This is a genomic window from Paenibacillus sp. Y930 (genome assembly GCF_056786375.1).
Genome location: NZ_JBXCIX010000010.1, coordinates 1 through 57,671, shown reverse-complemented (window position 1 = coordinate 57,671; position 57,671 = coordinate 1). Strand labels below are relative to the sequence as shown.

76 protein-coding genes and 2 pseudogenes (1 of these 78 running past the window's edge) are annotated in these 57,671 nt (G+C 35.5%); all 78 read left to right on the top strand.

What is annotated here, in order from left to right; genetic code table 11:
• On the top strand, nt 1-485 hold the 3' portion of the coding sequence (locus AC1TO5_RS19790; protein WP_482064565.1) for a nucleotidyltransferase family protein. Its footprint begins 133 nt before the window's first position; only the last 485 of its 618 coding nucleotides appear in the window; the start codon falls outside the window, past its left edge; it ends in the stop codon at nt 483-485.
• 170 nt (nt 486-655) lie between these two features.
• Nucleotides 656-931 carry a hypothetical protein gene (locus AC1TO5_RS19785; RefSeq protein WP_482064564.1) on the top strand — a complete coding sequence of 92 codons (276 nt, stop codon included), beginning with the start codon at nt 656-658 and terminating at the stop codon, nt 929-931.
• A gap of 694 nt (nt 932-1,625) precedes the next feature.
• Nucleotides 1,626-2,234 (top strand): hypothetical protein, encoded by a 609-nt coding sequence (locus tag AC1TO5_RS19780; protein ID WP_482064563.1) that lies wholly within the window; start codon nt 1,626-1,628, stop codon nt 2,232-2,234.
• 207 nt (nt 2,235-2,441) lie between these two features.
• The gene (locus AC1TO5_RS19775) at nt 2,442-2,978 is read left to right on the top strand and encodes a histidine phosphatase family protein (protein ID WP_482064562.1); all 537 of its coding nucleotides are present in this window, start codon (nt 2,442-2,444) and stop codon (nt 2,976-2,978) included.
• A 293-nt stretch (nt 2,979-3,271) separates the two neighbouring features.
• Nucleotides 3,272-3,733: a hypothetical protein gene (locus AC1TO5_RS19770; protein WP_482064561.1), complete on the top strand. Its 462-nt coding sequence runs from the start codon at nt 3,272-3,274 to the stop codon at nt 3,731-3,733.
• Between the two features lie 243 nt (nt 3,734-3,976).
• Nucleotides 3,977-4,456, top strand: coding sequence for a GNAT family N-acetyltransferase (locus AC1TO5_RS19765; protein ID WP_482064560.1), 480 nt, complete (start codon nt 3,977-3,979; stop codon nt 4,454-4,456).
• Between the two features lie 174 nt (nt 4,457-4,630).
• Nucleotides 4,631-5,116, top strand: a complete 486-nt coding sequence (locus AC1TO5_RS19760; RefSeq protein WP_482064559.1) for an AAA family ATPase — start codon at nt 4,631-4,633, stop codon at nt 5,114-5,116.
• 176 nt (nt 5,117-5,292) lie between these two features.
• Nucleotides 5,293-6,285, top strand: coding sequence for a serine hydrolase domain-containing protein (locus tag AC1TO5_RS19755; RefSeq protein ID WP_482064558.1), 993 nt, complete (start codon nt 5,293-5,295; stop codon nt 6,283-6,285).
• A 160-nt stretch (nt 6,286-6,445) separates the two neighbouring features.
• Nucleotides 6,446-6,994: a hypothetical protein gene (locus AC1TO5_RS19750; RefSeq protein WP_482064557.1), complete on the top strand. Its 549-nt coding sequence runs from the start codon at nt 6,446-6,448 to the stop codon at nt 6,992-6,994.
• A 176-nt stretch (nt 6,995-7,170) separates the two neighbouring features.
• A complete protein-coding gene (locus tag AC1TO5_RS19745) occupies nt 7,171-7,749 on the top strand; it encodes a GNAT family N-acetyltransferase (RefSeq protein WP_482064556.1) in 579 nt (192 codons plus the stop codon).
• Nucleotides 7,750-8,211: 462 nt separating this feature from the next.
• A complete protein-coding gene (locus AC1TO5_RS19740) occupies nt 8,212-8,394 on the top strand; it encodes a DUF4083 family protein (RefSeq protein ID WP_482064555.1) in 183 nt (60 codons plus the stop codon).
• Between the two features lie 217 nt (nt 8,395-8,611).
• Nucleotides 8,612-9,661, top strand: a complete 1,050-nt coding sequence (locus tag AC1TO5_RS19735; RefSeq protein ID WP_482064554.1) for an acyltransferase family protein — start codon at nt 8,612-8,614, stop codon at nt 9,659-9,661.
• Nucleotides 9,662-9,901: 240 nt separating this feature from the next.
• Nucleotides 9,902-10,180 (top strand): hypothetical protein, encoded by a 279-nt coding sequence (locus AC1TO5_RS19730; RefSeq protein WP_482064553.1) that lies wholly within the window; start codon nt 9,902-9,904, stop codon nt 10,178-10,180.
• A 2-nt stretch (nt 10,181-10,182) separates the two neighbouring features.
• Nucleotides 10,183-10,404, top strand: coding sequence for a GNAT family N-acetyltransferase (locus tag AC1TO5_RS19725; RefSeq protein ID WP_482064552.1), 222 nt, complete (start codon nt 10,183-10,185; stop codon nt 10,402-10,404).
• 25 nt (nt 10,405-10,429) lie between these two features.
• Entirely contained in the window at nt 10,430-11,311 is an 882-nt protein-coding gene (locus AC1TO5_RS19720) for a GNAT family N-acetyltransferase (RefSeq protein ID WP_482064551.1), read from the top strand.
• A 376-nt stretch (nt 11,312-11,687) separates the two neighbouring features.
• A complete protein-coding gene (locus AC1TO5_RS19715) occupies nt 11,688-12,200 on the top strand; it encodes a GNAT family N-acetyltransferase (RefSeq protein WP_482064550.1) in 513 nt (170 codons plus the stop codon).
• A 78-nt stretch (nt 12,201-12,278) separates the two neighbouring features.
• Nucleotides 12,279-12,791, top strand: coding sequence for an NUDIX hydrolase (locus AC1TO5_RS19710; RefSeq protein WP_482064549.1), 513 nt, complete (start codon nt 12,279-12,281; stop codon nt 12,789-12,791).
• Nucleotides 12,792-12,865: 74 nt separating this feature from the next.
• Nucleotides 12,866-13,069, top strand: coding sequence for a hypothetical protein (locus AC1TO5_RS19705; protein ID WP_482064548.1), 204 nt, complete (start codon nt 12,866-12,868; stop codon nt 13,067-13,069).
• Nucleotides 13,070-13,278: 209 nt separating this feature from the next.
• Nucleotides 13,279-13,557, top strand: coding sequence for a hypothetical protein (locus AC1TO5_RS19700; RefSeq protein WP_482064547.1), 279 nt, complete (start codon nt 13,279-13,281; stop codon nt 13,555-13,557).
• Between the two features lie 112 nt (nt 13,558-13,669).
• On the top strand, nt 13,670-13,897 hold the full coding sequence (locus tag AC1TO5_RS19695; protein ID WP_482064546.1) for a hypothetical protein: 228 nt from the start codon (nt 13,670-13,672) through the stop codon (nt 13,895-13,897).
• Between the two features lie 163 nt (nt 13,898-14,060).
• Nucleotides 14,061-14,744 (top strand): VOC family protein, encoded by a 684-nt coding sequence (locus AC1TO5_RS19690; protein ID WP_482064545.1) that lies wholly within the window; start codon nt 14,061-14,063, stop codon nt 14,742-14,744.
• A 299-nt stretch (nt 14,745-15,043) separates the two neighbouring features.
• On the top strand, nt 15,044-15,514 hold the full coding sequence (locus tag AC1TO5_RS19685; protein ID WP_482064544.1) for an NUDIX hydrolase: 471 nt from the start codon (nt 15,044-15,046) through the stop codon (nt 15,512-15,514).
• A gap of 325 nt (nt 15,515-15,839) precedes the next feature.
• Nucleotides 15,840-16,286 carry an NUDIX domain-containing protein gene (locus tag AC1TO5_RS19680; RefSeq protein ID WP_482064543.1) on the top strand — a complete coding sequence of 149 codons (447 nt, stop codon included), beginning with the start codon at nt 15,840-15,842 and terminating at the stop codon, nt 16,284-16,286.
• Between the two features lie 200 nt (nt 16,287-16,486).
• The gene (locus tag AC1TO5_RS19675) at nt 16,487-16,936 is read left to right on the top strand and encodes an NUDIX domain-containing protein (RefSeq protein ID WP_482064542.1); all 450 of its coding nucleotides are present in this window, start codon (nt 16,487-16,489) and stop codon (nt 16,934-16,936) included.
• Between the two features lie 211 nt (nt 16,937-17,147).
• Entirely contained in the window at nt 17,148-17,627 is a 480-nt protein-coding gene (locus tag AC1TO5_RS19670; RefSeq protein WP_482064541.1) for an NUDIX hydrolase, read from the top strand.
• Nucleotides 17,628-18,097: 470 nt separating this feature from the next.
• On the top strand, nt 18,098-18,838 hold the full coding sequence (locus AC1TO5_RS19665) for an SDR family NAD(P)-dependent oxidoreductase (RefSeq protein ID WP_482064540.1): 741 nt from the start codon (nt 18,098-18,100) through the stop codon (nt 18,836-18,838).
• 581 nt (nt 18,839-19,419) lie between these two features.
• Entirely contained in the window at nt 19,420-19,815 is a 396-nt protein-coding gene (locus tag AC1TO5_RS19660) for a VOC family protein (protein ID WP_482064539.1), read from the top strand.
• A 249-nt stretch (nt 19,816-20,064) separates the two neighbouring features.
• On the top strand, nt 20,065-20,490 hold the full coding sequence (locus AC1TO5_RS19655) for a GNAT family N-acetyltransferase (RefSeq protein ID WP_482064538.1): 426 nt from the start codon (nt 20,065-20,067) through the stop codon (nt 20,488-20,490).
• A gap of 196 nt (nt 20,491-20,686) precedes the next feature.
• The gene (locus tag AC1TO5_RS19650; protein ID WP_482064537.1) at nt 20,687-21,496 is read left to right on the top strand and encodes an aminoglycoside phosphotransferase family protein; all 810 of its coding nucleotides are present in this window, start codon (nt 20,687-20,689) and stop codon (nt 21,494-21,496) included.
• Between the two features lie 206 nt (nt 21,497-21,702).
• Nucleotides 21,703-21,873, top strand: coding sequence for a PspC domain-containing protein (locus AC1TO5_RS19645; RefSeq protein ID WP_482064578.1), 171 nt, complete (start codon nt 21,703-21,705; stop codon nt 21,871-21,873).
• Nucleotides 21,874-22,277: 404 nt separating this feature from the next.
• On the top strand, nt 22,278-22,916 hold the full coding sequence (locus AC1TO5_RS19640; protein ID WP_482064536.1) for a P-loop NTPase family protein: 639 nt from the start codon (nt 22,278-22,280) through the stop codon (nt 22,914-22,916).
• Between the two features lie 137 nt (nt 22,917-23,053).
• Nucleotides 23,054-23,572 carry a hypothetical protein gene (locus AC1TO5_RS19635; protein WP_482064535.1) on the top strand — a complete coding sequence of 173 codons (519 nt, stop codon included), beginning with the start codon at nt 23,054-23,056 and terminating at the stop codon, nt 23,570-23,572.
• Between the two features lie 103 nt (nt 23,573-23,675).
• Entirely contained in the window at nt 23,676-24,134 is a 459-nt protein-coding gene (locus AC1TO5_RS19630) for a GNAT family N-acetyltransferase (RefSeq protein ID WP_482064534.1), read from the top strand.
• Nucleotides 24,135-24,320: 186 nt separating this feature from the next.
• Complete coding sequence (locus AC1TO5_RS19625; protein WP_482064533.1) at nt 24,321-24,848, top strand: DinB family protein; 528 nt, start codon at nt 24,321-24,323, stop codon at nt 24,846-24,848.
• A 10-nt stretch (nt 24,849-24,858) separates the two neighbouring features.
• Complete coding sequence (locus AC1TO5_RS19620; RefSeq protein WP_482064532.1) at nt 24,859-25,110, top strand: nucleoside triphosphate pyrophosphohydrolase; 252 nt, start codon at nt 24,859-24,861, stop codon at nt 25,108-25,110.
• A 182-nt stretch (nt 25,111-25,292) separates the two neighbouring features.
• Complete coding sequence (locus tag AC1TO5_RS19615) at nt 25,293-25,763, top strand: GNAT family N-acetyltransferase (protein ID WP_482064531.1); 471 nt, start codon at nt 25,293-25,295, stop codon at nt 25,761-25,763.
• Between the two features lie 218 nt (nt 25,764-25,981).
• Nucleotides 25,982-26,395, top strand: a complete 414-nt coding sequence (locus tag AC1TO5_RS19610; RefSeq protein ID WP_482064530.1) for a GNAT family N-acetyltransferase — start codon at nt 25,982-25,984, stop codon at nt 26,393-26,395.
• A gap of 208 nt (nt 26,396-26,603) precedes the next feature.
• A complete protein-coding gene (gene pyrE, locus AC1TO5_RS19605; protein ID WP_482064529.1) occupies nt 26,604-27,128 on the top strand; it encodes an orotate phosphoribosyltransferase in 525 nt (174 codons plus the stop codon).
• Nucleotides 27,129-27,260: 132 nt separating this feature from the next.
• Nucleotides 27,261-27,800 (top strand): annotated as a pseudogene (locus AC1TO5_RS19600) (histidine phosphatase family protein).
• A gap of 692 nt (nt 27,801-28,492) precedes the next feature.
• Complete coding sequence (locus AC1TO5_RS19595; RefSeq protein WP_482064528.1) at nt 28,493-28,966, top strand: NUDIX hydrolase; 474 nt, start codon at nt 28,493-28,495, stop codon at nt 28,964-28,966.
• A gap of 187 nt (nt 28,967-29,153) precedes the next feature.
• Nucleotides 29,154-29,456: a hypothetical protein gene (locus tag AC1TO5_RS19590; protein WP_482064527.1), complete on the top strand. Its 303-nt coding sequence runs from the start codon at nt 29,154-29,156 to the stop codon at nt 29,454-29,456.
• Between the two features lie 19 nt (nt 29,457-29,475).
• On the top strand, nt 29,476-30,045 hold the full coding sequence (locus tag AC1TO5_RS19585; protein ID WP_482064577.1) for a DJ-1/PfpI family protein: 570 nt from the start codon (nt 29,476-29,478) through the stop codon (nt 30,043-30,045).
• Nucleotides 30,046-30,335: 290 nt separating this feature from the next.
• A complete protein-coding gene (locus AC1TO5_RS19580) occupies nt 30,336-31,076 on the top strand; it encodes a LytR/AlgR family response regulator transcription factor (RefSeq protein WP_482064576.1) in 741 nt (246 codons plus the stop codon).
• Nucleotide 31,077: 1 nt separating this feature from the next.
• Nucleotides 31,078-32,361 carry a GHKL domain-containing protein gene (locus AC1TO5_RS19575; protein ID WP_482064526.1) on the top strand — a complete coding sequence of 428 codons (1,284 nt, stop codon included), beginning with the start codon at nt 31,078-31,080 and terminating at the stop codon, nt 32,359-32,361.
• A 152-nt stretch (nt 32,362-32,513) separates the two neighbouring features.
• Nucleotides 32,514-33,350 carry an alpha/beta fold hydrolase gene (locus AC1TO5_RS19570; protein ID WP_482064525.1) on the top strand — a complete coding sequence of 279 codons (837 nt, stop codon included), beginning with the start codon at nt 32,514-32,516 and terminating at the stop codon, nt 33,348-33,350.
• Nucleotides 33,351-33,523: 173 nt separating this feature from the next.
• On the top strand, nt 33,524-33,877 hold the full coding sequence (locus AC1TO5_RS19565) for a peroxiredoxin family protein (RefSeq protein ID WP_482064524.1): 354 nt from the start codon (nt 33,524-33,526) through the stop codon (nt 33,875-33,877).
• 186 nt (nt 33,878-34,063) lie between these two features.
• Nucleotides 34,064-36,115: a serine hydrolase domain-containing protein gene (locus AC1TO5_RS19560; RefSeq protein ID WP_482064575.1), complete on the top strand. Its 2,052-nt coding sequence runs from the start codon at nt 34,064-34,066 to the stop codon at nt 36,113-36,115.
• A 258-nt stretch (nt 36,116-36,373) separates the two neighbouring features.
• Complete coding sequence (locus tag AC1TO5_RS19555) at nt 36,374-36,730, top strand: DUF6933 domain-containing protein (RefSeq protein WP_482064574.1); 357 nt, start codon at nt 36,374-36,376, stop codon at nt 36,728-36,730.
• A 250-nt stretch (nt 36,731-36,980) separates the two neighbouring features.
• Nucleotides 36,981-37,139, top strand: a complete 159-nt coding sequence (locus AC1TO5_RS19550) for a hypothetical protein (RefSeq protein WP_482064523.1) — start codon at nt 36,981-36,983, stop codon at nt 37,137-37,139.
• Nucleotides 37,140-37,182: 43 nt separating this feature from the next.
• Nucleotides 37,183-37,704 carry a DinB family protein gene (locus tag AC1TO5_RS19545; RefSeq protein WP_482064522.1) on the top strand — a complete coding sequence of 174 codons (522 nt, stop codon included), beginning with the start codon at nt 37,183-37,185 and terminating at the stop codon, nt 37,702-37,704.
• 17 nt (nt 37,705-37,721) lie between these two features.
• Complete coding sequence (locus tag AC1TO5_RS19540) at nt 37,722-38,378, top strand: NUDIX hydrolase (protein ID WP_482064521.1); 657 nt, start codon at nt 37,722-37,724, stop codon at nt 38,376-38,378.
• Nucleotides 38,356-38,664, top strand: coding sequence for a TIGR04104 family putative zinc finger protein (locus AC1TO5_RS19535; RefSeq protein WP_482064520.1), 309 nt, complete (start codon nt 38,356-38,358; stop codon nt 38,662-38,664). The genes AC1TO5_RS19540 and AC1TO5_RS19535 overlap by 23 nt, the downstream gene beginning before the upstream one ends.
• Before the next feature lie 112 nt (nt 38,665-38,776).
• Nucleotides 38,777-39,094 carry a hypothetical protein gene (locus tag AC1TO5_RS19530; RefSeq protein ID WP_482064519.1) on the top strand — a complete coding sequence of 106 codons (318 nt, stop codon included), beginning with the start codon at nt 38,777-38,779 and terminating at the stop codon, nt 39,092-39,094.
• Nucleotides 39,095-39,146: 52 nt separating this feature from the next.
• Nucleotides 39,147-39,677: a DinB family protein gene (locus tag AC1TO5_RS19525; RefSeq protein ID WP_482064518.1), complete on the top strand. Its 531-nt coding sequence runs from the start codon at nt 39,147-39,149 to the stop codon at nt 39,675-39,677.
• Between the two features lie 254 nt (nt 39,678-39,931).
• Nucleotides 39,932-40,720: a class I SAM-dependent methyltransferase gene (locus AC1TO5_RS19520; protein WP_482064517.1), complete on the top strand. Its 789-nt coding sequence runs from the start codon at nt 39,932-39,934 to the stop codon at nt 40,718-40,720.
• A 633-nt stretch (nt 40,721-41,353) separates the two neighbouring features.
• The gene (locus AC1TO5_RS19515) at nt 41,354-42,976 is read left to right on the top strand and encodes an ABC transporter substrate-binding protein (RefSeq protein WP_482064516.1); all 1,623 of its coding nucleotides are present in this window, start codon (nt 41,354-41,356) and stop codon (nt 42,974-42,976) included.
• A complete protein-coding gene (locus AC1TO5_RS19510) occupies nt 42,964-43,980 on the top strand; it encodes an ABC transporter permease (RefSeq protein WP_482064515.1) in 1,017 nt (338 codons plus the stop codon). The genes AC1TO5_RS19515 and AC1TO5_RS19510 overlap by 13 nt, the downstream gene beginning before the upstream one ends.
• Nucleotides 43,977-44,819, top strand: coding sequence for an ABC transporter permease (locus AC1TO5_RS19505; protein ID WP_482064514.1), 843 nt, complete (start codon nt 43,977-43,979; stop codon nt 44,817-44,819). Before AC1TO5_RS19510 ends, AC1TO5_RS19505 begins: the two co-directional genes overlap by 4 nt.
• A gap of 38 nt (nt 44,820-44,857) precedes the next feature.
• Nucleotides 44,858-45,781 carry an ABC transporter ATP-binding protein gene (locus AC1TO5_RS19500; RefSeq protein ID WP_482064513.1) on the top strand — a complete coding sequence of 308 codons (924 nt, stop codon included), beginning with the start codon at nt 44,858-44,860 and terminating at the stop codon, nt 45,779-45,781.
• Nucleotides 45,771-46,364, top strand: coding sequence for an ABC transporter ATP-binding protein (locus AC1TO5_RS19495; protein ID WP_482064512.1), 594 nt, complete (start codon nt 45,771-45,773; stop codon nt 46,362-46,364). The genes AC1TO5_RS19500 and AC1TO5_RS19495 overlap by 11 nt, the downstream gene beginning before the upstream one ends.
• A gap of 171 nt (nt 46,365-46,535) precedes the next feature.
• A complete protein-coding gene (locus AC1TO5_RS19490; RefSeq protein WP_482064511.1) occupies nt 46,536-46,826 on the top strand; it encodes a hypothetical protein in 291 nt (96 codons plus the stop codon).
• A gap of 170 nt (nt 46,827-46,996) precedes the next feature.
• Nucleotides 46,997-47,425 (top strand): GNAT family N-acetyltransferase, encoded by a 429-nt coding sequence (locus AC1TO5_RS19485; RefSeq protein ID WP_482064510.1) that lies wholly within the window; start codon nt 46,997-46,999, stop codon nt 47,423-47,425.
• A gap of 67 nt (nt 47,426-47,492) precedes the next feature.
• A complete protein-coding gene (locus tag AC1TO5_RS19480) occupies nt 47,493-48,284 on the top strand; it encodes an aminoglycoside adenylyltransferase domain-containing protein (RefSeq protein ID WP_482064509.1) in 792 nt (263 codons plus the stop codon).
• A gap of 18 nt (nt 48,285-48,302) precedes the next feature.
• Complete coding sequence (locus AC1TO5_RS19475; RefSeq protein ID WP_482064508.1) at nt 48,303-49,043, top strand: class I SAM-dependent methyltransferase; 741 nt, start codon at nt 48,303-48,305, stop codon at nt 49,041-49,043.
• 52 nt (nt 49,044-49,095) lie between these two features.
• Nucleotides 49,096-49,614 carry a hypothetical protein gene (locus tag AC1TO5_RS19470; RefSeq protein WP_482064507.1) on the top strand — a complete coding sequence of 173 codons (519 nt, stop codon included), beginning with the start codon at nt 49,096-49,098 and terminating at the stop codon, nt 49,612-49,614.
• Nucleotides 49,615-49,680: 66 nt separating this feature from the next.
• A complete protein-coding gene (locus tag AC1TO5_RS19465) occupies nt 49,681-50,091 on the top strand; it encodes a hypothetical protein (RefSeq protein ID WP_482064506.1) in 411 nt (136 codons plus the stop codon).
• Nucleotides 50,092-50,170: 79 nt separating this feature from the next.
• On the top strand, nt 50,171-50,803 hold the full coding sequence (locus tag AC1TO5_RS19460) for a hypothetical protein (RefSeq protein ID WP_482064505.1): 633 nt from the start codon (nt 50,171-50,173) through the stop codon (nt 50,801-50,803).
• A gap of 83 nt (nt 50,804-50,886) precedes the next feature.
• Nucleotides 50,887-51,336 carry an N-acetyltransferase family protein gene (locus AC1TO5_RS19455; protein ID WP_482064504.1) on the top strand — a complete coding sequence of 150 codons (450 nt, stop codon included), beginning with the start codon at nt 50,887-50,889 and terminating at the stop codon, nt 51,334-51,336.
• A 36-nt stretch (nt 51,337-51,372) separates the two neighbouring features.
• Complete coding sequence (locus tag AC1TO5_RS19450; RefSeq protein ID WP_482064503.1) at nt 51,373-51,696, top strand: hypothetical protein; 324 nt, start codon at nt 51,373-51,375, stop codon at nt 51,694-51,696.
• Nucleotides 51,697-51,750: 54 nt separating this feature from the next.
• On the top strand, nt 51,751-52,299 hold the full coding sequence (locus tag AC1TO5_RS19445; RefSeq protein WP_482064502.1) for a GNAT family N-acetyltransferase: 549 nt from the start codon (nt 51,751-51,753) through the stop codon (nt 52,297-52,299).
• 475 nt (nt 52,300-52,774) lie between these two features.
• Nucleotides 52,775-53,050, top strand: a complete 276-nt coding sequence (locus AC1TO5_RS19440; RefSeq protein ID WP_482064501.1) for a hypothetical protein — start codon at nt 52,775-52,777, stop codon at nt 53,048-53,050.
• Nucleotides 53,051-53,105: 55 nt separating this feature from the next.
• Nucleotides 53,106-53,939 (top strand): prephenate dehydratase, encoded by an 834-nt coding sequence (gene pheA, locus AC1TO5_RS19435; RefSeq protein WP_482064500.1) that lies wholly within the window; start codon nt 53,106-53,108, stop codon nt 53,937-53,939.
• An 18-nt stretch (nt 53,940-53,957) separates the two neighbouring features.
• Entirely contained in the window at nt 53,958-54,371 is a 414-nt protein-coding gene (locus AC1TO5_RS19430) for a GNAT family N-acetyltransferase (RefSeq protein ID WP_482064499.1), read from the top strand.
• Nucleotides 54,372-54,476: 105 nt separating this feature from the next.
• Nucleotides 54,477-54,821, top strand: coding sequence for a hypothetical protein (locus tag AC1TO5_RS19425; RefSeq protein ID WP_482064498.1), 345 nt, complete (start codon nt 54,477-54,479; stop codon nt 54,819-54,821).
• 20 nt (nt 54,822-54,841) lie between these two features.
• Nucleotides 54,842-54,988, top strand: a pseudogene (locus AC1TO5_RS19420) (antibiotic biosynthesis monooxygenase); the annotation flags it as partial.
• Nucleotides 54,989-55,027: 39 nt separating this feature from the next.
• Nucleotides 55,028-55,615, top strand: coding sequence for an HD domain-containing protein (locus tag AC1TO5_RS19415; RefSeq protein WP_482064497.1), 588 nt, complete (start codon nt 55,028-55,030; stop codon nt 55,613-55,615).
• Nucleotides 55,616-55,640: 25 nt separating this feature from the next.
• Complete coding sequence (locus tag AC1TO5_RS19410; RefSeq protein ID WP_482064496.1) at nt 55,641-57,125, top strand: amidase family protein; 1,485 nt, start codon at nt 55,641-55,643, stop codon at nt 57,123-57,125.
• A gap of 351 nt (nt 57,126-57,476) precedes the next feature.
• On the top strand, nt 57,477-57,671 hold a 195-nt coding region (locus AC1TO5_RS19405; protein ID WP_482064495.1), incomplete at its 3' end, for a CD3324 family protein.

Below are 57,671 nucleotides of genomic sequence, written 5' to 3'. Positions count from 1 at the left end.
GGGTATCAAAAAAATCAGATGTTGAAAAGACAGTGAATTGTCTTAAAGATTTTCTTCCAGAAGACTCAACGATCAGAACTATGAACGACAATTGGCTTTCATGCAACAAACAACCAGTAGTTACTTTTCAAATTGGCAATTCTAATTGGACATTTGGCAGAGTCTATATGAATAATATGAAAATTGATATCGCACATGCAGTACAACATGATGTAATAAGTTACACTCCAGGCAATGGTATTTGGGAGAATGGTCCCGAAATTAGTAGTTTAATAAAATTAGTGAATATAGATGGGAATACTGTACCGGTAGTTCCTTTAGAAGTACAGCTTCAAACTAATTTTTCAAGAGGGAAAGAAAATAGAATAGCAGAGATAACAAAAATATTTGTAAAGGAAGGATTTGATGAAAGTCTATTAACTTATTGCTTGAGTCATGTAAACTATAAAAAATTCTTAGAAATTCAACAAAACCTTTTTCAGTAATTCATTGAAGGCATCAACATCCTCTAACAGAGTATTCACGCAACGGCTGCGCCTTGGTCACTTGATGCTTTGGGCAGAAGTAGTAGATTCAGTGACAACTTCCTGCGGAAGTTCGTGAATACCTGAACGTTATAAGAAACCGACGAAAAAAGGGAAAGGATAGAACATACTTGAAAAAAACAATCTTAAAGATACTAATAACATTATTGGTTTTTGCTGTACTCGTATGGAGTTCAAATACAACACATACAAGTGGAAAAGTATTAATTAAGGAAGTAAGGTCAAATGAAATTGTCATTGAAATGTTCAAAGAAGAATTGACAACAATAAAGATACATTCTAGTTTACAGAATTTAATCGAAGAAGATAAAGAGTATTTTATTAAGTACAAAGAAACCCGTTGGGGGAAACCTAAATTAAAACAAATTGAACCCATAATAAATTAAATAATAGTTTTAATTGTAATGCTCTGAGGTCCTCGGCATCTTATAACACAGTATTCACGCGGCGCTATGCCTTGGTGACTTTGATGCTTTTGACAGGGTAGTAGATTCAGTGACAACTTGCTGCGCAAGTTCGTGAATACCTGAACGTTATCCGAAACATCTGGAATGGTTAAAACCGAATAAACTTGAATACCTGAAACACAAACGAAATAATTTGATAGAATAGATGTTAGAACAACACCTCTTAGAATCCACAACCTAAACCATCATAAAATACTTTACACACGATCATCAATAGATGCACCAGTTGGTGATCCAACTCCTAGAATAGTTGTAAAAAAGAAAAATCATATCAAAACGCAATTAAAACCATAGTTAAAGAATAAGGCCGATTAATCAATAAAATAATTAAGGGCAATGAGACATTAAAAACATTTTAAGTAAGCGTGGCAACATTCAGTTAAGAACCATAAAGCTAAAGCATAGAAAAATTTAGAAAAGAAGCAGTAAACACTTGGTAAGAAAGATGAATCGATGAAGTCAGATGCATCGGATAACACCGTATTCACGCTACGGCTGCGCCTTGGTCACTTTGATGTTTTTGACAGAAGTAGTAGATTGAGTGACAACTTCCTGCGGAAGTTCGTGAATACCTGAACGTTAGCTGAAATCCCACAAAAAAGGAGGAAAGCGTTTGAGATTGGGTCAAACCTTCTTAGATAACAGAAAAAAGTCGTTAAAAGAACTTCATTTTATTACTGATAAAGCAAAAGTTAATATAAGTTCAGATAAGTATTTCACTTTTTATCATTTCACCCACGAGGATAAGATCAAAGATATAATGACCGAAGGATTGTGGGCTTATAGAGAAGTCGCATGCCCGACTCCCCCTGAAGAATTAAAGGGATGTTATCTGGTTGAGGGCTTCGTTGAACCATTGCCTAGTTGGTTAACAACAAGTGTGTATTTTAATAATTTAGGTATTGAACTTACAAATAAACATATTGGAGATATTTTACTCGAGGTTTCTGTTCCAATATCTCAATTTAAAATATATATTGCTGATTACTCTCATATTCTTGATTGTAAAATGATAGAAGAAAGCAAAGGACCAGGAATAGGATTTGGTTACGATTGTAGTAATGGCCGAGAGTGTACGCAAGCTTACGTAAATTCCTATCTTAATATCAATGAATATGTCAATCAACACCATGCACCACTTGTTCAGGTTGTTAGGCAAGGTTCTGGGTTATTAATTCCAAATAAATTTATAAAAACAAGTACAATACAACCTCGAAAGTAACTCAAAGATGCTGGGACTATAGCTAACACAGCATTAACGCATCTTCGCATGCGCTACTTGGTCACTGGTGAAGCTTTCGGCAGTGAAGAAAATTCATGTGACAACCTGCTTTGCGCAGGTTCGTTAATGCAAGAACGTTAGGTGAAATCGCTGAAACAATAAAAAGAAAGAAATCATTTTTCGAAAGCTACTCTTGGAGGTTTATAAATGACTATTTTTTACTTAGTAAGACACGGGGAACCCGATTGGAAATTTAAAGAAGAACGGAATTTAAGAGGGGCAATGAGAGACTATGTTCCCTTAACTTCGAACGGAGTTATACAAGCAGAACAGGTAATTGGAAACAACCCCTATTTAGAAGAATGTGAATTGATAATTTCATCACCGTATACAAGATCATTACAAACCGCAGCTATTATGAATAGAAATATAGGAAGACCATTGCAAGTAGAATTTGACTTACATGAGTGGACCCCAGATAATTGGCAAGCTTCAACGGTTCACGAAATAAAGGATTTATGGAATGACTATATGGATCATAATGGTTGCTTTCCTCCAGGAGAAACCAAGTTATGGGAGACCAAAGAAAGCTTATTCAATAGAACCAGTAACATACTTAATAAATATGTAAATAATTCAAAAGTTATTGTAGTTTGTCACGGGATGTTTATAGCAACTTTACTGGGATTAGTATCGGAAGATATCAGTCTATGTGGAGTATATAAATATGTTATAAATCAATAGAAATTTTAAATTTTTACACAAAGCCTTGAAACTTTTCAGGATAATTCAGGAAGCCAGCGACATCACCTAACACCGTATCTACGCTGCGGCCTAATGGCCTTGGTCTGCTCTGCAAGAGGGGATTCCGAAGAAGCGGATTCAGCAGACAACCCTACACTCCCTAATCGCATTGCGGCCGTGACTTCGTCCCTTAAGGCAGTGAGGGTTCGTAGATACAAGAACGTTATCTGAAACCCACGAAAACTATTAATGATCTTGTTAAAGATACTTGTACTAGAAGAGGGGAGAAGTACATGAAATTCATAAAATCATTTATACTAATTGTCTGTTTTTGTTTAATTGTTGCATGTTCAAGAGAAGAATCCTTTAAATTTTCTGATAAGGATAAAGAACAGATAGTTATAATAACGAATGAATATTATCAAAATGTTATGCACTTGAATTATTCAAAAGCATTGAATTATCTGGATATCAAAGAGAATAATATTGAACGCGAAGTAAAGATCAATACATTGAATGAACTTGAGGTAAACTCAAACTATCGTATTAATTGGCGCGAAGCAATAACTATTAACGATGTTTCATTTGAAAAAAATGAAAAAACACCATTTTTGGATACTGTCATTTCAGTGATGTACAAAAATAGTGAATTAACTGATATAAGTGAAATCCTATATTTCTCAATTGAAAATGGTGAATGGAAAATCAAAAAAATAGAATCAAGCGATCCTTATTTATCATACCGTGCAAATTAAATATGAAATATCCTATAACAAAAAATGAAATAATTCATTATAGAAGCATTTACATATTTCGAATGTGAAGCAAGAAGTCATGGGCATCAGATAACACAGTATTCACGCGTCGGCTTCGCCTTGGTCACTTGATGTTTTTGGCAGAGGTAGCAGATTCAGTGACAACTTGCTGCGCAAGTTCGTGAATACATGAACGTTATCTGAAATAACATATAAATTAAAGAATAAAGGTGATCACTATATATGAATTATGAAATAATAAACGCTACAGAAGAGTACAAAGATGTTATAAAAAATCTAATGCAATTCTATATTTATGATTTTTCTGAATTTGTAAAATGCGATGTCGAAGAAGATGGATTATATGGGACATACCCACATTTAGAAGACTATTGGAGAGAAGTAAATTATCGATTTCCATATGTTATTAAGCAAAATGAAAAATATGTAGGCTTTGTATTGGTAAGATTTATTGAATCAAAAGAGCGCAATTACTTTTCAATTGCTGAGTTTTTTATATTGAAGAAATATAGAAAAGAAGGAATTGGTAAAGCAGTAGCTAAACAAATTTTCAATTTACATAAGGGACAATGGGAAGTCTATCAAATAGAGACTAATAAACCTGCTCAATTATTTTGGAATAAAACCATTAATGAATACACTCAAGGTAATTTTAAAGAGCGTATTGAAAACAATAGAAAGATTCAAGATTTTGAAAACTAATGATAGAAGTCATGTTATATCAGATAACAACGTATTCACGCAGCGGCTACGCCTTGGTCTCTTTGATGCTTTTGGTAGAAGTAGCAGATTCAGTGACAACTTGCTGCGCAAGTTCGTGAATACCTGAACGTTATCGGAAATTGCCAATAAACAATTATTGTAGGTGAGTATTCAATGAAGAAAATCTTTATTATTGGAATCGTTGCAAGTGGGAAAACAACATTGGCAAAACAATTATCTAAAAGCTTAAACATAACCTGGTATGAACTTGATTGTATTGTCCATAACGATACAAAAGAAGGTAGGAAAAAACGTTCTGCAGAAGAACAGGTTGAAGTTATTAAGGAAATTGATAAAAAAGGTTCATGGATATTTGAAGGCACAGATAGGGAGTCGTACAAATGCTTGTATGATATGGCAGAAGTAATTATATTTGTTGATACTCCATTGTGGAAGCGAAAAATTAGGATTTTCACTAGATTTATTAAACAAAAAATAGGAATAGAAAAGTCTCATTATAAACCTGATATTACTATGTTAAAGATGATGTATAAGTGGACGAATGATTTTGAAAAAAATAGAAGTGAATTTGAGTTGAAGATTAAAAGATATCAAGAAAAAGTTATTGAATTGAAAGACATAAAAAACTTGGTGATATAAGTTAATTCAATGAAGTTGCAACATCCTATAACACAGTATTCACGCATCGGCTACGCCTTGGTCACTGAAGGCTTTTGGCAGAGTAGTAGATTCATGTGACAACTTGCTGCGCAAGTTCGTGAATACAAGGACGTTAGGTGAAATTACTGTAAACGAAATATGAAAGGAATACTTGAATGCAAAATCTAAATACGTGGCCTACTTCTACACCGAAAGAGTATAAAATAAATATTGAATTGATGGGGAAGTTCATCAAGTCCGTTGAGAAGGCGAAAATTAAAAGCTGTTTGGTTTTAAAGCAAGGAACATTAATTCATGAGTATTACAAAAGCAATAAAATTAGGGATAACCTGCAGAGGATTAATTCATGTACAAAAAGCATTATTTCCATATTGATAGGAATAGCGATTGATAAAGGTTTTATACCTTCGGTTAATATTACTATGGAGTATTATTTTCCTGATATTGTTTACAATCAAGCAGACCCGCGTAAAAAAGACATTACGATAGAACAGCTTTTGACGATGACCGTAGGGCTGGATTGGCCGGAGTTCGGTGAATGGAACTATATGCCTCCAATGTTTACCCACGATGTAGTAAAATTTGTGTTTGATAGGGAGTTAGTAGATGATCCGGGAAAACGAATGAACTATAATTCGGGTTGTTCTCATGTACTTTCCGCTGTATTAACCAAAGCCACTGGAATGAAGACTTCGGAATTTGCAGAACAGTATTTATTTAAACCTTTAGGTATAGACAGAGATTACCTTTGGTTCGAGGATGCAAAAGGCATTAGTTATGGTTCTGATGGGCTACGGTTACATCCGTATAATTTAGCAAAATTCGGGCAGCTTTACTTGCAGGACGGCATATGGAAAGGTAAGAGAATTGTATCATCGGAATGGGTCAAGAAATCTACAGATCCCTACTTGTTAACCTATGATTATATTGGTCATTATGCTTCTCATTGGTGGGTAGCAAAGTTAGATACCAATCATAATGATTTATCTTTAAACAACAGGATGTACTTCGCTATGGGAAGAAACGGGCAATTTATTATTATCATCCCAAGTTTACAAACGGTAGTCGTGTTTACAAGCACGTTAAAGAATACCATCAAACCTTTGGATTTTGTAAGGGAATACTTGGTTATGTCGATGGTTAACTAGCTAGAGTAACAAGAACGGTTATTACTGAACTAACATGTTTGAAAGTTAATCGGTGAAGACAGCAACTTCACCTAACACAGTATTCACGCAGCGGCTACACCTTGGTCAGCATAGGAAATTCAGGCTGTGTTCGCTGTCTGACAACTTGCTGCGCAAGTTCGTGAATACAATAACGTTATATGTCATGGGGGGAACTACGATTAAAACCCGATTAATTAGTACGAGAAGCATTATTATTTTCATTGTCCTAATAGGGACAATATATTTCTTATTCGAAGTTGTGAACAATAATCCAAGTAAGCCAAATTTTACTAAGGAGATTCAAGTTAAACTAATTTCAAGTACTGAGATGTCCAAGGCAGAATATACGAGAGATGGAATAGGTGCAAATATCATTTGGATAGATATTAATTTAAGTCAAGAAGATATTAATAATATTGCAACTTGGATTAATTCCGTGTCTGAATCAGAAATTACAGAGCTGGATCATATTCCCTCAAACAAAAGTATAAGTGCAGGTATTGTATTTAGATTAAAGGCCAAAAAAGAAATACGAATTCAATATGATCTTGAGAAGATTTATATAACGAGAACAGACATAAAAAATAGGCAAGTTATCTATTCAATCAATCAAGAAGAATTAAAGATTTTTTTTGATAAACATCTTAAGGGATTTTATTTTGGAGAAGACAAAGTAAAGGCTTTCTGATTGCATACCAGGAAGCCCCCACATCATATAACACAGTATTCACGCAGCGGCTTCGCTTTGCTCACTTTGATGCTTTCGGCAAAGTCGTAGATTCATGTGACAACTTCCTGCGGAAGTTCGTGAATACCTGAACGTTATATGTCATACCCCAAATCTGAAAAACGGAGAAGTTATATATGAATATTTCTATATTAGAAGGTCAATATGTAAGCTTAAAACCATTAGAAATACAGCATATTGAAGAATTATATAATTGCTCGAGAGATTTAGAGGTATGGGAATATCTCCCTAAAAAAATCAAGACAATAGATGAAATGAGAGTGTTTGTTGAAGAAGCAATATTTCTTAAAGAACGTGGAGATCAATATCCATTTGTGATGACAGATAAAATATCTAATAAAATAATCGGAATGACGCGTTTTCTACGGATTATCGAGCAAGACAAAACCTTGAATATTGGATGGACCTGGTATTCCATGAAAGTATGGAGAACGGTAGTAAATACAGAAACTAAATATTTATTACTGAAATATGCTTTTGAATTTTGGAATGCATTAAGAGTTGAAATGATAACTACACTAGTACATACCAAATCACAGAAAGCAATTGAACGATTAGGAGCAAAAAGGGAAGGTATTTTTAGAAAGAAATATAGAAACCAAGATTATGTGTTTTTTAGCATTATCAACAATGATTGGTCTGATGTAAAGCATCGTTTAGAAGGATTACTCACAGGAGAGGGGTACGACATATAACACAGTATTCACGCGGCGGCTCCGCCTTGGTCACTTGATGCTTTTGGCAGAGTAGTAGAGGCAGTGACAACTTCCTACGGAAGTTCGTGAATACAAGAACGTTAGGTGAAACATCTGGATTGGATAAAACATATTTAAGAGATTCTGAAAGAAATTATGTGATTAATTTCAAAAATATGAATTAGAAGATGTTTTAAGGAATTCAAAATACATAACTTCGTTGATTACTTTTCGGATTATCATCAAGTGATGCTCTAGTTGGAGATCCAACACGGAGCTAAGTTCTGAAAATCAAATCCTTCACAAACAACTTTAGTGAAATTTATGAAAACACACAAGTGCAGATATCAAATAGTTTTAGTAAACAGGTAGAGTAATCACATTCCGAAATAATCATAAAAATTTCGGGATTTCTGATGATGGATAAATATCTATAAGAATACAGAAGGGAGATGATATTAGATGAGACTAGATTTATATAGAATCTTACCTCAAATCATATTTATTGGATTGATCGTATTGTTTTTTGTGAGTTTTTGGTTATTTGTAAGTCGAATGATAACTAGTAGAAGAAACACAGAAATTTCAGTCAGAAGAATAGAAGAAAAATTGGATTTAATCATTGAAAAAATCGAAAAAATTTAAATTGGTAAACACATACTAAGTATACTGGTAATTCAAGAAGTCAGATTCATCACCTAACATAAGATTCACGCTGCGGCTACGCCTTGGTCAGCAGAGGAAATTCAAAAATGTATTTGCTGTCTGACAACTTTCATTCGCAAATTCGTGAATCAAGAAACGTTAGAGGAAATTCTTGAACCGTAATTAAACAAAGATACTACAAACGAGGTGATATAATTTGATACATTCAAAGAAAAGATTATATTTTTTAGACAATTTAAAAGTGTTTTTAATTATGCTTGTCGTTGCACATCATGCGGGTCAACCTTATTCAGGTGCCGGATGGTGGTGGTATTTTACAACAAATAACTCACCTGGATTGGGATTCTTTTTTGGTGTAAATGCAGCTTTTTTTATGAGTCTATTCTTTTTGATTTCGGCGTATTTAGTCCCACCTTCTCTTGAAAGGAAAGGAGTTGGTCCATTTCTAAGAGAACGATTTATTCGATTGGGTATTCCGCTGGCTATTGGTTTTGTATTACTAATACCGTTTTCATGGCCTGAGATTAATTTCGGTCACTTATGGTTTCTCCAACATCTATTGATTTATGTTGTGATTTACGCAATCATTCAGTTGTTTATTAGAAAATACATGAAAGATCGAACGGAATACGTTCGCAAACCATTTCCTAATCAAACCGTCATCATACTTTTGAGTATTTTTGTGAGCTTGTTGACTTTTTTTATCCGTATTAAGTTTCCTATCGGTCATTGGATTGGATTTCTTGGAGTTATTCAAACTGAATTTGCCCATGTTCCACAATATATGTTCTATTTCATTTTTGGACTTGTTGCAGCGAGAAATAATTGGTTTGAGAGAATTCCTAAATATATTGGTATTACGTGGCTATTAGTCGGGGGAGTAATTGCATTACTTATGTATGCAGGTAAAATAACATATTTTCAAGCGGGTGGCTTGAATTGGGGAAGTCTAGGGTATTCCTTTACTGAAACATTCTTATGTTCAGGACTATGTATTGGATTAATATACTTGTTTCAACTAAAAGCCGATAAATCTAATGTAATAATGATGATGTTGTCATCGAATGCTTTTGCAGTATATGTTTTTCATGTTCCCATCGTTGTTATGTTACAATATATCGTTGAACCTTTACCAGTATCTGCATACTTCAAATTTTATTTAGTAGTTGTATTAGGAATTTCACTGAGTTTTTTGTTTAGTCATTTTATAATAAGAAAAATTCGCTATTTGAAAAAAATGTTTTAGAAACCGTTTCGATAGTGTGATTCGATGTAGGTGAGAACTTCCGATAACACAAGATTACTACTGCGGGCATTCGCCCTTGATCGCTAAGAATGATTTCTAAGAAGAATATTCAGGCGATACATTCAACCAGCTAAGTCTGACGACCCGTTCCCTTCGGTCACTTAAGCCGCTTGAACGTCAGAAATGCGGCAAAGTTAGGCGAAACCCTTGAAAATAATTAGAAATTGGGTGATTTCAAAGATGCAATATACTATTAGACCAATAAGTCAAAATGATATTTCTTTCTTATGGGAAATGCTGTATGAATCATTATTTGTTCGAGATGGCCAAGAGGTATTCAGCAAAGAGATAATTAACGAGCCTTTCTTATTGAAGTATGTTGAAGGATGGGGTCGACAAGGAGACTTTGGATTTATTGCGATAAGTAATGAAGCTCAGCCAATTGGTTCTATAACAGCTCGATTTTATAATGAGAGCAATAAGGGTTTGGATATGTTGATGAAGATGCACCGGAGATAGGAATGGCACTATTAAAGGAATACAGAGGGAGAGGAATTGGAACGGCTTTATTAGATGAATTATTCAAAGAAGCTACTAGGAAGAACATTAGTAGAATATCATTAAGTGTCGATCCGATTAATAAAGATGCGGTTAAACTTTATCAACGATTTGGATTTGAAGAAGTTTGCATGGTCGGCACATCAATAACTATGGTTGCAAATGTAAACAGAATTTTATTGTGACTAAAAAAAAATATGGGGGATTGAAATGAAAATTACCTTTAGAAGGTTCGACGATTCTTGTTATGATAACGTTTGCGATTTTTTGATTGAATTATCAAAAGATGACCGTAATCATATAAATTGGAATTGGGCAAGGTGGGAATGGATGTTTTTTCATCCTGAATTTAATAGTGACTTAATGGAGAAGATTGGCTTGTGGTATTGTAATGACGAGTTAGTAGGTATAGCAACCTATGACCACTATTTCGGTGAAGCATTTTTTGCAACGAAACAAGGGTTTAGAGAATTAGAAGAAGATATATTAGAATATGCTATTGTTACTTTCAGTAATGAGAACGGCCTTGGGGTTGCCGTGAATGACAAGGATACTCACACTCTAGATTTATTGCATAGTAAGAATTTTGTGGAGAATCATCTTACTGAAAACATACTTGAACTTACACTAGAGAATGCTGGCCTTGAATTTATAACTCCTGAAGGCATAATTGTAAAAAATATTGATATAAAAAATGACTTATATAAGCTTCATCATTTGCTATGGAAGGCATTTGAAAACGAGGGATCTGTACCTGTTGATGAAACTACTATGAATAAGCAAAAAGTGATGTTGTCAGCACCGAATTTGAATTCATTGATACACATTGTTGCAGAAAATACCGATGGGGAATATGTTGCATACTGCGGCTTATGGTATAGTCAGAAAACTGATTATGTTTATGTGGAACCTGTATGTACAATACCGGAGTATCGGGGTAAGGGACTTGGTAAGGCAGTGGTTTTAGAAGCCTTGAAAAGAGGTCGCTCCTTTGGGGCTGAAAAAGCATATGTTATTTCTGATAATTCTTTTTATAAGTCATTAGGATTTCAGCAGTTTTCACATTACACTTTCTATTGGCATAACATCTGATAAACATGAATACCTGAACCCAAAGAAATAATTTGATAGAATAGATAATAGAACAACACCCCTGAGAACTCACAACATAAATAGTCATCCAATACTTTACTCACGATCATCAATAGATGCACCAGTTGATGATCCAACTCCTAGATTAGTTGTAAAACCTTAACCCACTAAAAAACATAAATATTGAATGAAATCAAATGAATAGACCGAATCTTCAAGAGAAAAGCTCCGCCTTGGTCAATTGATGCTTTTAGCAGAGTAGTTTCATGTGACAACTTCCTACAGAAGTTCGTGAATACAAGAACATTATGCATAATTACCTAAAGTCAGATCTAAATAAAAATCAATAAATAGCATACCAAAGGGGTAGTTTAAATTGATTTATCCAAATGTTGAAACCGAAAGACTTTTCATCAGAATACTAAGTTTAGGAGATGTAGAAGCAGTCTATAAACATTTTTCATATCCAGAGGTAACGAGATTTATGGATATTGATGTATGTAAAGATTTGCGAGAAGCAGAAGAGATTATTGCTTTCCATATCCATGATTCGGGCTGTAGGTATGGGTTATTTAATAAAGAGACTAATGACCTTATCGGGACGTGCGGTTTTCATTGCTGGTCAACGGAGAATCAAGAAACAAAGGCCGAAATAGGTTTTGACTTATCTCCGTATTACTGGGGAAGAGGACTGATGCATGAAGCCTTGAAGAAGATTCTACGAATCGGATTTGATTTAATGAAGCTCGATTATATTGAAGCGACGACCGAAGTAGAAAATCTCCAGTCGCAAAGGCTTCTAAAGAAGATGGGATTTAATCAAGAGAGTGAATTAAAGGACAATTTAATGTTCTTTACCCTGAGAGATAAGGAATCATTTTGTAAGTAATTCAAAAGAACGGTAACTATGCATAACACAGTATTCAAGCAGCAAAATCTAAATACATAAAAGAAAGGTGATTCGTTGATGTTTTATGTTAATGCAAGGGCAATTATTGAACGTGATGGAAATGTTAGTACAGAAATAATCATTCAGACCCGAAATAAAAAGAATGAAGAATCACTAGAATTACCTGGTGGAAGATTAGAACTATATGAATCAATATTAGATGGACTGAGACGAGAAGTATATGAAGAAACCGGATTAACAGTTATAGAGGTAGAAGGTAGTCAAAAGCGTATAGATACACGTGGAATTAACCCAGATTTTGAAGTTGAGTGTTTAGAACCTTATTGTGTATACCAAACCATAAAGGGACCAGTTGATTCTATAGGTATGTATTTTATATGTAAAGTTGAAGGTAATCTCTTAGAAATAGGAGATGATACGACAAATATAAGATGGGAAACTGTTGATGAAATCTATAGACTAATGATTGAAGATCCAAGACAGTTTTCGGATGTTGATCGAGCGGGGTTAATGTACTATTTAAAACACAGGTTTGGAAAGCAATTCGAAGTAAGCAGTAGCATAACATAGTATGAGTCTTACATTGTATACACTGGTTCACGTATGAAATATAGTATCCAGATGGAAACGAAGTTGTGTTTGTAATGTTTATATTTAATGCACAAGCAGACTTAACAGGAAGAATCGCTGAAGATAATAAAACACTTATATATAGAGATAAAGAACAAGAGTCGTTACAGTTGGAGTTTAAATCGATAGATGAAATTAATATTAAAGAAATAAGCACTGTACAAAGGCTTTTAATAGAAGACTTAAAGAATGATATAAAATCTATATCCCGATATTAAGAACCAAATGTAGGATGACTCAAAGACTTCGTTATCATCATATAACAAAGCATTCACGCTGCGGCTGCGGCTTGGTCACTTTGATGCTTTGAGTAGAGTAGTAGAATCAGTGAAAATTTGTTACGCAAATTCGTGAATACCTGAACGTTATCGGAAAGATAGGCAAACAACTTAATAATTTCAAATACTTATAGTGAGTGAGGATTACCATGACAGATATTATTTTAGATAATATTAAGATCACACTAGGATCGAATGAAACTGACTATAAAGAGATTTGTAATAATTTATATCAATATAATGTTCATGCAACAAATGGACTACTAAAGACCCCCGGAAAAGATATTAATTTATTTTTAAGAGATGAATTAGGAAATGCAGTAGGAGGTTTATTCTGTGAAACTTGGTTAAATGGTTTGTACTTGGATGTTTATTTGCTCATACATGTACGTTTTCATACCAATCACCTGACTTTTATAAAAATATAGGATATGAAATATTTGGTATTAACGATGAATACCCTAATGGAATAAAACAATACTTTTTGAAGAAAAAATTAATATAAAATAAAATCCGACAAAAAAATGTTGGAGCCGTGCTTTGACAAATGGAATGATTACACCAACAGGCGGAGTAATTTATGAATCAAGCAATTTTCATGTCCGTCAGGAAGTCGCATATCCAATTAAAGGCTTAGTTATACTGGCATCTAAAAGACATTTTTACTGTATGAATGATAAAGATAATATGAAAGAGGTGATCGAAGGAATTGATATATTAAGAGATGGATTAAAGAATTTTCAAGTATCTCAAGATAACTTCATCTAACACAGTATTCATGCGGTGGCTACGTCGTGGTCACTTAGATGCTTTTGGCAGAGAAGTATAATCAGGGACAATTTGCTGCGCAAGATCGTGAATAACTGAACGTTATATGCAATCGCGAAAAATAAAAATAGAAACAAACTTAATCACCATGGAGGTGTTTACTTTGTTAATTAAAAACATTAGGCTTCTTACCGCTCAGCTTGAAGAACTTCAAAAATTCTACTCAAATATCTTGTGCTTGCCAATCATAGACGAAAATAATGATAATTTTACAATTCAGGTAGGGTGTTCTACCTTGACCTTCGAAAGAACTTTAAATTTGGGGGAATATCCTTTTTATCATTTTGCTTTTGATATCTCAAACAATAAACTTGAAGAATCGATAAAATGGTTAGAAGAAAGAGAAGTTAATCTAAACAAATTATCAGCCTCTACTTATCAATTATATTCAAAGACTTGGAATGCAACCTCGATTTATTTTTATGATCCAGCAGGGAACGTTCTTGAATTTATTGCTAGACATAGTTTAAACATCACAGCTCAAGGACGATTCCAATCAACTGATTTACTTCGAATTAGCGAGATCGGGCTTGTGGTGCCCGATGTACCATCAACTAGGAAGTTACTAAATTCAATGTTTTCGCTTACCGAATACAAGGATTATCACGACCGATTTTCAGCTGTTGGGGACGAAGTTGGCTTATTTATTTTGTCGGCGCATCAAAGGGTTTGGCTTGGGTCAGATAAACCGGCAAAAATATATAAAACGGAAGTAGTAATCGAAAGTGCTATTGAAAGCGAGCTTTATTTTTCTGACCTTCCGTATGTAATAATAGGTAAACAATAGAGACAGCTAGATTGAAAGTGAACTATACAAACTATGGTTCAAGCCCTACTTATTATGATGAAGATCTCTAACTAGTTTTAAATTATATCTACGATAAGATCGGCACGAGGTGGATTTACTATGCATGATTGCGAATACATCACCTAACACAGTATTCACGCAGCGGCTACGCCTTGGTCACTGTGATGATTTTGGCAGAAGTATAAGATACATGTTACAACTTCCTACGAAAGTTCGTGAATACAAGAACGTTATATGACATCGGGGGAAAGAAAAAAAACAAAATGGGGGTATGGTCAATGGGGCATGTTGAAGATCTAAGAAAGATAGTTGGCAATCAGCCGTTAATCCTAGTGAGACCTAGTGTTGCAATTGTAAATAGCTTTGGAAAAATACTATTAGTTAAATATCAAGACCAATCTTGGGGAATCCCTGGAGGGTTAATGGAACTTGGAGAGTCAGTTGAAGAGTGTCTTAGAAGGGAAGTAAAAGAAGAGATTAATTTAGATTTGGAAGCGCTTAGACTCTTTGGTGTGTTTTCAGGAAGTGAACTATTTACAAAATTAAGGAATGGACATGAATATTACAATATAATCATCGGATACATTTGCACAGATTTCAATGGTGAGATAAAGCCAGATGGCGAAGAAGTAATAGAAGCGAATTATTTTAATCTTACTGATTTGCCTGAGGGAACGCAACCATATATAAAAGAAAAATTGAAAGAATTAGGACCAAGATTGGAACAAATTTTTAGAGCAACTCAATGAAGTCCCCGACATCATATAACACAGTATTCACGCAGCGGCTACGCCTTGGTCACTCTGATGCTTTTGACAGAAGAAGTAGAATCAGTGACAACTACGCAGCGGACATTCGTCCTTGGTTGAAAGAAGTTGAAACATAGAAGAATACACACCAACACAGAACCCCACCTAGAGAAAGCAAGAGTAAGAAGATGGTGGGGTTCCGTCGTGAACCTCTGAACGTTATCCAAATTACCTAACGTTATAAAAAATTGGGGCAAAATACGGTAAGTTCAAAATATAAAAATGAGGTGTAACTTTGCCACACGTTAGAATCAGGTGTACTGGTTTGATTATAGAAGATGATTCAATTCTTCTAGTTGAATATGAAGATAATGGAACCCATTATAATTTACCTGGTGGAGGTTTAGAACCAGGCGAAACAATTGTTGATGGCGTTATCAGAGAAATTTATGAAGAAACCAATGCTGAAGTCGAGGTTGGAAAGTTGGCGTTGACATATGAGCTAGCTCCGCATAGACAGTCAGGAGATTATTCAGCGAATGAAAGTCATGGATTACATCTTATTTTTGAATGTAAATTAATTAATAATTCAATCCCACGACATCCTCATAATCCAGATCTTCATCAAGTTGCTGTTAAATGGATACCTGTAGATGAGTTAGAATCAATACTTTTAATTCCAAATATATCCAAACAAATTAAGAATTTCGTGGAAAATAGAGAGAGTATAAAGTTAATAGAAGACCATCAATTAGAAAGATTGAAAATATAAATTTATAGTATTACGGAGTTGGCCACAGCATGTGATAACACCGTATTCACGCTGCGACTCCGCCTAGGTCTCTTGATGCTTTTGGCAGAAGAAGCATGTTCAGTGACAACTTCCTGCGCAAGTTCGTGAATACAAGAACGTTATATGAAATCTTGCTAAGCCAATATTAAAACCATCATGTGAGGGGGATCATGAAGTATATGGAGAACCAAAATCAAAAATATCATGTACTTGCAAGGGGGATTATTATCTCCGAAGGAAACATATTAGTTGCCCACTGTAAGGGAATGGATAATACTTTTCTTCCAGGCGGTCATGTAGAATTTAGGGAAGGAATGAGAACAACTTTATCTAGGGAAATCAAAGAAGAACTTGGACAAATTTGCATTGTACAGGAATACTTTGGATGTGTCGAAGCTGATTTTGACCTTCCTAATACCTATCATCAAGAAATAAATCACTTATTTAGAGTTGTACTACCTAAGATCAATCATGATTTGAACCCTGAGTCTAAAGAGAATCATTTGGAATTTTATTGGATTAAGATAAATGAAATGGAAGAGCATAATCTACAGCCATATCCGGTAAGAGACATTATAGTGAGATATCTTAATAAAGAAGAAGGGCCTTTTTGGGAAAGTACATTTTAAGAACATTTTGAAAGAGGTTATTCGGAGAAGAAGAAGAAGAAGAATCCGTCGTCTAACATAAGATTCACGCGGCGGCTCCGCTTTGGTCACTTTGATGTTATTGGCAGAAGAAGCAGATTCAGTAACAACTTGCTGCGCAAGTTCGTGAATACAAGATACGTTATAAGAAATTGGCGCAATAAATAGAAACCAAAATAGAAAGAGGTGCTCAATGATCGCAAAACTGATTAGTTATATTCCGAGAGATTGGCTCGTTTATATGTATAAACACATGCCTTTTAATGGATTAAAGAATTGGATTGTTTACAGAGCACAATATAAGTTTTTAGTTGCAGTATTAGGAGTAATTACAAATGAAAAAGGAGAAGTGTTAATCCTTAAACATGAATATCGAAAAGAACCATGGGGAATCCCTGGTGGGTGGATGGAATTAGAGAAACCAGAGAATGGCCTAGAAAGAGAAATAAATGAGGAAACAGGACTTAAAGTCCATATTACTGGTCTAGCAAAAGCTATATATGGGAATAAACCCAATAGAGTTGATTTGATATTTAAAGGGAAGATAATAGAAGGAACATTTAAACCGAGTTCAGAAATATCTGAAATCATGTATTGTAGTATGGTTAATTGGCCAGAAGGATTACCAAATGAACAAATTAAACTTATAAAAGAAATATTAAGTGATGGTTAATCAAAGAAGGCCTCAACATCTTAGTATTCTCGAGAAAGGGTCTTACAGCAACTGAAAGTAAATAGTACGGGATTTAATGAAATCTTAGACCTTTCACTTGTAATTATAAGAAATCCCCTTGAGACAGAAGTAGAGCATACTGACTTTATAGTTAAAGTTCGGCCTTTTACTGAATGGATATTTACTGAAATTGAAAGAGCTTAATACCTTTTATGAATTTGTTTGCGGTTACCTAAGTGGATCCCAATTTAACTAGATTTATTCTATGGAAGGATAGGATTAGATATAGCACGTATGTTGATCACAAAATATTTTATAGAATGCATAAGATTCAAGATGTATTATGTGTATCAGTAAGGCAATGACATCACCTAACAATACATCTACGAGGCGGGCCGGCTACGCCGTCGTGGATTCGTGAACGTTCGGTGAAATTAATACAAGTGCGTATTAAGAGCGGAGGTATGCTAATGAATAATAAGCATTTTATTATTACAGGAACATCAAAGGGAATCGGAGAGCAACTAGCAAAGATGCTCCTCGAGAATGGTAGTTATGTGTACGGAATCTCAAGAAGTATTTCTGACAAGTTAGCTAAGTGCTCGAAGTACATTCACTTCAATTTTGACTTGAGTAATATTTTAGAAATTGAGCGGTTGCTTAATGGAGTTCTGGATCATATCGACATAAATACTTCCAAAATGGTATGCCTCATTAATAATGCTGCGATGCTCGAACCTTTGAAATCAATAGATCAATGTAGTGCTGAAGAAATTAATGAACATCTACAAACAAGTCTTGTTGCTCCAATGATTTTAACATCAAGCTTTATTAAAGCAACGGATAACATTTCAATAAGACGAAAGATAATTAATATATCTTCAGGGTCAGGGAGCTATCCAGCCCCTGGAATGAGTGTATATTGTACAGCTAAATCTGGAATAAATATGTTTACTCAATGTATTGGGTCAGAGCAATCGAAACGGAAATATCCTATTGAAATAGTAGCTGTTGACCCAGGAATGGTTGATACAGAAATGCAGGAAATCGCCAGAAGAAAGAATGATCAAGATTTTGAAATGGCAAAATTCTTTAAAGAGGCACATCAAACAGGACAAATACAACCTACAGAAGTACTTGGAAAGCAATTATTAATAATTATTGATAAGAAGTTTGAACCTGGAAAGCTAGTAAAGTATTTCGAAGCTTAATTCGGAGAAGGCATTGACATCACCTATCATAGTATTCACGCGGTGGCTACACCTTGTTCACTTTGATGCTTTCAGCTGAAGTAGCAACAATACTAGATCGTATCTCGTTGTAGTAAGTAGAAACGAACATCAAATCTAATCACAAGTTTCATCCTCGCACCATGAACCGCACCAGTTGGAGGTCCAACTATAATGTCAGACAACTCAGATGAAAACGATGAATCAAAAAAGAGTGAACAGAAACCTTAAGGGGAAAAAGCGATATAGATGAAGTCATTTAAGACATATAAAAATGATAGCATCGCAACATTTAGGTTTGTGAAGTATTTCAAGAAGTCAGATGCATCACATATCACCGTATTCACGCCGCGGCTACGCCTTGTTCACTTTGAATAACAGAATGTTTTTTCCGATGGGACGAAACGGGCAATTTATTATTGTCATTCCAAGTTTTCAGACTGTAGTTGTATTTACTAGCACGCTTGACAATACCATAAAACCTTTGGATTTTGTGCGAGACTTCATTATGAATTCAATAGAAGACAATTAAATTTAAAACTGTACAAGAAGGGGTTAGCTATATGAACACTAGAGGATTTACTAATTTACTACAGATTTTTCCGAGTGCTGATTTGAAGAAGACAGCTGAGTTTTATGAACATATTGGCTTCAAAGCAGTAAGTTATCTTAATTCATTAGAGCCACATATTTGCCTGTATAACGATCAGATAGAGATTGTTTTAATAAAATCAAATAAAGAATATATAGAACCAAATCGAGAAGTTCATGGATATGGATATGATGCGTATTTTATTACGGATAACCAAGAAGAAATGGAGGTGAATTTTAAGAAGCTAGGGATAAAGATCGTGAGACCTTTATTAACAACAGATTATAATAATAAGGAATTTGTATTTGAAGATATAGATAGAAGATGGATTGCTGTTGGTAAAAAACAGGAAGAGATTAGAGTCTGAAGATTGTATGAAATAAATTTCGAAGAGGTCCGAACATCTGATAACACCGTATTCACGCTGCGGCTACGCCTTGGTCAACAGACGGAATTCAGGATGTGTTTGCTGTCTGACAACTTGCTGCGCAAGTTCGTAAATACCTGAACGTTATATGGAATATCTGCAAGAGCATGTTAAGTGCAAAGTTACTAAAAGTCGTGTGTTGATTTCATATTCATACGATTAATCGAAGGGAAATTGGAGTGAGTCAACTTGTCATTAATAATTTCTAGTAAAATAAGTGTAAAGAGCAAAGATTACGTAAGAAACAAGATGATTGAGTTCAATCTAAATCATTTTCCTGACGATTTAAAAGGCCGATATCAGGAAATAAAGTTGCATTTAGTGAATCAGGATGGAAAGATATTCGGAGGTATAGTTGGAGAGTTTTGTTGGAATTGGTTGGAAATTCAATATTTTTTTGTTGATTCAGTACATCGAAAATCAGGATATGGAAGAGCACTACTAAGGGAAGCAGAGAAAATGGCTAAAGAAAAGAAATGTGATTTTATTAAGCTAGATACATTAAGTTTTCAAGCATTAGATTTTTATTTGAAAGAAGGTTTTCAGATCTATGGAACAATTGAGAATGCCGGAAGACACACACATTATTATTTAAAGAAAGATATATTAAACTGACTCTTTAGGTTGCTCGATGGAGGCAGATATAGCATATAATACTCTGTTCACGCAGCGGCTCCGCATTGGTCACTTTGATGTTATTAGAAGAAGAAGCAGATTCAGTAACAACTTCCTTTGGAAGTTCGTGAATATCTGAACGTTAAACGCAATATTGCCAGCGAAACTAATGTAGTGTGATTTGGAGGTGTTAAACTTGAAACAAGTTGGTCAAGGTAGGACAGCAGACATATTTGAACATCAAGAAGATGAAAATATGATAATTAAGCTTTATAAGAGGAGTTTCCCTGAAGATGCAATTAATCAGGAATTTCAGATTAGTAGCATAGTGTATTCTTTAGGTATTAATACACCTCAACCAATTGAGTTAATTCAGCTAGATAATAGGAAAGGAATAATATTTCGACGAATATCAGGAATCTCATTACTTAAGATCATCGAAAAGAGTCCTCTATCAATTAATAAGCATTCACGGAAGTTAGCAACATTACATCATAATTTACATGATCATTATGTGGTCGGAGAGCTAAGACAGCAAAAAAAAGTATTGAGCAATAATATTAATTCAGCATCTGTTCTTACAGAAAGCGAAAAGAATATAATAATTAACTATTTAGAAAAACTACCTCATGACAACAATAGGTTATGTCACGGAGATTTTCATCCTGGTAATGTGATGGTTGGCAATGAAAACTGGATTATTGATTGGATGACAGGAATGTATGGTAATCCTGCAGGTGATGTTGCCAGAACAGTCATTATACTTACTACTGGCACGATGCCCAATGGCACTCCGAAATATATTAAATCTGTTGTTAATTTTTTAAGGGGTAGATTGAAGAAAAAATACGTAAGGTGTTATTTGCAACTTTCAGGACTAGATTACGCTGATATCGATAGATGGATCTTACCAGTTGCTGCAGCAAGATTAGTAGAATGGATGCCTAAAGAAGAACAAGAGCAATTATTAAAAATCATTAAAGAACGATTGAAGGCAGTTACATAGAAGTGCAATACAGCAGCGTATAGCAATATGTTCACGCATAGGCGGACAAACCCCCACGGTCCGGTAAGATAAGTCTGAGAAGTGATTGCCGGGACACAACCGCTTCGCGGTCGATCCTCCGGACTTTAGAGTGGTGGGACGTCGTGAAAACGGAAACGTTATCCGAAAAAACCTAATGGAAAGGCGGGAAGTACCAATTAAAAAAACTGTATAAATCTTCTAAACATAAATCAATTTTCGGTGTATGTGGTGTCATTGCTGAGTTTGTAGGAATTTCACCATTTAGTATTAGATTGATTTTTTTAGTTACTTTACCAACATCAATCTTAGTATATGTCATTTTACTTAATTTAATGGAAGAGATAAACACACTCTAGGTAAGCAAAGTCATATCATAATCTCATTAATAGGGATTAATTCTATCGTTGAATAAAGATAAAAGAAAACAATCTTAAAGAGGATATTGAAGAAAATCATTCAATAATAATTACAAATGTCCAAACATCAGTTTCAATTCAGTCCTAAATTTCAAAAAAAACATTATAAGCAGTAAAGGTCAAAAATTAATATTCTTAAGCAGCCTCGAAGTAGGAGGTTACATCGGATAACACAGTATTCACGCGGCGGGCATTAGCCATTCGTTGGAAGAAGATATGACATAGATGAATATACAACGTAGTGAAAGCAAGATCTAGTAGTAGTGGGCTTCCGTCGTGAACCTCTGAACGTTATAGGAAATCAGAGCTAAATCATAATACGAATTTAGAGATGAGGATTTTTAATGGAGAAAAAATTGATATTAATTGATGGAATGCCTGGGTCAGGTAAGTCAACGACTGGAAGCTTTATAAGTGAAAGATTGAGTGAGTTGAATCTCCCAAATAGGTTTTATCACGAGCTAGAAGATAATCATCCATTACGAATATACGACAAGCAATTTACCTCATTCACTAATTTAGAAGAAGCAGAATGGTTTACTAATAAGGTTGTAGAGCTATTTACTAATTTTGTTAATGAAAAAATAGATCGAGATGAAATCACGATTATGGAGAGCTACGTTTTTCAGGATACTTTAGGCTTTGCTTTTAATATGCAAATGGACGAGCAAAGAATATTAGATCTGACAAAGAAAATACAATCTATTTTAAGCTGTCTTGATCCTGTTCTCATCTATTATTATCAAGTGAATGTAGAACAAAACTGGAGGTGGATATGTAATATTCGTGGACCTGAATTCACTCAAGATCGATGTGGACTTTATACAGATGATGATTTTATCGAGGCAAGCAAGTTCTGGACGAGAAATCAGAATTTTGTATCCAATATCGTTAAGGAGTGGGATATTCCAAAGCTAATAATAAGAAATGAAAATTATAACTGGGATGAGTATAGAAACAAAATAATTGATTTCTTAGAGTAACTCAAAGAAGGCGCTGATATCCTATAGCACCAGATTCACGTAGCGGGAGTTCGCCCTTGGTTGGAAGAAGTTATGTAGCGATGAAGTAGCACACCAAATACGAAAACATTGCAATATATTATAAGGAGATAAAGGGAATGAAGAAAAATATGATATGTTTTTTGATTCTACTTCTTCTTGTAACAAATTTCATATTTCTTATTTTATTTCTGAAAGAAAAAAAACAGGATATCAAATCTAACGTTGAAATATTCACATTGAACGGTGAAGGAACATCTTGGAATGTAATGAACTATAAAGTGGTAAAAACTAAGAATTCGATGTGGAGAGGCTCTGCAAGTTTGGTCTATTTAGGAAAAGAAAGTGAAATTATTGATTCTAACTACATAAAATACGAAGTCGTTGAAGTTAATAAGAGTTTAAAACCTGAAACAGTATTGGTAGGATCTAAATCAGGGACAAATGGGAGTATTAATATATTTAGTAATATTAATAAATTAGGATCCATTAGTGGACCTCTGTCTGCACGAGAAAAAGAAATGAAAATAGATGAACTTGAAATGACATATATGAATTTAATTTGGACAGATAGTAACGGTAATGAGAATAGTGAAAGGATAGAATTAAATATAATAGATCATATCAAATTAAAGTGATGTTTTGGCAGAGTAGTAGATTCAGTGACAACTTGCTACGCAAGTTCGTGAATACAAGAACGATATGTAATACCACAATAATATAAATGAATGGAGAATCAAGTTGATAACTATACATAATGCTCGAGATATAGAAGAACAAAAAGAAAAAATCATTGAGTACTACTGGAGTAAATGGGGAAATGAAAGTAATTATATGTTTTATAAGGATTGTATTGAAAGATCAATAGACACAGATAGTGATCTACCACGATTTTTTGTAGCAAAACAAGAAAATGAGATTATTGGATCTTACGCCATACTAAGAAGCGACTTAAATAGTAGACAAGATTTGTTTCCATGGTTTGCTTGTTTGTATGTTGAAGAAGAGCATAGGAGAAAAAATATAGGTGCAATGTTACAAAGTCATGCAAAGCAATTTTTAAAAACAATTGGATACGAGAAATTATACTTATGTACGGAATTAAATGATTATTACGAGAAAAACAATTGGAATAATGTTGGTATAGGATATTCCATAGGAGACGATAAGTATAAAATCTATGAAACAAGTTGTGAATGATAAACCAATGAAGTGTGGTACTACTTATAACACCGTATTCAAGTGGCGCCTCCGCCTTGATCAGCAGATGCAACTGAATGAAGTATTTACTGTCTGACAACTTGCTACGCAAGTTCGTGAATACAAGAACGTTATCGTAAATCAACATGTAAAAAACAAATATAAATGCATCACAAGGAGGAAATTATGATTACAAGACCTGATATGAATGAATATTTGCCTTTAGTTAAGAAATACATCGATTTAGTTCCAGAAGGAAATATCATCAGCATTCTACGAAAACAAAATGAAGAAAATATATTATTATTAAGCAAGCTCACTGAGGAACATGCTAAATTGCGATATGCTCCAGATAAATGGACAATAAAAACAGTAATCGGACACATTGCTGACGTAGAAAGATTATGGAGCTATAGAATATTACGTATAGCGCGTAGTGATGTACGAGAATTACCAGGGTATGATCGTGATATATTTGCTGAGATGTCATCTTATGATAACTTACTTCTAAGTAAAGTACTGAATGATTATCGTGCTGTACGAAACTCTACAGTTAGTTTAATAGATAATCTTACTGAAGAGGCTTTGACAAGAGTAGGGGAATTTAATGATCACGCTTTATCCGTGCGCGCAATTATTTATATTATCGTAGGACATGAAACACATCACATAAATATTATTAAGTCTAAATATTTGAATCAATTAAATCATTGAAAAAAGTGGAATGAAGTACGAAATTAAAGAGCTGAATAATAATCAATATTTAGAAGGGCTAAAAGAAAAACTAGTGGAAGAGCTAGAAGAGTTTAAAGAGGGAGAAGACATTAAGGAGCTCGCTGATATATTAGAGGATGTGTATGCCATAGCAAGGCTAAAAGGTGTGTCTAAGGAGCAATTAGAAGAACTAAGAAAGCAAAAAGAAGAAACGAATGGAGGATTTAATAAAAATTTATATTTGATAAAGACCTATGCTTGATTGTTCGAGGATCTCGCTATAAACAGAAAAGACCCAATCACGCTAGGGGCATACGCCCTCGGTCCAGACCGAGGCATACTAAATTTGGGCAGAGTCAGATGGACGTCTGAATACCTAAACGTTATAAGCAATTGCTTGAAACCAATAAATAAAATTAAAATCTATAAGGAGTGAGTTATACGGTGATTACTTTAAGCAAATCAGACTTAAATGAAGTATTTATTATTCATGAAATGCAAATAAAAGCATTTATACCCTTGTTAGAAAAATACCAGGACTTTGAAACAAGCCCTGCCAACGAGACTGTCGAACAAATTAGAACTCGCATGAATCAATCATTTACGGATTATTACATAATAAAGAGTTCAGGTATTGACGTTGGGGCAATTAGAATCGTCAGAAAAGAGAATAAAACGTATCGTGTAAGTCCAATATTTGTATTGCCTGAATATCAAGGGAAAGGAGTTGCTCAAAAAGTATTTGAAATAATTGAGAATACATATAATGATGCAAAGATATGGGAACTAGGTACAATATTACAAGAGCAAGGTAATTGCTATCTCTATCAAAAGTTAGGTTATAAGAGAACAGGAAAGATAGAAGTGATCAACGATAAAATGACAATTGTGTTTTATGAAAAACACTTGATGTAATAATAAAAAGCTTGTACTCGATATGAATCAAACAATTATAAAGTAACTCGAAGAAGCCAACAACTGCGTATAACATAGTATACACGTGGCGGCTTCGCCTTGGTCATAGTGATGCTTTCGACAGAGTAGTAGAATCATGTGACAACTTTCTGCGGAAGTTTGTGAATACCTGAACGTTATATAAAACCAGAAGATTTTATGTTATAGAGGGTGAATTCATGGAAGTGTCTTTTATTGAAAGTCTTCCGAAAGTAGAAGAATATATGTTGTTGATAGAAAGCACAGGATGGCAAGGAATACTAGATAAAGGTAAGTCTTCCTTAATCTCTTCGCTCGAAAATAGCTGGTATAGCATAAGTGTTTACTCAAAACAAAATGAAATTATCGGATTTGGTAGAGTGTTATCAGATGGAGAATTACATGCTTTAATTTGTGATGTAATTATATTACCAGAGTATCAAAGACATGGAATAGGATCTGAATTATTACAAAAGTTAATTGTGAAATGTAAGAAACATGATATTCTAATGATTCAGCTATTTTCAGCAAAAGATAAGTGTGAATTTTATGAAAACCATGGATTTGAAAAACGCCCAGATCATTCTCCAGGTATGAGTTTTAAACCATTTTAATTTTATGAAAGTAATCCAAGACGGCTTCGTATAACACAAGTTTCACGCTACGGGCGTACGCCCTTGGTTGGAAGAAGTAATAACATTGTAGAATATATACCACCTAATGAAATCTAGAGTAAATAGTAACTGGGTTTCCGTAGTGAATAGCTGTACATTAGGTGAAATCACCGCAAGTGCATAAAACACATTCAATGGGGGTAGTTCAATGAAGAATTTAGCAAAAGAAATTTATGATATTTCACATCTGACTGGCGAGTTCCTTTTAAGATCGGGTAAAGTCTCAAATGAATATTTTGACAAGTACTTATTCGAATCTAAACCTCAATTATTATCCAAGATTGCAAAGGAGCTTGAAAAGTTAATTCCTAAAGGAACTGAAGTACTTGCGGGACTTGAGCTTGGTGGTGTACCGGTAGCAACGGCACTCTCTTTGAAATCAAATATCCCAGTAGCCTTTGTAAGAAAAAAGGCTAAGGAATATGGTACATGCAAATTAGCTGAAGGAATTGATGTAAAGGGTAAGAGAATTTGCATTGTTGAAGACGTTGTGACGACTGGTGGACAAATCATTTTAAGTGCAAACGACCTGAGAGAAGCTGGAGCAATCGTAACAGATGTAATCATCGTAATAGAAAGAAATATTGAAGGCAGAATGAAATTAGAAGAAGAAGGACTCAGATTACATTCATTATTTAAGATGGAAGAACTGATTCAGGCAGCAGGTAAGTAGATTCAGCGAGACACATCCGCACCGACTAGGTACATCGCGCTCGGCGATATTCGTCGCCTAAAGTCGATGGGGCGTCGTGAATACAAGAACATTAGGTGCCATTGCCTGAAACTTATGAAAGGATGTTGAACATTGAAGAAGATTTATCTGGTTAGACATTGCAAAGCAGTTGGACAAGAACCAGAATCATTCTTAACTGAAGAGGGGGTTAAAGATGCTTCGAGTCTAATCGTAGATTTTTTTATGGATAAGAGTATTAAAAAGATTATTTCAAGTCCTTATTTAAGGGCAATAGATACAATAGAGCCATTTTCAAAAATCAGTAATACAGAAATTACGATAGATGAACGATTAAAGGAACGAAAATTGAGCGCATCTGATCTTGATGATTAGCTTACAAAACATGAAGAAACTTATGACGACCTAGAATTAAAATTTGAAGGCGGTGAGTCATCAAACGATGCGATAAAAAGAGGAATAGAATTAATTAATGAAGTAGTTGATATGCCAGAAAATAATGTCATCCTAGTAACTCATGGAGCATTACTTTCTCTAATTATTATGCATTATAATCAAGCATTTGGATTTGAAAATTGGAAATCTATGAAAAATCCAGAAATCTATTGTATGGAAGTTGAACAGAGTAATATTAATCTTAAACATTTACTATAGATGATCAAGGAAGTAGACAACAGCACAAAACAAAGTATTCAAGCTACTGGGCATTCGCCCTTTGGTCTGACCGAAGAATTCCAAAGAAGTATAGTCAGTAGACGCATTCATATTCTTAAGATAAGAGCTATCTAAGGGAAACGAACTTCGTGAGTACCTGTACGTTTGTTATCAGAAACTCGCAGAGAGCATTAAAAAGAATTAAAGAAAATAAGGAGACTATATGGGTACACTTATAAGTTGTCGTGTCTGTGAAAAGGCTGTTTCTTCAAATGCAAGGTTTTGCCCTCATTGTGGGGAGAGATCTCCAGAACCATATAAAGACACATTCAAATACGGATTATTAGGTTTTGCAGTCATTGTTGTAGTGGTAATGATATTGGCAGGAGTAATTAGTTATATATTTAAATGATAGCAACATAGATTAATTACAGTTGAAGAAGATCAAATATTATTGTATTAGAGGAAGATACTGACTTCCTATAACACCGAATCTATGCCCTTGGACTGCAAGCGGAGATTCAAAGAAATGTTTGCATGTAGAAGGCTAAGCACATCAGAGCCAGTCTCTGGCGCTCCTTTAAGCCTCGCGGGTTCATAAATACAAAACGTTATATGAAATAGGGAGGATAATTAAATTAAATCTAATAAGATATATAGTAAATCATTCTAAGAATACGAAAGGAAAAACGATGCCAATAGAAATGAAGGAACAAAATGAAGTTTTCCTTTTCAGAGTAGCAGGAGTCTTAATTAAAGATAACAAACTGCTATTACATACGACAAAGAACGGAAAAGGATGGGTATTGCCTGGTGGAAGAGCAGAAATAAACGAGGAAACAGCAAGTACAATAATCAGAGAGTTAGAAGAAGAACTTGGTATAAAAGGGAATGTTAATAGGTTATTATGGATTATTGAAAACTTTAATGCATACGGAATAAATAATGTACATGAACACGGTATTTATTATTTAATAGAAGCAGGAGAAGTAACGATTAATAAATTTGAATTTACAGGATTAGAGGAAATAGGAATTAAGTTTAGATGGATTGATATTAATGCTATTGAAACAATAAACCTATATCCAAAGATATTAAAGGAACTAATACAAAATATATCATTGGAAAATCAAATAAAACACGTTGTAAATAATGACTTAGATTAAAGAAGAATGCAATTCAATGAAGTTCCCAACTTCATATAACAATGTGTTCACGCATCGGCAAATAAGCTGCATCGATCCCGGGAAAATAAGTGGGGGAAGCAGTTGCCGGACACATCGCACCATAGAAGACCGACATAAAGATAATACCTAAAGAATATTTATGAAAATCTAAACCTGTTGGAAGGTGATGGAAATTAAGCTTAAGTATTTCTTCATTATAATCATGTTATTTATGTTTATTTCTCTTTTGACGGGATGTATGCCTGGAGATGGTACAAATAACGCTCAACAACCTGCGGGATTTTTCTGGGGAATATGGCATGGATGGATTGCTCCAATTTCATTAATAATTGGTGTTTTCAACCACAGTATTAGATTGTATGAAACGTATAACTCAGGTTGGTGGTATGATTTTGGATATTACATCGCTATCATAAGTGGCTTCGGTGGAATTTCACTTTCTCGTCGTAAGAAAGTGAAGCGAGATTAATTTCAATTATTACTATCAGATATTCTATAACAGAGTATTCACGTTGCGGCTGCGCTTTGATCTCTTTGATGTTATATATCGATTAAATCTTTTTGAAAAAACCAAAGGAACAACATGGGACATATGTGGATTGACTGAGGAAGTAACTGATGAACTTGGAATGCAGGTGAAAGTGAACTTAATCAAACCTAATCTATCTGAATATGATCTTGTATTTATTCCGGGCGGAATGGGAACTAGAAAATTAAAAGATGATATTGAATTTGTTGATTGGATTAAAACCGCTGAATCTGTTCCGTATAAGATTTCTGTTTGTACAGGTTCACTTCTATTAGGTGCGGCGGGATTCTTAAAGACTAAGAAAGCAACAACCCACCCTAATGTATATGAATTACTAGAACCTTACTGTCAAGAAGTCATAAAAGCTCGAATAGTTAAAGATGGAAACGTGATAACTGCTGGAGGAGTAGCAACATCTATCGATTTGGGATTATATATAATTGAATTGTTTGCAGGACCAGAAGAAGCAAATATAGTAAAAAAACAAATTGATTATCCGTATATTGCTGCAGGAATAGTTGAAGTGTAGTTTTCAGAAAAAGGCTGCTTTAATACTGTCAGTAGTTCATCGCAATGCTTTGATTGGAACATCTTCCTTTTGTATGAAAATCCATTCTTTCGTATATTTATTGTACATTCGTATGTCCAGTAGCAGCGTTCTGAATTCTACCATTCTCGTCAGTGAATACGATTCGAAGGCATTTAAGGGATTGGAATTTACGTTTTAGCCAAATTTGATTAAGTTACTATGAAAATATTGTATAATGCTTACATATGATTCGATTTACAATCTTCTTGCGAATGAGGTGTAGGTTATTGATGTATAGAGTAGCTTTGTGCGACGATGAGAAAAAACAAAGTGAGTTTGTTAAGGATATCCTAATTACACTATCGATAAAGTCTAATATAGAATTTGAATTTGAGTTATTCGATTCGGGAGAGCAGCTCGTATCTCATTATGAGAACAAGGAGAAACCGTTCCATATTATAATATTGGATATTGAAATGAGCGGTATTAACGGAATACAAACAGCTCAATTCATTAGGAATTTAAAAAATCTCGATGAACAAATTATTTTTCTAACAAGCTATCCGGAATATATGGTAGAAAGCTTCGACGTTATGACCTTCCAATATTTGATAAAGCCCATTGCCCCTCACATTTTGGAGGGAAAAGTGATAAAGCTATGCCAATACTTCCAAGCACTTGAAAAGAAGTGGATGATCATTAAGTCAGCTTATGAAGAAGTGGTTATAAGATATGAGGAGATCATTGCTATTGAAGCTGCCAAAAGCTTAACGATAAAAAGCAAACTAAACTTTATAACAACAAGTCAAACCTATGAAAGCAAAGGCATTATATCCGATTATGCATTAGCGTTAAAAGATTTTAATTTCTTACAAATTCATCGTTCCATTATTATCAACCTGATTCATGTAAAGAAATTTTCCAGTGGTGCTGTACTCATGTCCAACGGGGCGGAATTTCCAATAGGTCGTTCTAAAGTGAAAGAGGTTAAAGATTTTTACACTAAGTTTATGATTATGAAGGGCCATTAATATGATTCAATATAATCTGCTTATTGTTCTCTGTGTCGCACTTGTGATGTGCTTTCAAATTAATTTATTCTTTAATTCGGTCCTTGATAAGTCAACGAGAAAGAAGAATAGAGTTGTTTACTTCATCATATTCGTAGTCCTTGATTTCATATATTTGACGGTTTATATGAATCCTATTGTATCCTCGATCCTAGCGTTGGTGATGATATTTAGTTTGGCGCAAGCTTATCGAGTAGAGTTAAAAACAAAGATCATTTTTACGGTACTTTATGCTGTTTTAATGACTATCGTTAATTTGATAACCCTTTATATTTTTTATATGATAGACTCCGTTGACTTAAGCACCGTTGATCCTACCTATGTACAAGCTCAATCTCCCTTTATTAAGGCCATATTACTCAGTTGCATTATCATGTTTGCTGTCATTCAGATCATACGACTGATAGCTAAACGTAGGAGCTTCTCTATACATTATCGTTACTATATTATACTTATGATCGTCCCCGTCATAAGTATATATCAGCTTCATGTTCTAACGAGTTACAGTGAAAAAAATATTTATTATTTTATTTCCATTATTGGATATCTTGTCATAAATGTGGGTATTATCTATATATTCGATAATATTATTGATAAAGTTCTATTCATGCATGAGAACGTTCAATTGCAGCAGCAAATGGATTATCAAGATGCGAACTACGAGAAAACGGTGCACAGCTTCAAATCGATAAAGAGAATTATGCATGATACGAACCAGCAGTTTCTCTATGTAGAAGAGTGTATTAACCGAAATGAATTAGCAGCAGCAAGGGAGCATATTAAGGTTACGTTGAATAAAGTCGAAGGATCCTATCATAGGGTAAATACGGGCAATCTAGTGATAGATGCTCTTGTCACGAACACGCTTAATATCGGCGAGGCGAACGGCATAAAAATAAATACAAAGATAAGCCTATATTCGCACGAATTAAATATTGATAGATATGACTTATGTGTCGCGCTAGGTAATATGTTGGATAATGCCGTAGAAGCATCTAAGAAGGTCAAAATTGCTGAGGATAGATATATACTTATTAAAATACATTCAAATGAATCTGCCCTATTCATTCATATACTTAACCATATGGAGAATGAAGTAGTCCATTTGCATAGCCAAAAGGCAAACCCAGAATTTCATGGCATCGGCTTAACGAATATTTCTAGAATCTGCGACAAGTATGGTGGGAATATGACTATAGAAACGCAACATAGAGTTTTTAATAATATGGTGCTCATCCCATTTTAGAAGAACAATCCTTAGACAACATGCTGTTTAGGGATTGTTTTTTTCGTTTCAGGGTGTTTTTTGTAATACAATCTTTCATCATAGTATGATTCAAACTGTGTCGTATGGTTTATTTAGTAATATAAACGAATGATGAAAAGGTGGAATTTATAATGGCAAATGTTACAGTTGGTAATGAAAATGGAGCTCCGATTCAGCTTCACTTCGAGGATATCGGATCGGGTAAACCGGTCATACTGATCCATGGTTGGCCGCTTAGCGGAAGGTCATGGGAGAAACAAGTTCCTGCTCTGATGGCAGCCGGCTATCGCGTGATCACGTATGACCGCCGCGGATTCGGGCAGTCGTCTCAGCCTTGGCAGGGATATGACTACGATACATTTACAGCTGATCTGCATCAATTGATCCTGCATCTAGATCTTCAAGATGTGACACTTGTGGGTTTCTCGATGGGTGGTGGCGAGGTTGCACGCTACATCGGCACATACGGAACGGAGCGGGTGTCCAAGGCAGTATTAGCAGGGGCGGTTCCACCATATCTATACAAATCTGCGGATAACCCAGATGGCGGGTTTGATGATGCGGCAATTAAGGGGCTACAAGACGGAGTGAAGATGGATCGACTTGCGTTCCTGGATGATTTCACGACTACGTTTTTCGCTTCGGGAGATAGAACTGACTTGGTTAGCGAAGCGTTCCGCTTATATAATCGAGATATCGCGGCTTTCGCATCCCCGAAAGGCACGCTCGAATGCATATCGGCGTTCGGCTACACGGATTTTCGTGACGATTTGGCGAAGTTCAATGTGCCAACACTTATCATTCATGGCGACTCGGACGCAATCGTGCCGATTGAAATCAGCGGACAGAAGGCGCATGAGCAGATTGCCGGCAGCCAGCTTATTGTGATCGAAGGTGGCCCTCACGGACTTAATGCCACGCATGCTGAGGAGTTCAATGAAGCTTTGCTGCAATTCTTGAAAGGTTGAGTATTCAATAAGAAACCGCGCTCCTGAAGGGGCGCGGTTTTGAAACAAAGAGGAGAACGAATCGAATGACGATCAGTACTTAGGATGCTGCCTTACAGGAAATTACTGCGGCAACGCCGATCGAGGCGCATAATCTTCTTCAAGCATTCATTAAGGAATAGCAAAGCTCAGGCTTGGCAAACGATTTGCCTGTTGGCGGTAAAGCAAAGGATTTCGTATTGAAAGATACGTTTGGCAGGGAAGTTTCGTTATATGAAGAGTTATCGAAGGGACCAGTTGTCCTGACGTTTTATCGCGGTAGCTGGTGCCCGTACTGTAACCGCCAATTGCGAGCGTATCAAGAGGTCTTGCCAGACATTCAGGCACTCCAATCCCAACTGATCGCGGTCAGTCCGCAATTGCCAGACTCCACGCTTTCCTTCAAAGAGAAGGCCGAGCTGGAGTTTCAGGTCCTTAGCGATCCGAACGGCCTAGTGACTGGAGCATATCGGCTACTGTACGATGTACCAGACCCGCGGTCGCTCTAATAAGTAAAGTAGATGCATACTATCCAAAAACGGAAATTTGGAAGATCTTAAAAAACAATCCCCAAACGGCATGCTGTTTAGGGATTGTTTTTTTCGTTTCAAGCTGTTTTTCTATATTCAATCCCTCATCATAGTATGATTCAATCAGTAATAAAATCTAATGAAAGAAAAGAGGGCTAACAGATGATGAAGAAAATAATTTCAGTATGTATTGCCGCTATGCTTTTTGTAATACCGATTACCCATACGTTTGCACAAGGTAATGAGGTCTCACTAAAGGAAAAAGCACAAAGTCTGGCTTCGGAGCTCATTGCCAATTATGGTGTAAGTGGTTTGCAGTATGCCATTATGGATCATGGAACCGTTGTTTTATCCGATAGTGCTGGTGTAAACGATGAAGCTCACAATAAACCGATAACTAAAGATACGATGTTCGGTATAGGTTCGGTAAGCAAGATGTATGTAACTGCTGCAACGATGATGCTCGTTGATTCTGGGCAAGTTGATATTGATCAACCACTTACAACGTATATCAAGGATTTTAAAATGGAAGATGAAAGATATCAAGAAATTACGCCACGCATGTTAATGAATCATTCATCAGGACTTTACGGTACTCACTATGGCAATAGTATGCTGTTTGATGATAATGATACACAAAATCATGATGAGTTATTGATAAGATTGCAATCCGAAAATTTGAAATCAGACCCAGGTGAATATTCCGTCTATTGTAATGATGGGTTTCAACTACTTGAAAAATTGGTTGAACGAGTGAGCGGTTTAAGCTATAGTGAATTCCTTGAAAAATACATTAGCACCCCGTTGAATTTAAGCTCAACAAAAACACCACTCGATGATTTTGATAGAGAAAAACTCGCAAAAACTTATTACCCTACGATGGATCATGCTTTACCCGTTGAAAATGCTAACGTTCTTGGGGCAGGAGGGATATACTCGACTGCGGAAGAATTAACTAAGTTTTCAGATGTGTTAATAGGTAATCGAATAGATATTTTATCTGAACAATCAGTAAAATCAATGCAAAGTCATGAGTATAAAAAAGGATTGTGGATTGCTGAAGAGACGAATGCCTATAATTACGGTTTAGGTTGGGACGCCGTTTCTTTGGCACCGTTTAATGAGTATGGAATAACGGCGCTAAACAAAGGTGGGGATACGATTTTATATCACGCTGACTTGACAACAATACCAGAATATAATATCTCAATAGCTGTGCTTTCAGCAGGTGGAAGTTCAATTTTTAACAGCGTTTTTACAAATAGTGTCTTATTAGAATATTTAAAAGAAAAAGGAATTATTAAAGACATCCTACCGAATAAAACATTTGAATCCTCTGTTAAAGTGGAAATGCCATCCGATTTGCTTGCATACTCTGGATTATACGGTATGGTTGGTGAAACGATGAATGTCGAGATTCAGAACGGTGAGATCGATTTACCTGCATTCATAGGAGGGTTTATTCCTCCACAAAAATATGTATATACGGGCGATGGACAATTTAAAAGCAATGATGGTAGTGTAGCTGTAAGCTTTGAGCGGCAGAAGAATGGTATTACCTATTTTAAGCTTAGCGCATACTTGGATTTTCCAGGAGTAGGTCAATTGCTTATGGTTACCTATGAATATCAAAAGCTGAACCCTAACACACTACAAGATGCAACGAAAGAGGCGTGGGAAAATAGGAACGGTAAAAATTACTATGCTCTGGATGAAAAGATAACTTCTATATTTTATCTAGCCCCAGAAATCTTAACAAAGAATATAACCGTTGATATGGAAAATGGATACGCAACAGGGACTAAAATTATTGATGAGAATAAAGCAGTAAATGTATCAGAAATTCCCATTATGAACGGAAGAGATGCATTCGATTTGAATTTCTATAAAGATGGACAAACGGAGTATTTAGCGATAGATGGATTCTCCTATATTAGCGAGGATGCTGTAAAACCCATCTATGGAGGGAAATCATCGATTAGTACCATTCCATCTAATGGCCATGCCGTATGGTTTAAGATAGATGAACAATCAGCCAATAAGACAATGACCGTTGATATTCCCCAATCAGGAGGCTTTGCTGTTTATGATGCAATGGGTATGCCCGTCAATTTCTCTATTGCTAGCAAGAACAATTCAGTCCAACTGCCAGAAGGAGGATTAATCGTATTTGGGGGTAATACAGGAGGAGTATTTAAGATCAGTTTATCGTTGTAAAGCAAGTCTATAAGTGCAAAAGGTGACGGAAATCGTCACCTTTTTTTCGTGCATTTAGCAGAGGAAATTTAAGGATGATTTACCTGCTGACAATATTCTTCGAATGTTCGTAAATACAAGAACGTTATACAATAGGACAGATAAAGGGAAATGTTGTATAATATAGATATTATTACACAAGTGGTGGAATAATCTATGATATGCAAGATTTACTCGGTCTGCTGATTCAGTCTTTTCGTATTCTTATTCAAACCCCTAATATTTATTAATGATTTTAGTCGATTATGTTTAATCGTCAATGGGATAAGGAGTTCTCAATTAAACAAATTGCAAGAAAAATTTATAACAGAACTGAAAGAATATTTATTGATCGAGGGAGTGCAAAAAAATCTAATCAATCAATATTTATTTGAAGCAGGGGAAGTAAGAATAGGTAAAACAAATAACAAGAGTGTTCTAGGAACCATGAATGAAATGTCATTCTATTGTAGGGATGTAGAGTTTGACCATACATTTGATTTGAGTGCTTGGCTAAACTCGATGATATATAAACCAATTAATTATGAAGAGCCTATTAAAGTATTCAAGAAAACTCTGGAAATAAAATATTCTTAAATCATAATGTTAGTTTATTCCTCGCACCATGACCCACATCCGTTGGAGGTCCAACAAAGAAACCAGCCTAAGATACAAACACCAAGTTATAGACCATTCGAGAAGTCAGATCCATCACATATTATAAGATTCACGCAGCGGTTACGCCTTGGCTACTGGCGATGCTTTTGACAAAGTAGTCCATTCAAGTGACAACTTGCTGAGCAAGTTTATGAATTGATATGCACGTAAAAAAAGAGGAGGTGAAAATATGGGCTCAGCTTCAATTTTTGGTATTGTTCCAATTTTATTTATCCTTGCATTCGGAGGGTTAAGTATTTATTGTCTTATATTATTTATCCAAGTTGCACAAAGAGGAATTAAAGCATTAGATATCTATATTAATGAAAAGAGCAATAAAAACTATTGAAAGTATTTTAGAATCAAATACAAAAGAAAAGGAATGACTGTCTATGTCTATGTCAATTGAAATGAAAGAATTGATTAATTTATTCGAAGAGTTGATTACTTTCTCCATCAGCTTAAAGGAATTAAATGATGAAACTTGGAACTCAAGCATTGAGGCAGGCAAATGGACAGTAAAAGATATTATCTGTCATATCATGTTATGGGATAAGTATTTTTACGAAGAAGCAATAAAAAAGATTGCTACGGGTGAAAAGATTACTCTCAAACACTTAGACTACGATGACTTTAATAGCAAAGCAATTACATATTCAAGAACAATAACAACAGAGGAACTAATTGAGATGGTAGTACATTATCGAAAGAAGATCGTTGAAGAAATTGAGACATTAGCAGAAGAATTAATCGTTCAACACCATAAAGATGGAGACGGAAATGTATTTAATGTTCAACAATACTTAAAGGATTTTATATGGCATGATCAACATCATGTTATTCCGTTAAAGGAATATTTAAAGGAACATCAAAGTAGGATGTCTAATTCCAGTCGAAAAGGGTCACGAATTTAACGAAGTGGAGGAGTTTTATGGATTCAGAACTGTTAAATATTTTTAATGAACATAGAGTTCCAATTGGTGTGGCAACTCGTGAAGATGTTCATAAATATGGTTATTGGCATGAAGCCTTTCATTGCTGGTTCATTAGCAGAGATGAGAATAACGAATATATCTATTTTCAACTACGAAGTGAACATAAACAGGATTACCCGAATCTATTAGATATTACAGCCGCCGGTCATTTATTATCAAACGAAACTGTCGAGGATGGAATAAGAGAGGTTAAAGAGGAGACCGGCATTGATGTTAGTATGTATGAACTAACTCCATTAGGAGTCATAGATTATGTTGTAGCTAACAGTAAAATTATCGACAAAGAATTTGCTCATGTTTATTTATATGATTACAACGGATCTCTTGATGAATTTTCGATACAAAAGGAAGAAGTTTCAGGCATGTTTATTACACGATTCTATGATTTTTTTGATTTGTGGATGGGCAGAAAAAATCAAATTGATGTACAAGGGTTTATCGTAGATAATAATGGAAATAGAATCAAAGTTAATAAAGTTGTAGGAAGGGCTCAGTTTGTCCCTCATCATGAAACATTTTATAAATTATTAGTTAATCAAATCAAGGACATTCTAGAAAATAGGAGAAAATATGCAGAAATGTTTAAATTGTAAGGGAAGATTTAAATATAAACAAGTCATGAAATCTGGTTTTTTAAACTATCAGTCAGTAGTGTGTGGTAAGTGTGATGAGATTCATAAGGTTACATTTAATTCAAGGCTTAGAACATCTCTTTGCGCTGTGGTATTTCCAGTTATGTCAGCATTTGGTTTTTTTAATCCATCGAAATACAACATATTGGTTATATATTTAATAATCTTTTTATTAATGATGCTAATGATTTTGATAATTCCTTTTTTAATGAGGTTTAAATTAAACAAAGAAGAATTGGCTGATTGAATACCTGAACGTTATATGACAGCTCAATCGGAGAAGATTCAGCGCAGATTCGTTAATCACGGAGCGTTAGGTGAAATTACAGGAACTTAGAAAATCCGAAGGAGTTTTTGAAATGAATAGAAAAATATCAAGTAGCAGTATTTTATTGATTTCTTATATAGTCATAATCCTTTTTTCAAGTGTGATCTTTATTCCAAGCTTTGAAGTTTGGGGACCTGATAAAGAGATTAATGGATATAGTTATGTATTTCTTTTTAATTTGATTGCAGATCGAGTTGTAAACGGATTCCAAGTCTATTATGAAATAGATTACTTAAGAACGCTTTATACTATTGGAATTATAACCTTAATTTTTTTCATTGCTTGGAAACTCCTTGCACTATGGGATAAGGAAGATGATATTAAAGATTTAAAGAGTATATCAAAATAGTTACAACAAAGTAGAGATAGAACTCTTCATGAAAAAAAGGAGGAAGGCTAGTATGATATATGACTTACAAGGTGACGCCAATATGTCACCAACGGTAGGATTATTATATTCTACTGTGAAAGAAAACAGCCAACGACTAAAACTAATCATTGCTGGCATGTCTCAAGAAGAAGTAGATTATAAAGGTCCAAATTACAATTTTAATAGTGCCGCTCAGTTAATCAAACATATCACATATGTTGATCTTAATTGGGTTTGTAGAATAAGTGGACAACCACTTTCACAGTCATTAATAGAACAATACGGCCCCATGATAGATGCAAATAATAGGCTGCCGATGATTCAAGGGAAGTCTTTGAACAGACTTATGTCTGACTATGAAGTTGTACTGACAATGTTGAAAGATACATGTACACAATTAATAGATAATGATCTTGATAAAGTTGTCACGTTTGGACATGAAAACGAAAAGCAAGCAACTATTCGCTGGGGATTATGGCATATGGCTGATCATAGTCGCTACCATCAGGCTAATATTAATCAACTTAGAAAGTGGTATAAAGAAAATATACATTTTAATTAAAGTCCCGGCGATTAGTAAAGTTTTCAGAAGAGCTAACTCAGATAGAACCCGATCGGATATTAAAAGAAAGGAAACTGCAAATCATATTAATGAAAAGCATAGGGAGAAGCTTGAAGTAATGTCAAAAAAACATTTGAAATAGATGCATGAAAGTAAAATCAGTGCAGGGGAAATTCCTACATTTGTATTGGATTTGAAATATAAAAGGTTATATCTAAAAACTTTTTATTATATAAATTTGGGAGTGAGCATGAATGGAAATTAAAAAAATCACTGAACTAAATAGAGAAGCTTGGAATGAAGTAACTCCACTGCACCAACAGGCGAGAGGGAATTCTATTTTTACCGATTTGAAAAACCCGGACTATATTCAATTAGATCATGTTGTCATTAGCAAATTACACGAGTATGGCATAGTCGGTAAGAAGGTTGCACAAATATGTTGCAACAATGGGATTGAAACTATATCACTTAAAAAACTTGGGGCAGAACTGTGTGTAGGATTCGATATATCCGATGAAGCTATAAAAGAAGCCATTAATCTTTCAGAAAGTGTTAATATACCAGTGGAATATGTACGTACTGATATTTATGAAATTCCCAAAGAGTATTATTCTCAATTCGATTATGTGTATATATCAGTAGGTACATTGGGTTGGATGCCAGATTTAGATTTGTTTTTCCAAAAGATCGTTAAACTCTTGAAAGTAGACGGATTAGTCTTCATATACGAAATGCATCCAATCATTGATATCTTCGATGAGGAAGTAAAGGAATTTAAGTATTCGTACTTTAAAGATACACCCCTTATCAGTAATGATAGTTTGGATTATGTAGGCAAAGAAAATTACATATCAAAACCCCAATATTGGTTTCCACATACAATGTCGAATATCATTCAAGGGCTTATTAAGCAAGGGACGAATATTAAATATTTTGAAGAGTATTCCAAAGACATTTCAGCGGTTTCGAGTCATTTGGAATCCGATGAAGAACATTTACCATTAAGTTATATGTTAATTGGAATGAATTCTGAGAAGTAGTAACAGAATATCACTCTGTCTTGAATCTAAGAATATTATATGAAATCTTAGCAAAAGAAGGAGCAACTTAATAAATTATCTCTTACTAATAGAGCTGTCGTCCAAACATTAAATATTTGCCTAACTTTCATATTTTTCTTTTTTGCATATTGCTTCTACTTTTATGCCGAGACAGACGAAGTAATTCACCAACACAGACACCCAGCTAAGATAACTTTTATCTTAGCTGGGTGTCTGTGTTATATTTTTGATTGAGAAATACTTAACAGCAGATAACGTTTCCGTAATGGGAACTAGAAAACTCAAAGCAAGCAGCTTCATCCTATAACAGTATTGTGACACGAATTTTACTAGTAGGAAATTTAGATCATCCTAGGAATAAGGTTGCCTATTAATAAAGAAGCTATTAAAATAGTTTAAGGAATGCTACCTTCCATGTAGACGTAATAAAAACTTCTATTGCAACTCCTATAGATTGATTGAAGGACATCCTTGCTGTATGTAACTTAATGAATGGAATAATGTTTTTTTGTGCAATTGATTTGTTTAGGTTATCGCACAATTCTTCAATAAACCACTTACTTCAATGAGTAAGGCCATTTCGAGTGGAATTTTAATGAAGAGGTGAGACAGATGAGAAAGAATTTAGTTGGAATTATCGCATTAGTTGCTGTCATATCCACTTTTATGTTAGCAGGTTGTCATTCATCCAGATCGGGTCCGTCTAATGTTGGGAATAGCGTGGTCAGCGAAAACAAGAAGGATGAGCTAGTGTTGGCTTTTGGATCCGAGCCAGAAACAGGCTTTGATCCAACAACAGGATGGGGTCGTTATGGTTCACCACTGTTCCAAAGCACTCTATTTAAAAGAGACAACAAGCTTAACATTGTCAATGATCTTGCAACCAGCTATGAAGTGAACAATGAAGGCACCGTTTGGATAGTTAAAATCCGTGATGATGTGAAATTTTCGGATGGGCAACCATTATCGGCTGCTGATGTTGTCTTTACATTTGAAACCGCAACGAACAATGGGGCAGTTGTAGATCTTAATAGTGTGCGAAAAGTAGAAACTGTGGATAATTACACCGTTAGATTTACATTGAAAGAACCCCAATCCACCTTTATTAACACACTTATCGCAACTGGAATTGTTCCAAAACATGCCTATGATAAAGACTATGCTGAGAATCCTATAGGCTCAGGTCCGTATCAACTCGTGCAATGGGACAAGGGACAACAGCTGATTGTCAAAGCAAATCCACAATATTATGATGAACAATCGTATTTCACCAAGATAACTTTTCTATTCTTAAATGAGGACGCTTCATTTGCGGCGGCAAAAGCAGGAATAGTTGATCTTGCCTATATACCAGCTGCATTTAGTAACAAGAAAGTATCGGGTATGCGATTAGAATCTATTCAAACGGTGGACAATAGAGGAATCGTTTTTCCATTTGTGAAATCAGGCAATGTTAGGGCAGATGGTGCACCCATTGGTAACGATGTAACCGCAGATCCAGCCATTCGTCACGCTATCAATATGGCGGTAGACCGGAAAGCTCTTGTCGATGGTGTATTAGAGGGACAGGGAACGCCGGCCTATACTTCTGTAGATGGTCTTCCTTGGTGGAATCCAGAAACCGTTATTAAAGATTCTGATCTAGATGGTGCTAAGAAACTGCTAGCAGAAGCTGGCTGGAAGGATACCGATGGCGATGGAATCGTTGAGAAAGATTCATTGAAAGCAGAATTCACCCTATATTACTTAGCGAGCGATACAATAAGACAGTCTCTCGCAATTACTGTTGCTGATATGATGAAACCTTTAGGTATAAATATCCGCTTAGAAGGTGGGAGTTGGGATATCATATCTAAACAAATGTATTCAAACGCCGTCCTTTTAGGCTGGGGAAGTCATGATCCTCATGAAATGTATAACATCTATAGTAGTGAAGCGGCTGGGAAAGATTATTACAACACTGGTTATTATTTAAATAAGACGGTGGATGAATATTTTGAAAAGGCTCTTCACGCTACTACTGAAGCAGAAGCGATTGAGTTTTGGAAAAAAGCTCAGTGGGATGGGACTACCGGTCTCAGTGCGAAAGGCGATGCTGCCTGGGCTTGGTTAGTCAATATTAATCATTTGTATCTCGTGAAAGATGGACTTGATATCGGAGAGCAAAGAATCCATGTTCATGGGCATGGTTGGCCGGCAACAGATAATATCGTGGAATGGAAATGGGCGAATTAAGGGTGCGTAAAAATATTGATAACAAACTGGGATTATTTATATTGCGAAAAGGATTTCGGATGGCTACTTTATTAGTAGCCATCTGTTTCATATCCTTTTTGCTAGTGAAAAACTCTCCGATCGATCCGATCCAAGCCTATATTGGTGCGGATATGTTGAAGGTAGGTCCTGAGCAACGAGCCCAAATCGCTGAATATTGGGGAGTAGACCAGCCCATCATGGTGCAGTTCTTCCATTGGGGTTCTGCTGTCCTGTCCGGTGATTTGGGAACCTCTATGATCTTTCGCCGCCCGGTCATTGATGTTATTGGTGAACGGTTCTTAAATTCACTAGTACTTATGCTCGCGGCTTGGATATTATCAGGTGTGATCGGGTTTGTGATTGGTGTTGTAGCAGCGATGAAAAAAGGAACCTGGATGGATCGATTAATCCAATGGTACTGCTTCACCTTAGCTTCCACACCTACCTTTTGGATGGGGCTCCTTATTCTTATTCTCTTTGCGGTATCGCTAGGCTGGTTCCCTATTGGAATGGGGGTTCCTGCCGGGGTGCTAGCGGAAAATGTTACGCTGATGGACCGAATTCATCATCTTGTTCTGCCTGTCCTGACACTTAGTATTGTTGGTGTTGCCAATGTGGCTCTCCATACAAGGCAAAAGCTGATTGACGTTCTTGCTAGTGACTATGTTTTATTCGCTAGAGCAAGAGGGGAGCATGGATTGGTGTTGTTTTGGCGACATGGATTGCGCAATGTTGCTTTGCCAGCAATTACGCTACAATTTGCAGCTTTCAGTGAATTATTTGGCGGAGCAGTATTAGCAGAGCAAGTGTTTTCTTACCCTGGACTTGGACAGGCGACGGTTGAAGCAGGATTAAGAGGGGATGTTCCTCTATTATTAGGAATCGTAATCTTTAGTACTTTGTTTGTTTTTGTAGGGAATTTACTCGCTGATATAAGCTATCATATACTTGATCCGAGAACGAGAGAGGGGAGAAAGGTATGATTGCAAGCCAGAAAAAAAATCCTCTGAATCACAAGCAATGGGCACTTATGAAATTGCTAATCTGCGTTGTTGTCATCATTATTGTTATATTAGCTGGGTTATTTCTTGATGAGGAGAACATAGTAACGAACCTTACTGATCGGAATGCTCCACCTTCCCTAGACCATCTCTTTGGTACGGATTGGTTAGGCCGAGATATGTTCACACGTACGGTAATGGGGCTCACTTTAAGTATAGGAGTCGGGTTAATTGGAGCTATAGGAAGTGCGTCCATTGCTCTGTTCCTCGGGATGGCAGCTGCAACAATGGGAAAAAGGGCGGATCGTCTTATATCATGGCTTATTGATCTGTTTCTGAGCGTCCCACATCTAGTGACTCTGATTTTGATCGCTTTTACTTTAGGTGGAGGATTTAAAGGGATCGTTGTAGGAGTAACGTTAACCCACTGGCCAAGTCTTGCCAGAGTCATTCGGGCAGAGGTGATGCAAATCCGATCTGCTGAATTTGTTCAGGTTTCTCAGCGGCTGGGGAAGCCCGGATGGTGGATCGCTGTACATCATATCCTTCCACATATTATCCCGCAATTTCTAATTGGTTTTATGTTGCTATTTCCCCATGTTATTTTGCATGAGGCGGCAGTTACATTTATAGGACTGGGTCTATCTCCACATGAGCCCGCAATCGGAATCATTCTATCCGAATCAATGAAATACTTATCTTCTGGTATGTGGTGGCTCGCCTTCTTTCCAGGACTTTGTTTGCTAATTATCGTGAGAATGTTTGATCAGATTGGAGACAATCTCAGATTACTTACAGAGGCTAATGGGAATCGCCATTAAGATGATATACTGCGTTCAATAGGAAGAGGAGTTAACGAATGTCTATTCTTGAAGTCGAAAATTTATCAATCTCTTTTAATCAATATGCAGTCGGACTTAAACAGATCAATCATAACGTAATATCTAGTTTAAATGTATCCCTTGAAGCAGGTGAGATTGTTGCTGTTGTCGGTGCAAGTGGATCGGGAAAAAGTCTACTCGCGCATGCAATTTTAGGAATACTCCCAAGCAATGCAAGAATAAGTGGTGTGATTACATTTGAGGGGGAAGAGCTTACTTCTGCTCGCCAAAAAGCAGTTAGAGGGAAGGAAATTACACTTGTCCCTCAATCCGTAAACTTTCTTGATCCACTGATGCGCGTTGGTAGTCAAGTCCGTACGTCTGTGAAAAAAGGGGATGCTGTGGAAGCGCAACGAGCGGTTTTCAAACGCTTCCACCTTGAACGAGTGGTTGAACGCATGTATCCCTTTCAACTTTCTGGAGGCATGGCAAGAAGGGCACTACTATCGACGGCAATGGTGAGTGGAGCAAAGGTTATTATTGCGGATGAGCCGACGCCAGGACTTGATCCAGTTGTTATCAAGGAAGCGCTAGATCATTTTAGAGAGTTCGCCAATCAAGGTTGTGCAGTGATGTTAATTACGCATGATATTGAAGCGGCGCTGCAAATTGCCGATAAAATTGCCGTGTTTTATGCAGGAACGACAGTCGAAATCGCGAGAGTGGGGGATTTTGCAGGGCAGGGTGAGGCGCTAAGGCATCCTTATACTAAGGCTTTGTGGAGAGCGTTACCGCAAAATGATTTTATGCCTATTCCAGGTTCTCAGCCTCATCCGAGCTCATTGCCACCTGGTTGCTTGTTCGCCCCACGTTGTGGTATGGCGACATCTGAATGCCTTCAAGATCAGCCTGAAATGCGTAATCTTAGGGATGGAATAGTGAGGTGTATACATGCAACTTGATGCAAACAATATCGGATTTCACTATGAGAATGGACCATGGTTGTTTCGAGGAGTCAACATATCGATAGAGCCAGGGGAAGTTGTAGGTATTACCGGTCCAAGTGGACGCGGGAAAACAACCCTTTGCCGAATACTAGCTAGTTATGAGACACCTATTGAAGGAACTGTAACTTTTGATGATGTGCCCTTATCTAAGAAAGGGTATCATCCTGTTCAAATGGTGCTTCAGCATCCGGAAAAAGCGATTAATCCCAGGTGGAAGATGCATAAGATTCTTAATGAAGGATACCATCCTGATGATGAATTACTAGAATTACTAGGAATTGAATCGGAGTGGTTAACACGTTGGCCCCATGAGCTATCTGGGGGAGAGCTGCAACGAATTTGTGTTGCCCGAGCATTGGGTCCGCATACTCGATTTCTAATTGCAGATGAGATGACAACGATGCTTGATGCGATTACACAAGCTCAAATCTGGCATGCTGTCATGGAGATTGCCAAGAAGCGAGAGATGGGAATCATCGTTATTTCCCATGAATCGAAGCTCATGCAAAGACTTTGCGATCGTGTTATTGAATTGTAATATGTTGAAAGCAATTCGAATATGCAACATTAATTGACCATTCATCGTACTAATAAGTAGAAGATCATATCCATACTTCACCAAATTTGTTTATTCCTCGCACCATGAACTGCACCAGTTAGAAATCCAACTAAGAACATCATTGTAAATAACACAAAACTAGGAAGGAAGATGCAATTGATTTACTTTGAAAAATCTAGACGTTTTGCAAAATGGCTAATTGCAATCAGTGTATTCTCATTCATTCTTTTTCTTATTTTCTTTAGTGTTAGCAATGCTAAGGAATTATTACGTGATAATATAATGAACGATACACTAGGAATACTTTTGACATTATCTTTTTTATTAACTGCTATATTTTGTTTGTTGTTAGGGATATCATTATTTATCATATCATCAGATGCAAAAGACGAAATAACGGTGATGGAAAATCGTATAAAAGAGCAAATGAAGTTGTCGTAGTAAGGAGGTGAAGCGTATCTTCATCTGAATGGAGTCTCTAATTTCTCCTCAATGCTTGCTAAGAAAAGAGGGGAATAGAGATTATCAGAATTACTCTAGCGTATTCATAGGAATAGGTCGCATTGCATACTGGGCTAGACTAAAATACAAAGTGATTGAAGGGGATTTGATTGAATAGCCAATATAAACCACTTATAAGAATACCTTCTATTCAAGAATATAAAAACATTTGTACTGCAGTTGGCTGGAAGGACTTTATGAATTTCGAAGTAGCAGAAGAGTCACTAAACAAATCATTATTTGGTGTAGTTATCCAATATGAAGATGAAATAGTAGGTATGGGAAGAGTAATTGGAGATGGTTATATTTATTTTTATATTCAAGATATTGCTGTCATTCCGGCGCATCAAAATAAGGGTATAGGTAAGCTTATAATGACAACGGTTACAGAGTATCTAAAGGTTAATGCGCCTGAAAAATCCTTTATTGGAATGTTTGCATCCCATGGAAAAGAATCATTTTACAAAAAATACGGTTTTAATGAGCACGAGGGAATGACTGGAATATTTGGGGTATTAAATAAGGGTGAAATAAAGTGAATTGGTTACTAACCCAAACTTCCGTCGCATAAAATAAGGTTTACGATTAAGGAGATGTGAATTAAAAATGATAATGGGAAATAGTATGGACACTCAATTCTATTTAGATAAATTCGTTGCACTCATAAAGAGAGAGCTCACTGAAAATGTGTTAGCAATTTATTTACATGGCTCGCTTGCTATGGGTTGCTTTAATCCGAAAAATAGCGATATAGATTTCATAGTTGTGATCAGCAAAAGGTTGGAAAGAGAGGTCGCAAGAAGGATTACGGACGCTACTTTAGAATTGCATGATGAACTCCCGAATAAAAATGGATTTGAATTTAGCATAGTGTTGAAAGAACACTTGGATCCTTTTATATATCCAACCCCTATTGAGTTTCATTACTCGCCATTACATAGAGAACGGTATCAGACTGATGAAAATTATCTTTGTGGTGGATATGAGGATGAAGATTTTGCATCACAATTCGTAGTTGCCTATTATCGAGGAAAGTTGTTGTATGGTAAATCGTTGAAAGATATTTGTAAACCAATAGATCGTAAGTATTTTGTGGCATCTATTTATTCCGACGTTAAAGATAGTAAGGAGAATATCGTTAATAATCCTGTATATGTTGTATTGAATCTTTGCAGAGTCATATATTACTTACAAGAAGAAATATTATCTTCCAAGAAAGAAGGAGGAGAATGGGGACTACAGAGTTTACCACAAGATTTTCATCCTATTATACGGGAGTGCTTAGATAGATATAGTGGAGTAGATGAAGAAATAGAGTTGGATAGTCAACAACTTATGCATTTTTCTGACACTATGTTAACTGAAATAAAGCGTATGATTGAAATATTACAACGTTAGGTGAAAGGAGAGAACGAAATGAATGAGCAAGGTCAACAAAATAAAAAGGCCTGGGAATATCGTGCTTATGAATTTTGGCATAAAAGAGATGGATCACCTATGGAAAAAGCAAATCAAATATTGGTGGACCCCATTGGATGTCTAAAAAAACACAAACATTTTTTTGAGCATGTTAAAGGAAAAAAAATTGCCAATCTTTGCGGATCAAATGGCAGAAAAGCTGTTCCATTAGCTTTGTTGGGGGCAGAAGTTACTGTATTCGATATCTCTGAAGAAAATAGAAAATATGCTTTAGAATTAGCTGAATGCGCTCAAACTGCCATAGATTATATCGTTACCGATATTTATGACATTGATATGAAGAAATATAAAGGCCACTTTGATATTTTGTATTTGGAAGGAGGAATATTACATTATTTTGGTGATATCGAAAAGTTGATGTCTATTCTTTATGGTCTATTGAATAATAATGGAATCATGATTCTAAGTGACTTTCATCCGTTAAGAAAATGTATCATTAACCAAGGGAATGTTGGTTATTTTGATACGGATATAAAAAGCGGAGATGTGGCATACAAGAGTTTCTTTAATGAACAGGAACAGTTAGATTTTCCTGATGTCTCAGTTAGATCCTATACATTAAGCGAGATAATAAATTCAGTACTTTCAGTAGGTTTTCAATTGAAGAAGTTTGATGAACATCGTGGATGGAATAATGAAAATATCCCTTGGGAATTTACTATACTTGCAGAAAAATAGACTTTGATGAAGGAATATATAAAGGGGACTTTCATAACAAAGGAGATACGCAATGAAATATTCAATGTTATTCATACTGTTATTTGTGATTATTGGATGTTCCAACGATCCGAGTTCAAATGAATTTGTTGATGTAATCGAGGTTGCCGATGAGACAAATGAAATTTCTTTGAATGCAGATCAAATTGATCAAGACGAAGATCAATTTGAAGTAGTAACAGAAGACATAACATTTGAAGATTTCAATATCCTATCAGGGCTTATACTACAAAGGGAACTTAGTCATATTGACACAAATGCAACATATTTTCTTTATGAATTTGAATTGAGTAACTCAATACTCGAGGCAGATAATTGGATAAGAAGCGAATCGCAACGACTTGGAGGAAAGATTACTGAACGTAATTCATACGATATTGAATCAGATTCTGAATTGGATTTGATCATTGAGCTACCTTCCAAGGTTGGTACAAGAATTATAAGTACATATTTACAAAAGTATTTAGATAAACAATATCTCATCATCGAGGAAACTTTATTAGCGGAGTCGCAGAACATAGATGAAAATTAAGAGGATCATGCTTTAGTAATTTTCATTCCTCAGGATGATGGCACGACAAAAGAGACTTTTAAAGGAATGTATCCTCATCAACATACCGACATTTTTTCTTATTATTTCTACACAAATGTTTTTTTCGAAGAACTGCTAGAGACAGGTAATAGTAAATTTGAGATACCTCAGTATGAATTGAGTTATCTCATCGGATATTTTGATAAGGAAGGAAATGAATTTGACCCATATAACATAACAGAAGAAAATTTGAATGAACTGACTTTCGGGATCCAAATAATAGATGACTTTCTACCGAAAGAAAAAAACGAAAGTGAGAGACTACTATTTCACTGGGCAAAGACACTTTTATTAGGAGATAAGGCTTATTCAACAGTTTATAATGGAACAGAACAGGTTGTTTTTCTGAAAAATGGCGATGTGTTTAAAGCATTCTCCCTGCAAGAGTTAGCTGGAGAAAGCTTCGTGGAGAATTGATTTTTCGAGTATGGCTAAAATAGCATCTGATGTTTTACGGAACCAGATCTGCAAGATATATTGAAAGAAGGGTTAATCAATGAAGGTCTGTATAGAAGGACCAAGTGCAGTTGGAAAAACAACATTGTGTAATTTAATAGAAAGTGAAGAACAAGCTACTATAATAGAAGAAACCATCGTACTTCCTATCAAAGGATTGAGTCCATATGAAGAAGCGCAATTTTATTTAAGTAAAGAACTTGAAAGATGGAAAAGTACTGAGGAACACAGAAACAATTTTTCACTATCTCTTCTAGATACTGATGTTTTTAAGCCTCTTTGGTTTAACTGGTCATTAGGTTATAAAAACTGTCTGAGTAAAGGCAAATTAAGACATATTTATGAGGAAGCAATTTCAAATAAAGAAGTTGGAATTTGTGATCTATATGTAATCTTATCAATTAATCAAAATGAATTATTACGTAGAAAGAATCAAGATGAACTAAGAAAACGTGATGAGTTTAACTGGGTATCTAAAGCTAATATATTTCGGGAAAGGTACTATAAGAAACTTAAAGAATTTATTCCAGATCGAGTTATATTTATTGAAAATAATAATGTTATTGAAACTAAAAATATAGTAATGAAGGAAATAGATAAAGATAGAAAAAGCGTAAATGAAGAAGAAGTATTTTTAGCAATCAATGATTGGCTAGAACAACAAGTAATATAAAAAATCATATTATGGGATGACAATCATACTAATACTAAAAACAGAATATAAGATTATAATTTTATTGAAAGTGGGTTGTTTAAATGACCAGTTTTATTATCAAACAAGCAACTATTGAAGATTTGAATGAGCTAGCTACTTTGTTTAATGCTTATCGCATATTTTATGGCCAAGAATCTGATCTTGAAGGGGCTAAGCAGTTTTTATTTGATCGTTTCGAACACCGTGAATCAATCATATTTGTAGTACTTGATAAGAATCAATTCGTCGGTTTTACTCAACTCTATCCTTCGTTTTCTTCAATATCGATGAAACGTTCATGGTTATTGAATGATTTATTCGTATTGGAAGGAAACAGAGGTAATGGAATAGCAAGATTACTGTTGCAGGCTGCACAGCAGTATGCTAAACATACGAAAGCTAAAGGGATCTCATTATCAACCTCAATAAGTAATGAAAAAGCTCAAAGGCTATATGAACGATATGGATTCGAGAAAGATAATGAGTTTTTTCATTACTATTTGAATAGTTGAGAGAATAAGATCATTTAGGAAGCAGGCAGGTGAGTTATGGTATTTATAGTGATAATTCTAAATATAACGGTGCTTCTTACTATTCAAGCTATAAAAAAGGAGAGAAAGATTAATCCGTGGATTGCTAAATTCCTCAAATATACCGTAAGAGTAGTGACCCCATTCATCATTATTTTCCCTACTTATAATTTGATTGTTAATGGGAATCAATACAATTTCCAAGAAATAATGATGAGAGCTGCATGTATCCTTTTTGCTATGATTTTTACGATTTTGTGTGGTAAGTTATTACATAGAATAGAGGAACAAGAAGGATTTAATAAAGACAGCAGTCACGAAGATGGTGAAAGCAACAACTAATGTTGTAAGGGATTACTTGCACAAATTATTGTTGTTTATATGAGGAGGCAAAACATGAAGTTTCCAGTACTTGAATCGGATAGATTAATTCTTAGACAATTGACTCAAAAAGATGCACCTGATTTGTTTGAATACTTAATAATAGATGAAGTAACTCAGTTTTATGACATCGATAACTTGACTGAAATTGAAGAAGCAGAAACAATAATTAAGTATTGGAATGATAAATTCCATACTCTTGAAATTGTTAGATGGGGAATAACATTAAAGAATGAAGATCGTATTATCGGAACATGTGGATTTCATAAATGGATCAAGAATCATCACAAAGTAGAGATTGGATGCGAATTAACTCCAAAACACTGGAAGCAAGGATATATGACTGAAGCATTATTACTAATTATAAACTATGGATTTAAAGTACTTGAATTAAATCGAATGGAGGCATTACATCACTCAGAGAATGACAATTCAAGAAGAATATTAGATAAACTTCAGTTCAAAGAAGAAGGTACCTTATATGAATACTTTTATAAAAATCATAAGTATATTGATGTAGTAATACATTCTTTATTGAAGAAAAACTGGAATGGTCAGATCTAATAAAAGTAAATATACTGGAAAAGATCAGGTTGTTTGATATAATTAATGTTAGAAGAACACTCCCAATACCCCTCACCATTTTACTCCGTCGATTTCTTTACTGACGAACATCATGATATGCACAATTCAAAGCCCTAACTCCTAGAACATTATACATAACCAAACCTTCTTAGTAACATCCATTACAACATCTTAGTGAACTGCGAGAAGTAATTTATTTATTGGCTGAAAAACTAGACAACAATGATTTAGTCGTTGATATATATGATATGTATCATTTAATTGAGCATACAGGATATCATGTCGAGCGCTTAATAATGATAGTTCGCAAACAATAGATGAGATGTGACAGATTTGCTCAAATACATGGTTTGTAAGGATCGTGAATACATAGATACTACCTTTATTAAATGATACTAGAAATATAACCTTCTCACCAATAGAAAAGAAATCAATAATCTTACTTATGAGACTGGTGGTTGATCCTATAAATGTTAGATTTAATGATTATTTAATTAGTTCGGACAAGACATTATTAAATAAAAAAAGTATATATAAATTTTTAGCAGCATCGTATTGGGCTAGTCAAAGATCAGTTGAAACGATTAATAAATCTATTGAAACGATTACCCAAAGTGAAGAGTACCAAGATTTACTAGGAGTATTAGGAACAGCAGATGCCCATGGACTGTATGAACAATATGGATTTAATAAGAATGCTGATAGATTTATGGTAAGAAGACCTCAATAAGTAGTATAGCTTAGCAGTAAGGCAGATAGATGAGAATTAAAGGAGAATTGAACATATGAAAGTTGCTTATCTTGGACCAAATGGTACGTTTTCCGAAGAAGCTGCAAAACAATATTTTTCAGAAGACAACGTGGAATTCCTTTTACTTAACACCATCCCCGATGTAATCGAAGCAGTTGGAGAAAGTAAAGTAGATAAAGCGATAGTTCCTTTAGAAAACACAATTGAAGGTACAATAAACATGACAATTGATTCAATAATGAATCATGAAAATGTTTTTATTGAAGGAGAATTATTATTACCAGTTTCATTGCATCTACTCGCTAATAAGGAATTTAACAGAAATGACATTAAAGAAGTATGGTCGATTTCACCGATTCTAACTCAATGTAGGACATACTTGAGAAATCTAGATGTTAAGAGCTTGCAGTATGATAGTTCTGCTTCTGCAGCAACATCATTAAGACAAAGTGAAAGAGAAGACGTGGCAGTTATTGGATCGCAGTCACTTGCAAAACTATTAAACCTCACTTTAATAGATCAGAATATTCAAGATAATCCAGACAATGAAACACGTTTCGTAATTATTAGTAGCGATAGACAATTAAAAAAGGATTCTAAGAAAACTCTGCTTGCCATTACTCCTAACCAAGATCAACCAGGAGTTTTATCAGCAATATTGAACATATTCACAGCACTCAGTATTAATCTGTCATGGATAGAATCAAGACCAACGACAAAGAAAATTGGTGTTTATAGATTTTTTCTAGAATCAAATAACAATTGCAGTGAACTACTGATAAATAAAGCGATTAACATATTGAATACGTTAGGTCACGAAGTAAGGATTATTGGAAGATATAATACTTATAAAAGTGAAATAATGTAAAAACGGAACACAGATGGAGTGAATTATATATCCAGTTTAAGTATTAAATTAATCCCAATAACCGATGAAAATAGAACCGAATGCATTGAACTTAAACCACATAAATTTCAGGAGAGATTCGTTGCTTCTAATATTGATTCATTAAAAAAAGCACTAGAAGAACCAACTTCAAAGCCTTATGGCATTTATAACAATAAAGTAATGGTTGGATTTACGTTGTTCGATCAAGAACCATATCCAGATGACGGTTACTTTTGGATTGTAAGATTTATGGTAGATATAAGGTTTCAACAAAAAGGATACGGAAGAGCAGCGTTAGGGGAAATCATCAATACAATAAAGAGCAATCAAAGCGACTCTAAGATTAGAATATCTCATGTCCCAAACAATATAGTTGTTAATAAATTATATAAAGAATTTGGATTTTGTTGAAACTGGTGAAATAATTAATGGAGAGATTGTGCTAGACCTGATAAATAAATAATAAGCAGGGCTGATTTTTTAGCCAAAAATATATTATGAGAAGGGATGATAATTATGGAGCTACTTGAAGCAAAGAACATTGTCACTTTATTATCTAATGGAGTTGATCCATTAACAGGAGAAGTATACGAACAAGATAGTCCATTTCAACAAGCAACTGTAGTGAGAGCATTACATATCGCGTTACAAGGAATTGAAAGATTAGAGAAAAGAAAGACTAGAGAGCAGAAGTTACCCAATAAAGCAGGGAAATCATGGACTGAGGAAGAAGACACAGAAGTAATAAAGAGCTTTGAGGCTGGTGAATCTATTAAAGAAATAGCAACAAGATATGAAAGAACAACAGGCGCAATAAGATCAAGATTAATTAAATTAGGGGCAATAAAACTTACATCATAACGATCTAATTCTACTAGGACTTACTTGTTCGATGGGAGACACTTGAGGACCATGAGATAGGATTCAGAGGGTCAGAACAATATCAACAATGGAAAGCTTTATTGCATCATTACTATAGTCCGTTCCCTGTTGTAGAGCACTACAGAGAGATATCACTGAATGATTAGAATTTGAGAATAAGCAGCTACATTATAAGGAGATGCTCAATGGATACTTTATTGATGGAACAAATGAATTTTTTAATAGAAATAGATAAACTCAAAACAATCGAGAGAAAGACGAAGATCATGCATGGTTCAAGATTAGAGAATGACGCAGAACATTCTTGGCATCTTGCAATGATGGCGTTAATTCTTCAGAACAATTCCAATAACAAAGTTAATTTACTTAAAGTTATTAAAATGATCTTAGTACATGATTTGGTAGAAATAGATGCAGGTGATACCTTTGCGTACGATAGCACTGGTCAAGTAGATAAGTATGACCGAGAAGTCCAAGCAGCAAAGAGATTATTTGGTATGTTACCAAGTGAACAAGAGAAAGAACTAATGGATTTATGGATTGAATTTGAGAATAAGGAGACAGATGAAGCAAAATTTGCTTCATCACTTGATCGCTTACAACCACTCATACACAATCATAATAATCAAGGTGACACTTGGCAGAAATACAATATAACTAGTGAACAGGTTTTTAATCGCAATAAAGAGATTGCTAATGGCTCAAATGTGTTATGGGAATATGCCCGATCGATTATTAATAATTCGGTGGAGCAAGGAATTCTATCGAAATAATTATAAAAAGGGAGAATTTATTAAAATGGACAAAACGATAAATGAAAGTTTAATAGAGGCAGATATCGTTACGTTGCAGGCAGCGATGGAATCAGGCGCATTATCATCGGAAGCTTGCGTTCGTTGGTATTTGGACCGCATCGAACTACTCAACCCGAAGCTAAAAGCAGTGTTGGAAGTCAACCCGGATGCGATTAAGATTGCAGAGGCCCTTGATACGGAACGACGGGAACGTGGATCTCGTGGACCACTTCACGGCATACCGATCTTGCTCAAGGACAATATTGATACAGGTGACCGCATGCATACTAGTGCCGGCTCAATTGCTCTTGCGGAACATTTTGCATCGACAGATTCAGCCGTGACCGCGCAATTAAGGGCTGCGGGAACTGTATTCCTCGGTAAAGCAAACATGACGGAATGGGCGAACTTCATGTCGGGCTCGATGTGGGCGGGCTATAGCTCTAGGGGCGGCCTGACGCTTAATCCATACGGTCCCGGCGAGTTGTTCGTGGGCGGGTCAAGTTCGGGCTCTGGGGTTGCGGTTGCCGCGAATCTGTGTACCGCCGCCATTGGTACAGAAACTTCAGGTTCGATCATCAGCCCCTCCTCACAAAACGGCCTCGTTGGCCTAAAGCCGACTATAGGGCTCGTTAGTCGCACAGGTATAATCCCAATTACACATAGCCAAGATTCAGCTGGTCCGATGACACGCACGGTGAGAGACGCCGCGATCTTGCTCGGAGCCATAACGGCAGAGGATCCAGAAGATGTGATCATGCAAGATAATAGGCGAATAGCTTATAAGGATTATACTTCATTCTTGGACGCGAACGGCTTGCAAGGCGCGAGAATTGGCGTTCCGCGGCATTATTATCGAGAACTGGACGAAACTCGGGCGATTATTATCGAGCGGGCGATCAACTTGTGCAAGAAACATGGGGCGATCATTATCGACCCGGTATCATTACCTTGCGAGAGTTCGAAGTGGGATTGGGAAGTGATGCGGTTTGAATTCAAAAAAGGGCTTAACGATTATCTCGCCAAAGCAGGTCCAGGAGCTTCTGTTCGGACGTTAGATGAACTCATCGCTTATAACGAAGCGAATCGTGACGTCGCTTTGAAATATGGGCAGGATACGCTGATCTGGTCGAATGGAACAAGCGGCACATTATCTGAACCCGAGTACGTCGAAAGTTTACGCCTTAACCGTGAGGTATCTCGGGATCAAGGCATCGACCACGCGATCCAGGAGTATCGACTAGACGCGCTGCTGTTCCTTGGCAATGAGGAAGGGCTCGATTTGTCCGCGCGTGCGGGATACCCTGCCATTACCGTACCGGGCGGGTACGCGGAGACAGGCATTATTGCTGAAGGCGGCTATACGACCAAAGGACCACAGGGAATCACTTTCGTAGGAACTGCCTACAGCGAGCCCTTGCTTTTCAGACTAGCTTACGCCTACGAACAAGCGAGCAAATACCGGTTTGCACCTACCGATCCGGTCTAATCTCGGATTCCGTCCTTTGGACTTGCATCTATAATTCCTTTATTAAACGGAGAACGATAATTTGAAAAGGTGCGATTACCATTTTAGAGCGCATGCTAAATATATTTGTACCAGTTAACCTCTGAGTCTAATATGAAGCATTACGCCTTCTATAAAATTAGACCGGGAAAAATAAAGTGTTCGACAGTTGACCCTTGGTTAAGCTAACGGGCAGATTAGTTGAGAACCATAATCTGTTTGAAAATTTCACAGAAAAATTTACAGCATTGTTATCGTTATGATGACGTGACACTATAGAAATATAAAGATAAGACAAGAGAGGTTACTCAATACCAAGAGAGGGGCTAATAATTGAAGAAATATGTTAACGCAAAACAAGTCCTACCTAATTTACTAATTGAAGAAATCCAAAAGTACATTCAGGGATCGTATATTTATATTCCTAAGACTGAGCGGGTGGCTTGGGGAGCTAGTACAGGGATTCGAGATGAACTTAACCAAAGAAATGAACAAATAAGAAAACTATATAAAAACGGGTTTGAGGTA

Excerpts from the sequence above, each read along its gene's own strand:
- AC1TO5_RS19475 (WP_482064508.1), top strand. The coding sequence starts at position 48,303 with ATGAATGAGCAAGGTCAACAAAATAAAAAGGCCTGGGAATATCGTGCT.
- AC1TO5_RS19745 (WP_482064556.1), top strand. The coding sequence starts at position 7,171 with ATGAATATTTCTATATTAGAAGGTCAATATGTAAGCTTAAAACCATTA.
- AC1TO5_RS19620 (WP_482064532.1), top strand. The coding sequence starts at position 24,859 with ATGAAGTACGAAATTAAAGAGCTGAATAATAATCAATATTTAGAAGGG.
- AC1TO5_RS19515 (WP_482064516.1), top strand. The coding sequence starts at position 41,354 with ATGAGAAAGAATTTAGTTGGAATTATCGCATTAGTTGCTGTCATATCC.
- AC1TO5_RS19510 (WP_482064515.1), top strand. The coding sequence starts at position 42,964 with ATGGGCGAATTAAGGGTGCGTAAAAATATTGATAACAAACTGGGATTA.
- AC1TO5_RS19575 (WP_482064526.1), top strand. The coding sequence starts at position 31,078 with ATGATTCAATATAATCTGCTTATTGTTCTCTGTGTCGCACTTGTGATG.
- AC1TO5_RS19520 (WP_482064517.1), top strand. The coding sequence starts at position 39,932 with ATGGAAATTAAAAAAATCACTGAACTAAATAGAGAAGCTTGGAATGAA.
- AC1TO5_RS19635 (WP_482064535.1), top strand. The coding sequence starts at position 23,054 with ATGAAGAAAAATATGATATGTTTTTTGATTCTACTTCTTCTTGTAACA.
- pyrE (WP_482064529.1), top strand. The coding sequence starts at position 26,604 with ATGAAGAATTTAGCAAAAGAAATTTATGATATTTCACATCTGACTGGC.
- AC1TO5_RS19660 (WP_482064539.1), top strand. The coding sequence starts at position 19,420 with ATGAACACTAGAGGATTTACTAATTTACTACAGATTTTTCCGAGTGCT.
- AC1TO5_RS19480 (WP_482064509.1), top strand. The coding sequence starts at position 47,493 with ATGATAATGGGAAATAGTATGGACACTCAATTCTATTTAGATAAATTC.
- AC1TO5_RS19530 (WP_482064519.1), top strand. The coding sequence starts at position 38,777 with ATGAATAGAAAAATATCAAGTAGCAGTATTTTATTGATTTCTTATATA.
- AC1TO5_RS19465 (WP_482064506.1), top strand. The coding sequence starts at position 49,681 with ATGTATCCTCATCAACATACCGACATTTTTTCTTATTATTTCTACACA.
- AC1TO5_RS19490 (WP_482064511.1), top strand. The coding sequence starts at position 46,536 with ATGCAATTGATTTACTTTGAAAAATCTAGACGTTTTGCAAAATGGCTA.
- AC1TO5_RS19535 (WP_482064520.1), top strand. The coding sequence starts at position 38,356 with ATGCAGAAATGTTTAAATTGTAAGGGAAGATTTAAATATAAACAAGTC.
- AC1TO5_RS19470 (WP_482064507.1), top strand. The coding sequence starts at position 49,096 with ATGAAATATTCAATGTTATTCATACTGTTATTTGTGATTATTGGATGT.
- AC1TO5_RS19590 (WP_482064527.1), top strand. The coding sequence starts at position 29,154 with ATGGAAATTAAGCTTAAGTATTTCTTCATTATAATCATGTTATTTATG.
- AC1TO5_RS19425 (WP_482064498.1), top strand. The coding sequence starts at position 54,477 with ATGGAGCTACTTGAAGCAAAGAACATTGTCACTTTATTATCTAATGGA.
- AC1TO5_RS19685 (WP_482064544.1), top strand. The coding sequence starts at position 15,044 with ATGGGGCATGTTGAAGATCTAAGAAAGATAGTTGGCAATCAGCCGTTA.
- AC1TO5_RS19560 (WP_482064575.1), top strand. The coding sequence starts at position 34,064 with ATGAAGAAAATAATTTCAGTATGTATTGCCGCTATGCTTTTTGTAATA.
- AC1TO5_RS19545 (WP_482064522.1), top strand. The coding sequence starts at position 37,183 with ATGTCTATGTCAATTGAAATGAAAGAATTGATTAATTTATTCGAAGAG.
- AC1TO5_RS19755 (WP_482064558.1), top strand. The coding sequence starts at position 5,293 with ATGCAAAATCTAAATACGTGGCCTACTTCTACACCGAAAGAGTATAAA.
- AC1TO5_RS19410 (WP_482064496.1), top strand. The coding sequence starts at position 55,641 with ATGGACAAAACGATAAATGAAAGTTTAATAGAGGCAGATATCGTTACG.
- AC1TO5_RS19570 (WP_482064525.1), top strand. The coding sequence starts at position 32,514 with ATGGCAAATGTTACAGTTGGTAATGAAAATGGAGCTCCGATTCAGCTT.
- AC1TO5_RS19415 (WP_482064497.1), top strand. The coding sequence starts at position 55,028 with ATGGATACTTTATTGATGGAACAAATGAATTTTTTAATAGAAATAGAT.
- AC1TO5_RS19770 (WP_482064561.1), top strand. The coding sequence starts at position 3,272 with ATGAAATTCATAAAATCATTTATACTAATTGTCTGTTTTTGTTTAATT.
- pheA (WP_482064500.1), top strand. The coding sequence starts at position 53,106 with ATGAAAGTTGCTTATCTTGGACCAAATGGTACGTTTTCCGAAGAAGCT.
- AC1TO5_RS19670 (WP_482064541.1), top strand. The coding sequence starts at position 17,148 with ATGATCGCAAAACTGATTAGTTATATTCCGAGAGATTGGCTCGTTTAT.
- AC1TO5_RS19740 (WP_482064555.1), top strand. The coding sequence starts at position 8,212 with ATGAGACTAGATTTATATAGAATCTTACCTCAAATCATATTTATTGGA.
- AC1TO5_RS19730 (WP_482064553.1), top strand. The coding sequence starts at position 9,902 with ATGCAATATACTATTAGACCAATAAGTCAAAATGATATTTCTTTCTTA.
- AC1TO5_RS19760 (WP_482064559.1), top strand. The coding sequence starts at position 4,631 with ATGAAGAAAATCTTTATTATTGGAATCGTTGCAAGTGGGAAAACAACA.
- AC1TO5_RS19500 (WP_482064513.1), top strand. The coding sequence starts at position 44,858 with ATGTCTATTCTTGAAGTCGAAAATTTATCAATCTCTTTTAATCAATAT.
- AC1TO5_RS19460 (WP_482064505.1), top strand. The coding sequence starts at position 50,171 with ATGAAGGTCTGTATAGAAGGACCAAGTGCAGTTGGAAAAACAACATTG.
- AC1TO5_RS19710 (WP_482064549.1), top strand. The coding sequence starts at position 12,279 with ATGTTTTATGTTAATGCAAGGGCAATTATTGAACGTGATGGAAATGTT.
- AC1TO5_RS19580 (WP_482064576.1), top strand. The coding sequence starts at position 30,336 with ATGTATAGAGTAGCTTTGTGCGACGATGAGAAAAAACAAAGTGAGTTT.
- AC1TO5_RS19495 (WP_482064512.1), top strand. The coding sequence starts at position 45,771 with ATGCAACTTGATGCAAACAATATCGGATTTCACTATGAGAATGGACCA.
- AC1TO5_RS19445 (WP_482064502.1), top strand. The coding sequence starts at position 51,751 with ATGAAGTTTCCAGTACTTGAATCGGATAGATTAATTCTTAGACAATTG.
- AC1TO5_RS19455 (WP_482064504.1), top strand. The coding sequence starts at position 50,887 with ATGACCAGTTTTATTATCAAACAAGCAACTATTGAAGATTTGAATGAG.
- AC1TO5_RS19505 (WP_482064514.1), top strand. The coding sequence starts at position 43,977 with ATGATTGCAAGCCAGAAAAAAAATCCTCTGAATCACAAGCAATGGGCA.
- AC1TO5_RS19450 (WP_482064503.1), top strand. The coding sequence starts at position 51,373 with ATGGTATTTATAGTGATAATTCTAAATATAACGGTGCTTCTTACTATT.
- AC1TO5_RS19640 (WP_482064536.1), top strand. The coding sequence starts at position 22,278 with ATGGAGAAAAAATTGATATTAATTGATGGAATGCCTGGGTCAGGTAAG.
- AC1TO5_RS19725 (WP_482064552.1), top strand. The coding sequence starts at position 10,183 with ATGGCACTATTAAAGGAATACAGAGGGAGAGGAATTGGAACGGCTTTA.
- AC1TO5_RS19705 (WP_482064548.1), top strand. The coding sequence starts at position 12,866 with ATGTTTATATTTAATGCACAAGCAGACTTAACAGGAAGAATCGCTGAA.
- AC1TO5_RS19595 (WP_482064528.1), top strand. The coding sequence starts at position 28,493 with ATGCCAATAGAAATGAAGGAACAAAATGAAGTTTTCCTTTTCAGAGTA.
- AC1TO5_RS19550 (WP_482064523.1), top strand. The coding sequence starts at position 36,981 with ATGGGCTCAGCTTCAATTTTTGGTATTGTTCCAATTTTATTTATCCTT.
- AC1TO5_RS19765 (WP_482064560.1), top strand. The coding sequence starts at position 3,977 with ATGAATTATGAAATAATAAACGCTACAGAAGAGTACAAAGATGTTATA.
- AC1TO5_RS19720 (WP_482064551.1), top strand. The coding sequence starts at position 10,430 with ATGAAAATTACCTTTAGAAGGTTCGACGATTCTTGTTATGATAACGTT.
- AC1TO5_RS19625 (WP_482064533.1), top strand. The coding sequence starts at position 24,321 with ATGATTACAAGACCTGATATGAATGAATATTTGCCTTTAGTTAAGAAA.
- AC1TO5_RS19525 (WP_482064518.1), top strand. The coding sequence starts at position 39,147 with ATGATATATGACTTACAAGGTGACGCCAATATGTCACCAACGGTAGGA.
- AC1TO5_RS19610 (WP_482064530.1), top strand. The coding sequence starts at position 25,982 with ATGGAAGTGTCTTTTATTGAAAGTCTTCCGAAAGTAGAAGAATATATG.
- AC1TO5_RS19540 (WP_482064521.1), top strand. The coding sequence starts at position 37,722 with ATGGATTCAGAACTGTTAAATATTTTTAATGAACATAGAGTTCCAATT.
- AC1TO5_RS19700 (WP_482064547.1), top strand. The coding sequence starts at position 13,279 with ATGACAGATATTATTTTAGATAATATTAAGATCACACTAGGATCGAAT.
- AC1TO5_RS19665 (WP_482064540.1), top strand. The coding sequence starts at position 18,098 with ATGAATAATAAGCATTTTATTATTACAGGAACATCAAAGGGAATCGGA.
- AC1TO5_RS19675 (WP_482064542.1), top strand. The coding sequence starts at position 16,487 with ATGGAGAACCAAAATCAAAAATATCATGTACTTGCAAGGGGGATTATT.
- AC1TO5_RS19775 (WP_482064562.1), top strand. The coding sequence starts at position 2,442 with ATGACTATTTTTTACTTAGTAAGACACGGGGAACCCGATTGGAAATTT.